The sequence below is a fragment of the Rhizobium acidisoli genome (assembly GCF_002531755.2).
GTDB lineage: Bacteria > Pseudomonadota > Alphaproteobacteria > Rhizobiales > Rhizobiaceae > Rhizobium > Rhizobium acidisoli.
In genome coordinates this window covers 2,655,144-2,712,431 of record NZ_CP034998.1, presented here as the reverse complement: position 1 = coordinate 2,712,431, position 57,288 = coordinate 2,655,144, and the positions used below count along the sequence as shown (strand labels likewise).

The following is a 57,288-nucleotide window of genomic DNA, read 5'->3' as shown; positions in this document are numbered from 1 at the left end:
AGCGTGATGGCCTGATCGCCGATCTGGATGCGGTTGGCGTCGGGATCGACGACCTTGGCCTCGATCAGGTTCAGCGTGCCGACGAAGGAGGCGACGAAGCGTGTTGCCGGCGTGTTGTAGATCTCGAAGGGCGAACCGATCTGGTCGGCCTTGCCGGCATTCATGACAACGATGCGGTCGGAGATCGACAGCGCCTCTTCCTGGTCGTGGGTGACGAAAACCGTGGTGATGCCGAGCTGCTGCTGGATCTGGCGGATTTCCTCGCGCAGCGAGACGCGGATCTTGGCGTCGAGTGCGGAGAGCGGCTCGTCGAGCAGCAGCACCTGCGGCTTGACGGCAAGCGCTCGAGCAAGGGCTACACGCTGCTGCTGGCCACCCGACAATTGGTAGGGGAAGCGGTCGGCCAGGTGATCGAGTTTGATCAAGCCGAGCATTTCCTTGACGCGGGCGTCAATTTCGGGCTTGGGGGCGCCGGCGACCTTCAGGCCGAAGGCGACATTGTCGTGCACCGTCATGTTCGGAAACAGCGCGTAGGCCTGGAAGACCATGCCGATATTGCGCTGGTTCGGCTTCAGTGCGCTCTGGTCCTTGCCGTTGATGGTCAGCGTGCCGCCGGTCGGCGTTTCGAAGCCGGCGATCATGCGCAGAACGGTTGTCTTGCCGCAGCCCGACGGTCCGAGGAAGGAGACGAATTCGCCCTTCTCGATGTTCATGTTGAAGTTCTTGACGACCTGGACCGGGCCGAAGGATTTCTGAATATTGTTCAATGTGAGAAAGGACATGAGCCGAATACCTTAAGCCTTTGCCGGGCGGGCTTTGCCGAAGCGGGAAACGAGGTTGAGCAGGCCCATGCTGAGCCAGGTGATCGAGAAGGCGATGACGGCAAGCGCCGAAGGCTCGTAAGCCTTGTTGGCACCGACGAGCTGCAGGTAGGGGCCGAAGGCAGGACGGTTGAGCAGGGCGGCGAAGGTGAATTCGCCCATGACGATCGCGAGCGTGATGAAGGCACCCGACAGCACGCCACTCATGACGTTGGGGAAAATGCACCTGAACATGATGGTCGTCCAGCGGGCGCCGAGGCTCTCGGCCGCTTCCGTGAGGGTGCGGACGTCGATGGCGCGCATGGCGGTGTCGACGGCGCGGTACATGTAGGGCAGCGACAGCGTGATGTAGGAGAAGACCAGCAGAACGTTGGTACCGGTCGTCGAACCCGTCAGCGGCAGATAGGACGACGAGTTGTACATCCTGAGATAACCGAAGACGATGACGATTGCCGGAATGACGAGCGGCAGCAGCGTGATGAATTCGACGACCGGGCGCATCTGCGGCAGCCGCAGCCGCACCCAGTAGGCCGTCGGCACGACGAGCAGCATGCCGAAGACAATGGTCAGAAGCGCCATCATCATGGAGTAGCCGAAGGTCTCGCGGAACTGGGCGTCCGAGAAGACCGACTGATAGGCATCGAGACTGTATTCACCGCGGCGCATGCGCAGCGAAAATTCAATGGTGCCGATTAGCGGAATGATGAAATAGGACGCGCCCAGGATGATGGCGATCCAGGCTCCGAGACGTTGCGCTTTCATTTCTGCCACCGTTCGGCGCGCATGCGCAGCATGAGGTAAAGGACATTGGAGACGCCGGTGATCACGATCATTCCGAGCGCGATGGCGTAACCGAGGTTGGCATTGTGCAGAACGTCGCCGCGGATCTGCGCGTAGAGTAGGATCGGCACGATGTTCAGCGAACTGCCGGTCAGCGCGAAGGCGGTGGCGATGGCGCCGAAGGCGTTGGCGAAGAGCAGCAGGGTCGTGCCGAGCAGGCTCGGCCAGAGGATCGGCAGCGCGACCATCGTCCAGTACTGGCGGTTGGTGGCGCCCAGGATCTGCGAGGCTTCGCGCCATTCCTTCTTCATGCCGTCGAGCGCAGGAGTCAGGATCAGCACCATCAGCGGGATCTGGAAATACATGTAGGTGATGGTGAGGCCGAGGAAGGACAGCAGGTTGAAGCCGGTGCTGTAAAGGTTGAAGTCGAACCATTCCCGCAGGAAGACCGTCACGAGGCCGGTGCGGCCGAGCGTTGCCAGAAAGGCGAAGGCGAGCGGCACGCCGGCGAAATTGGAGGCGACGCCGGAGAAGGTCAGAAGCGTCGAGCGCACCGAGTTCGGCAGGCCGCCGAGCACGACGGCCCAGGCCAGGAAAAAGCCGATCAATGCGCCGCCCAGAGCCGAGGCGACCGAGACGCGGATACTGATCCAATAAGCGCTCATGATCGACGGCGTAAAGAGATCGCCGATATTCTTCAGCGTAAAACTGCCCTCAGGTGTCAGGAATGCGCCGGCCACGAGATAAAGCGTCGGGATGATCAGAAACAGCAGCGAGAAGATAATGAAGGGTGCAATGCCCAGCCAGTCGATCACGCGATCTCTGTTGATCAAGGGGGCGCTGCTGACCATAGGCGTTGAGACGGTGCTCATGGAAAAGCTCATCCTGGGGCGTCGGAGTGAGAAAACCTCCCCGCCATTGCGGCGGGGAGGCAGGATCAGAGGTTACTTGACGCTGGCGCCAACCACGGAATCCCAGTTCTTGGTGATGGTTTCCTTGCCGGCGGCCTGCTCTTCGAGCGTCGGGAAAACAGCCTTTTCATAGGCTGCTGCCGGCGGCAGCTTGTCGAGCAGGTCCTTCGGGATCTTGTTGTTCTTGGCAAGATCGTTGAAGCGGATCGGGTGGCAATAGCCCTTCAGCCAGCCGAGCTGACCTTCGTCGGAATAGAGGTATTCCATCCAGAGCTTGGCAGCGTTCGGGTGCGGAGCGAAGGCCGAAATCGCCTGGACGTAGACACCGGCAACGACGCCCGTCTTCGGAACGACAACCTCGAACGGAGGATTGCCCTTGAGGCTCTGGCCCCAGGACAGGGCGTTGTAGTCCCAGGCGACGATGATCGGCGTCGAGCCCTGCGCGAAGGGAGCAGCCTTGCCGACGACGGGCACGAAGTTGCCAGCCTTGTTGAGTTCAGCAAAGAACTTCAAGCCTTCTTCGCCTGCCTTGGCCGCGTCACCGCCTGATGCGGAAAGACCAGCAGCATAGACGCCCTGGACGGCCTGGTTGGCCGTGCGCGGATCGCCTGCAAGCGCGACGGTGTTTGCGTAGTCGCTCTTCTTCAGGTCGGTCCAGTCGGCCGGCGATTCCTTGACGAGGTCCTTGTTCACGAGGAACGAGAGAACGCCGTAATAGTCGCCGTACCAGAAGCCTTCGGCATCCTTGGCCGTGTCCGGGATAGAATCCCAGGTGGAAACCTTGTAAGGCTGGATCAGGCCGTCCTTCTTGGCGGACGGACCGAAGGAGAGGCCGACGTCGATGACGTCAGGAGCCTGCGGGCCGGTGTTGCCCTTGTTGGCCTTGATGGCTTCGACTTCGTCGCCCGAACCGGCGTCCGGGTTCAGTTCGTTGACTTCGAGGCCATACTTGGCCTTGAAGCCGGCAATGACGTCGCCGTAGCCGCACCAGTCGTGCGGAAGAGCGATCGTGGTCAGGGTGCCTTCCTTCTTGGCGGCGGCGATCAATTCAGCGCTCGGCTCGGCGGCGGCAATCGCGGTCGAAGCCACGATCATCGCAGTAGAGAGCGACAGAAGTCGAGAAATGTTAGAGATCACTGTTGTTCTCCTTCGGGTTTTCAGTGTCTGGCGATGCTGTTAATCAGCTTACATGAAGCTTGTGTGACGGGTGGATGACGTTAACTTTGCTATGAATAGCAGGCGTTTGCGACACGTGTTTTATTTGCGACGACACGACCTGTTTCCGCGAAAGTCCGTCCTTGTTCTCCTCTTTGTTTTTCTTGTCCCTCCTAACCCGGTTTGCGGAAAAGCTTGGTCTGCTCGAACAAGCCCTCAAGCGTCTTCATGCGCTCCTTCGTCTCGTCCCAGGTGGAATTCTGAACGGCCTCGATGAGCGCTTCGACGATGAAGAGGGTGACGACGGAGGAGTCCCAAGCCGACGGCGCCTCGATCCGAACGCGGAAGGCATGCCGGGCGAGCTTGGCGGCGGGCGAGCTCCACTGGTCGGTGAAGACGACGATTTCTGCGCCGCGTTTGCGAGCGGCAGTGGCAAGGCTCACCATCTCCTGCTCGTAGCGGCGGATGTCGAAGATGATCAGAATGTCACCGGCATTCATGTTGAGAGCATATTGCGGCCAGCTGCTGGAGTTCGAAGACAGCAGCGTCGTCGCCGGCCGAATCACCTGCATGTGGGTGAAGAAATATTCGGCAAGCGCGCCGGTGATGCGGCCGCCGACGAAATAGAGGCCGCGCTTGCGGTCCGACAGCAGCGAGGCAACGCTGTCGAAAGTCGCGGTGTCGAGATCGGTCAGCGTCTGGCGCAGATTGCTCATGATGGCATCGGCGAAGCGGTTGAGGATATGCGTGCCGGGTGCGTTCTGGGCCCAGCGGTCGTGCTTGGCGATCGGGTTGGAGATCGTCGCCTCGACCTCCAGATGCAGATGCGCCTGAAAGTCCGGATAGCCCTTGAAACCGAGCTTTTGCACCATGCGCACGACGGTCGGCGTCGAAACGCCGGCATTCTCGGCGATCGTGGTGATGCTGCCAAGACCGGATACCGGATAATTGTCGAGAAGGCTTTCGGCCAGTTGCTTCTCGGCGCGCGTCAGCACCCCGAAATGCGAGTGTATGACGTCCGAAACCGTCTTCGACGCAACTGTCACTTAACGATGCTCCCCGGGATGGTCTGGCGCCACTTTCCCACTCAAAGTTAACAACGCTGTCATAATCCATGTCAACTACTGTCATGAAAAGAAATTTTCAGTCGACGCTTGACAGTGACCGAAACCTGAAGAATTCTTTTCTTGTAAAGATTTTATTAAGGGATAGGAGTGGCGCCATTGGTGCTGGCCGGGCCGAAAATCCTCAGCGAAGCGGACGGCGATTGCGTCGGGATCGAGCGCGTCGGCGGTCGAAGCCCGGTGCTGCTCGTCTGCGAGCACGCTTCGAATGTGCTTCCCGCTCATTTCGGTGATCTTGGCCTGCCCAGCGAAGCGCTCTTAAGCCACATTGCCTGGGACCCGGGGGCTCTTTCGGTCGCCCGCGGCATATCGGAAGGGCTCGATGCGACGCTCGTCTATCAGCGCTTCTCCCGGCTGATCTACGACTGCAACCGGCCGCCGAGTTCACCCGGCGCCATGCCTGAAGCAAGCGAGATCTATGCCATTCCCGGCAACACGGATTTGACCGCCGAAGAACGGCTTGCGCGCACCGACGCGCTCTATGTGCCTTTCCACGACGCCATCCGCGGACTGATCCGCGATCGCCGGGCGAGGGGCCAAGACAGCATCATCGTGACGATCCACAGCTTCACGCCGGTCTATCACGGCCGCGAACGCGCCGTCGAACTTGGCATATTGCACGATGAGGACAGCCGGCTCGCCGACCGCATGCTGGAGGCTGCGGCCGAGGCGCCGCTTTACAGGACGGAACGCAACCAGCCTTACGGGCCCGAGGACGGCGTGACCCACACGCTGATCCTGCACGGGCTTTCGAACGGCTTGCGCAATGTGATGATCGAGGTCCGCAACGACCTCGTCGCAGACGATGTCGGCCAAGGGGTCATGGCCGACTATCTAAAAGGGCTGCTCCAGCAAAGCCTGGACGCCTGATAAAAAGAAGACCCGAGGGAGCAGTCTAACTGCGAACGTCCGCACGGCGCAAATGCCGCGGGCAATTTGGCACTGAACCGGCCCGCAATCCCGCGGCCGATCGTGAACAGGGGGAAGTCATGTCGGATTATTCCGAACTGGATAAGAAGCAGGATGTGCACATCCTGCATTCCATGGGTTATGCCCAGGAACTCGAACGACGCATGAGTTCGTTCTCGAACTTCGCCGTCTCATTTTCCATCATCTGCATCCTCTCCGGCGGCATCAATTCGCTGGCGCAAGCGACCTCCGGTGCCGGCGGCGCGGCGATCGGCATCGGTTGGCCTGTGGGATGCTTCGTTTCGCTCGTCTTCGCCATCGCCATGGCGCAGATCAGTTCGGCCTATCCGACGGCCGGTGGGCTCTATCACTGGGGCTCGATCCTCGGCAACCGCTTCACCGGCTGGCTGACCGCCTGGTTCAACCTGCTCGGGCTCGTCACCGTGCTCGGCGCCATCAACGTCGGTACCTATTATTTCTTCATGGGTTCTTTCGGCACCACCTATCTCGGGCTGACGGACACGACGACGGTGCGCATCATCTTCCTCGTGATCATCACCGGCGCGCAGGCGCTCGTGAACCACATGGGCATCGGATTGACCGCGAAGCTGACCGACTTTTCGGGTTATCTGATCTTCGCGAGTTCGATCGCGCTGGCGGTCGTCTGCCTCGCGGCGGCACCCTCCTATGAGATCGGCCGGCTCTTTACCTTCGCCAATTATTCCGGCGAAGCCGGCGGTAATGTCTGGCCGGCCACTTCCGGCGCCTGGGTCTTCCTCCTCGGTCTGCTGCTACCGATCTATACGATTACCGGCTACGACGCTTCGGCGCATACGTCGGAAGAGACGGTCAAGGCCGCCGAATCGGTGCCGCGCGGCATGGTCGCCTCGGTGCTTTGGTCGGCGCTTTTCGGCTACATCATGCTGTGCGCCTTCGTCCTGATGCTGCCGAATATGGATGATGCTGCAAAACAGGGCTGGAACGTGTTCTTCTGGGCGATGGACAGCCAGGTCAACCCGATCGTCAAGGATATTCTCTATCTCGCCATCTTGGTCAGCCAGTGGCTGTGCGGCCTTGCGACGGTCACTTCGGTCTCGCGCATGATCTTCGCCTTCTCGCGTGACGGCGGCCTGCCGGCTTCGAAGGCGCTTTCGAAGGTCAGCCCGCAGTATCGCACGCCGGTGGCAGCGATCTGGACCGGCTCGATCCTGTCGGTGCTGTTCGTCTGGGGTTCCTCGCTGGTTTCGATCGGCGACACGCCTGTTTATACGATCGTCGTCGCGTGCACGGTCATCTTCCTGTTCTTCTCCTTCGCGATCCCGATCACGCTCGGCCTCTTCGCTTGGGGCACGTCGAAGTGGGACAAGATGGGTCCGTGGAATCTCGGTGAAGGCGTCTTCAAGCTCTTTGCCGTGCTGACTGTCATCGCGATGATCCTGATCTTCGTTCTCGGCATCCAGCCGCCGAATGAATGGGCGCTCTACATCACCGTCGGCTTCCTCCTCGTCACCGCGATCGTCTGGTTCGGTTTCGAAAGCCGGCGCTTCAAGGGACCGCCGATCGGCGCCGAAGTGGCAAAGCGCCAGGCCGAAATCGCGGCAGCCGAAGCGGCGGTTGGCGAAAGCGGCGAAAAGTAAGCATCGAGGCTTCCCTCTCAAATGGCGGGGCCGCTCCTGCGGCCCCATCACCGGTTCAACGAAAAGGCATCAGGCCCACTATCTGGCCGAGCGCATGCGATTTCGTTGCCCCGATCTTCTCAATTCCAATGTCAGGCGGATCAACCATGAGCAGCTACACGTTCGACGATCTCAAGAAGGATGTTGCCGAAGGGCGCATCGATACGGTTCTGGCCTGCCAGGTGGACATGCAGGGCCGGCTGATGGGCAAGCGTTTTCAGGCGGAATATTTTGTCGAGAGCGCCTGGAAGGAAACGCATAGCTGCAACTATCTGATCGCCACCGACATGGAGATGGAGACGGTTTCCGGCTACAAAGCGACGAGCTGGGAAAAGGGCTACGGCGACTATACGATGAAGCCGGATCTGGCGACGCTGCGCCGCATTCCCTGGCTCGAGGGCACCGCGCTGGTGCTCTGCGACATGCTCGACCATCACACCCATGAGGAGGTCGCCCATTCGCCGCGTGCGATCCTGAAGAAGCAGGTGAAGCGGCTCGAAGACATGGGCATGAAGGCCTATATGGCCTCCGAGCTCGAATTCTTCCTGTTCGACCAGAGCTACGAGACGGCGCAGGCGTCCGGCTACCGAAACCTCAAGCTCGTCAGCGCCTATAACGAGGACTATCACATCTTCCAGACCACCAAGGAGGAGGAGGTGATGCGGGCGATCCGCACCGGGCTGCAGGGCGCCGGCATTCCGGTCGAAAACTCCAAGGGCGAAGCATCCGCCGGCCAGGAGGAGATCAACGTGCGTTATGCCGATGCGCTCGCCATGGCCGACCGTCACGCGATTATCAAGAACGGCTGCAAGGAGATCGCCTGGTCGAAAGGCAAGGCCATCACCTTCCTCGCCAAGTGGAATTACAATGCCGCCGGCAGCTCCTCGCATATCCACCAGTCGCTGTGGAGCCTGGAGGAAAAGCCGCTGTTCTTCGACCATACCGGCAAATACGGCATGTCGCCGCTGATGCATAATTATGTTGCCGGACTTCTCGCCCATGCGAGCGAGATCACCTATTTCCTGGCGCCCTACATCAATTCCTACAAGCGCTTCATGGCCGGCACTTTCGCGCCGACCAAGGCGATCTGGAGCAAGGACAACCGCACCGCCGGCTACCGCCTCTGCGGCGAGGAAACCAAGGGCATCCGCATCGAGTGCCGTGTCGGCGGCTCCGACCTCAATCCCTATCTCGCCTTCGCTGCGCTTCTCGCCGCCGGCATTGACGGGATCGAGAACAAGCTCGAGCTCGAAGCTCCCTTCGTCGGCGACGCCTATGGCGGCAAGGATATTCGCGAAATTCCGCGCACGCTGCGTGCAGCGACGACCGCAATGACGGAATCGGCAATGCTGCGCAAAGCGTTCGGCGATGATGTGATCGACCATTATACCCGTGCTGCCGAATGGGAGCAGGAAGAATACGACCGCCGCATCACCGATTGGGAAGTGGCGCGTGGGTTCGAAAGAGCTTAATAGCATTTCGCGGGCTTGCACCTCACCCTAACCCAACCGGGGTCGAGCCGCTGGTCTCGACCCGTCCTTCGGACCCCCGTAAAACGGGGAGAGGGGACTTGCCATACGAGAGGTAGATGGGACGGAGAGGCTGCGGCCATCCCTCCTTCGCCCCGTTTACGGGGAGAAGGTGCCGGCAGGCGGATGAGGGGCTCATGCCCTCGACGAAATTTTTGATCAATACGAGGACGGAAATCGATCATGGCAATGATCCAATGCATTTCACCGGTTGACGGGTCGGTCTATGCCGAGCGCGCCGCACTTTCTTTCGATGCCGCCAAGGATGTGGTGGCGCGGGCCCGCAAGGCGCAGAAAGCCTGGGCGAAACGGCCGCTCGAAGAGCGCGTGCAGTTGGTGCTGAAGGGTGCTGCGCGGCTGAACGAAATGTCCGACGTGGTCGTGCCGGAACTTGCCTGGCAGATGGGCCGGCCGATCAAGTATGGCGGCGAATATAAGGGTTTCAACGAGCGCTCCAACTATGTCGCCTCGATCGCGGCGGATGCGCTGGCGCCTGTTGTCGTCGAGGAGAGTGATCGTTTCGAACGCCGCATCGAGCGCGAGGCGCATGGCGTCGTCTTCGTCGTGGCACCGTGGAACTATCCCTATATGACGGCGATCAACACGATCGCGCCGGCGCTGATGGCCGGCAATACGGTGGTGCTGAAACATGCCTCGCAGACGCTGCTGGTCGGCGAGCGGCTGGTACAGGCCTTCATCGAGGCCGGTGTGCCCGAGGACGTGTTCCAGAATGTCTTCCTCGATCATCAGACGACCTCGGCGCTGATTGCCGCCGGCAGCTTCAATTTCGTCAACTTCACCGGATCGGTCGAAGGCGGACGCTCGATGGAGCGGGCCGCCGCCGGTACCTTCACCGGCCTCGGCCTCGAACTCGGCGGCAAGGATCCGGGTTACGTCATGGAAGACGCCGATCTCGAGGCGGCCGTCGATACGCTGATGGACGGCGCCACCTACAATTCCGGCCAGTGCTGCTGCGGCATCGAGCGCATCTATGTGCACGAATCCCTCTACGACGCCTTCGTCGAAAAGTCGGTCGCCTGGGTGTCGAATTACAAGCTCGGCAATCCGCTCGATCCCGAGACTTCGCTCGGGCCGATGGCGAACAAGCGCTTCGCCAAGGTGGTGCGCGAGCAGATTGCCGATGCGGTTTCCAAGGGCGCCAAGGCGCTTGTCGACCCGAAACTTTTCCCGCAGGACGACGGCGGCGCCTATCTCGCACCGCAGGTTCTCGTCGATGTCGACCATTCCATGGCCTTCATGCGCGAGGAGACCTTCGGTCCGGCGGTTGGCATCATGAAGGTGAAGAGCGACGAGGAGGCACTCGCCTTGATGAATGACAGCCAGTACGGGCTGACGGCTTCGCTCTGGACCAAGGATGCCGAGCGGGCTGCGCGTCTCGGCCGCGAGATCGAAACCGGCACCGTTTTCATGAACCGCGCCGATTATCTCGACCCGGCGCTCTGCTGGACCGGTGTCAAGGAGACGGGCCGCGGCGGCTCGCTATCGATCATCGGCTTCCAGAATCTGACGCGCCCGAAATCCTTCCACCTGAAGAAAGTCACAGCATGAGCAGCAACATCACCGCAAACTGGAGCTATCCGACATCGGTCAAGCTCGGCCGGGGCCGGATCAAGGAACTGGCCGATGCCTGCAAGAGCCTCGGCATCAATAAGCCGCTGCTGGTCACCGACCGCGGTCTCGCCTCGATGGCGATCACCAAGAACGCGCTCGACATCCTCGAAGATGCCGGCCTTGGCCGGGCGATCTTTGCCGATGTCGATCCGAACCCGAACGAGAAGAACCTCGAGGCCGGCGTCAAGGCTTTCAAGGATGGCGGTCATGACGGCGTCGTCGCTTTCGGCGGCGGCTCGGGCCTCGATCTCGGCAAGTGCGTCGCCTTCATGGCCGGTCAGACCCGGCCTGTCTGGGATTTCGAGGATATCGGCAACTGGTGGACGCGCGCAAGCCTTGAGGGCATTGCCCCAATCGTCGCCGTGCCGACGACGGCGGGTACCGGCTCGGAAGTCGGCCGCGCCAGCGTCATCACCAATTCTGTCACGCATGTGAAGAAGATCATCTTCCATCCGAAGTTCCTGCCTGGTGTCGTCATCTCCGACCCGGAACTGACCGTCGGCATGCCGAAGATCATCACGGCCGGCACCGGCATGGATGCCTTTGCCCATTGCCTGGAGGCCTATTCCTCGCCCTTCTATCACCCGATGTCGGCCGGCATCGCGCTCGAAGGCATGCGGCTCGTCAAGGAATTCCTGCCGCGCGCCTATCGGGAAGGCACCGATCTCGAAGCCCGCGCCAACATGATGTCCGCTGCCGCCATGGGTGCTGTTGCCTTCCAGAAGGGGCTCGGCGCCATTCACGCGCTGTCGCACCCGATCGGCGCCGTCTACAACACCCATCATGGCATGACCAACGCGGTTGTCATGCCGGCGGTGCTGCGCTTCAACCGCAAAGTGATCGAAGAGAAGATCGGCCGGGCGGCCGCCTATCTCGGCATTTCGGGCGGTTTCGACGGCTTCTACGACTATGTGCTGAAGCTTCGCTCCGACCTCGGCGTGCCGGAGACGCTGACGGCGATGGGAATCGCTGCCGACCGTATCGACGAATTGTCGGCCATGGCGATCGAAGATCCGAGTGCGGGCGGCAACCCGGTTGCGATGACGCTCGAAAACACCAAAGCCCTGTTCAGGGATTGCTTCTGAGTATTTGGGGGTGGACCTGCAGAGCGGCCCGGAAAGCCTTGCTTTCCGGGCTTCCTTTATTTTAGCGCATCCCCAATTTTAGGGATGTGAAAAATACCGGCTGCAATTTCGGCGCGCGTGTTTGGAATTTGTTAACCATGATTAGAAAGGATGGATTAACCGCACGATGCTCCGATGGTGCGTAAAAGAGCGATTCCGGCTCGCACCATTTCCTTCCGAGGATTGAACATGCCTGTCATCACATTCGCAAATACCAAGGGCGGCGCCGGCAAGACCACCGCTGTTCTCCTGCTCGCCACCGAGCTTGCCCGCAAGGGTTACCGCGTCACCATTCTCGACGCCGATCCGCAGCACTGGATTTCGCGCTGGCACGAGATATCTGGTCATGTGCCCAATATCTCGGTGATCGATTTCGTCACCACCGCCTCGCTGCCGCTGCATATCAGCGAGAACAAGCACAATACCGACTATTTCATCGTCGACCTGCCGGGTGCACGCAATCCGCTGCTTGCCACCGCTGTCGGCCTTTCCGACCACGTGCTGATCCCGATCCAGGGCTGTGCAATGGATGCCCGCGGCGGCGCGCAGGTGCTCGAACTGCTGCAGTATCTGGACGAAAAGGCGGGTATCAAGATCGGTCATTCTGTGGTGCTGACCCGCGTCAACTCGATGGTCACGACCCGGGCGCTGCAACTCGTCAAATCACTGCTCAGCGAACGGCATGTGCCGGTGCTGGACACGGCGATCATCGAACGCTCCGCCTTCCGCGACATCTTCGACTGTGGCGGTACGTTGCACACGCTCGATCCCGCCCGCGTCAGCAATCTCGACAAGGCGCGTGAAAACGCCACCTGTTTTGCCGAGGAGATAATGAGCAAGCTGCCCGCCCGGCTGACGGCGTCGCCCCGTATGGCAACGGCGGCCTGAATACTTCCCGCATCGCAGACGAAATGCGTCCGGATTTTCCGCGACGCATTTCGCTTTAGGCGCTAGCTGTGCGGCTTCCGTCATTAAGAGAGTGAGCCAGAAGGTCGGAGAGACGCCTTTTCACGCCAGCCAATTCGTCCGACATGCGATTGCGTTGCCGGGGCAAGCCTACATCGACCACTTCGAGAATGCGTCCCGGCCAGGGGCGCATCACGACCACCCGATCCGCCAGAAACGCTGCCTCTTCAATGTCGTGCGTGACCAGCAGCATCGTCGTGGCATTCACGCGCCATAGATCAATCAGATGATCCTGAAGCTCGACACGTGTCATCGCATCGAGCGCTGAGAAGGGCTCGTCCAGTAAAAGCACGGTCGGCTTCGTCACCAGGGCACGCGCCAAAGCCACACGCTGAGCCTGCCCGCCGGAAAGCTCTTTGATCCAGCGTCTCTCGTAGCCGGCAAGCCCGATCTTCTCCAGGGCCGCCGATATCTGGCTCTCGCGTTCGCCGGTTGCCAGATGACGCAGGCCGAATCCGATATTGTCGGCAACTGTCAGCCAGGGAAAGAGTCGCGGCTCCTGGAAGACGAGGTTGACGAGCGCGTCCGGCTCCTTCAGCCGCCGTCCCTCCAGGCTGATTTCGCCCTGCGTGGGGACTTCCAGGCCCGACAGCAGCCTCAGAAGCGTGCTCTTGCCGCAGCCCGATCCTCCGATGACTGCGATCAGTTCCCCCTTGTCGACGCGCAGGGAAAAGTCCTGTAGCGCATGCGTTCCGTTGGGATAGATCTTGGATAGAGAGCGGATATCGAGCATGTCAGATCCCGCTCGCATGATTGTCACGCCAGCGCAGAAACGGCGCGGTCGCAATGAGAAGCAGGGTGTCGGTCGCCTTGCCGACAATGGCAAAGATCAGGATGGCGGCAAGGATCTGATCCGGCTTTCCGAGCTGTTGGCCGTCCACCAGGAGATATCCGAGGCCCTCCGACGCGCCCATGAATTCCGCCGCGACGACGAACATCCAACCGAGACCAAGGCCAGCGCGCAGGGCAAGGATATAGTCGGCTAGAACTGCTGGCAGCAGGATCAGACGAATAAGCTCGAACCCGGAAAGCCTGAAGACGCGGCCGACTTCGACGATGCGCCTGTCGACGCCGACGACGGCGCCATAGACCCCGAGATAGACGGGAAAGAAGACGCCGACGGCAATCAATGCGACTTTGGAGGCTTCGAAAATGCCGAACCACAGGATGAAAAGCGGCACCCAGGCAATCGACGGAATCGCTCTGAGTGCCTGGAGGGTCGGGTCGAGCAGGCGCGCGAGCGATTTGGAGGAGCCGGTCAGCGCTCCGAGCACGGTCCCGATCAGGGACCCGAAGGTAAAACCGATCGCCACTCTGCGCAGCGTCGCACTGACATGCGTTGTCAGATCTCCCGATGCTGCCAGCGTATAGACCGTATAAAGAATCCTCGAGGGCGGGGGCATCAGACGGCCCCCGACTATCCCAGCGCGGACGAGGATCTCCCAGGCGGCAAACAAAACAACTGGAAACACGAGCCCGACAATCGGGTGATCAAAAGGGGAGGCCCGACGCTGCCGGGCCTCCGCTCCTGTTTCGGTATTGTGCCATGACAGTGCGATGTTCACCAAAGACATGGGAACGCCTTTCTATCGCTCACTTCCCGCCGCTTCATTGGCCGAGAGCGGCCGAGGCATAGCTGGGATCGATCAGCGCTGAGACCGCTTGTTTGACATCGACATCCGCATTGATGACATCGGCTTTTTGCAGAGCAAGACCCGCGGCTTCGATCGTCTCGCGCTGGGCGTCGCCGATCACGGTATAGCCGAGGTTCGTACGCTCCAGCTGGCGCTCAATCACGGTATCGGGCAGCTTGGTGGCGGTAACGAGGGCGGCTTTCAGCCTGGTCGGATCTTTCAGAGCCTCGGTGCGGGCCTTCTCGTAGGATGCGAGGACGCGTTTAACGATGTCGGGGTGCGCGGCGGCAAACTCCTCGCGCACGTTGAGAACGCCCCAGCTGTTGTTTTCCGGCTTGCGATAAAACAGCACGTCGCCATCTTCGATCTCGGCCGACGCCATGATCGGATCGAGGCCCGCCCAGGCATCGACGTCACCGCGCTTCAGCGCAAGGCGACCGTCCGCGTGCTGGAGCAGAACAAGCGAAACATCCTTTTCGGTGAGACCAGCATCGGCGAGCGCGCGTACCAGGAAAATGTGCGGATCGGTGCCGCGTGTTACGGCGATGGACTTGCCTTTGAGGTCCTCAACCTTGGCAATGCCGGTATCCTTCCGCGTTACGAGCGCTGTCCATTCCGGACGCGAATACACATAGACGGACTTGATCGGATTGCCGTTGATGCGACCGATTAAAGCCGCCGCACCCGCGGTCGAGCCGAAGTCGAGGGAGCCTGCATTCAGGAATTCGAGGGCTTTGTTGGAGCCTGCGGACTGGACCCAGGTTATCTTGATCCCGTCCTTTTCGAATTCCTTTTCCAGGATGCCTTCATCCTTCAGGATGAGGCTGACCGGATTGTAGGTCGCCCAGTCCACGCGAATTTCCGAGACATCGGCAGCCCGCGCCGTGCCGATTGCAACCACACCCGCGAAGACGCTCAAAGCCAAGCGAAGAAACGATTTCATACGACCTCCTAATGTCAGGAGATGAAATCTACAGATTTAATAGCTTTTGGCGCGCTTTCAGGTTCCAAACTTTGAAGCGGGAGAGCAAATTTGAACTGCCGCCGCGGCTGCCGCTAGATTGTTGTGTCAAAAAGCGGACGGAATAGTCCGGCCGCATCTCGGTCAATCAACAGCGCCCCGCAATCCTGTTCCGCGGTCAATCGACGAATTCGACCGTCACTCCCGGCTTGACCATCTTGGCAAGCTCGGTTGCGTCCCAATTGGTCAGGCGGATGCAGCCGTGGCTCTGGGTGCGGCCGATCTTGGAGGGCTCGGGCGTGCCGTGGATGCCGTAGGTCGGCTTCGACAAGGCCATCCAGACGGTGCCGACCGGGCCGTTCGGGCCGGGCGGAATGTTGAGGATCTTGTCGTTGGCGCCCTGCTGGAAATTGATCTTCGGATTATAGGTGTAACCGGGATTGAAGGCGACGCGCTCGACGGTCACGATGCCCGACGGGGAGGGGGTGTCGGTGGAGCCGATCGATGCCGGATAGGCGGCAATGAGATTGCCGGCGCTATCATAGGCAAAGACCTGCTTGCGGCCCTTGTCGGCGATGATGCGGGCAACTTCGCCGCTCTTCGGCTCACCCGGATTGACGACCTTGATGACGGTGCCGGCAACGCTGAAATCGGCGCCGGGGTTCATTTCCTTGAGGAAGGCTTCGTCCATGTGGAAGCGCTCGGCCAGCATTTCGGTGGTGGATGTATAGGCGAGCGACGGCAGCAGCGCCTTGTGCGAATAGTCTTCCGGGATCTCTGCAACGTAAGGGCCGGCGGCATCGGCCGGCGTGATCGTGTAGCTGACGACCGGCAGGCCGCCGTTCATGCGCAGCTCTTCCAGAATGGCGTCGGTGTCGTTCGGGTCGAGTTTGGAGCCGGTCATCTGGTCATAGGCATAGACCGATTTGGTGACGTTCGAGCCCATATGGCCGTCGATGACGCCGGGCGAGATGCCGGCGCGGTCGAGGAAGACCTGCAGCGCGACGATCTCCGGCTTTGACTTGTTCTTCAGCGTGATGACGGGTTCGTCCGGCGCGGCCTTTGGCGCGTCGGCGGGCGGAATCTGCTGGTCGGGATCGATCGAGGCATAATCGTCGCCGGACTGCGGATTGCCGATGCTGTTATCCTGGGGATAGGGCTGCTCGCCGAGCGGCTGGCGTTCGATCGCCGCGTCGCGCGGGATGCCGCCGGTGACCGCACCGCGCTCGGAGTATCGCGTGTCGCCATCGTCGGCGTAATAGGGATCGTTGCCGTTCTGGTCGGCATAGACCTCGCGCGGGCCGGGCCGCGGCGGATAGTAGCCGCGGGCGCGCATCTCGGTGGCGACGACATTGCCGTAGTCGTCAATCAGCACGCGGTTGCCGCTGCGGTCGCGGGCGTAAATATAGCCGCGCGGGACATAGTCGAGGATTTCACCGCTCGGGGTGACGAGCACGACATCACTCTGGCGGCGGTCACGGAACTGCTGCGCGCCGGCCTCCGGTGCTGCAGCCGCAATGGCTGCCAGCACGGCCGCAAGCGAAAATGCCGACTTTAAAAAACGATTCACGTCTCACACCTCGAACAGTGACTAGGCCGACACACACCTGCGAATTTTGACGCTAGTGTGGAATTTATGAAACCGTGCTGAACAAAATATGAAAATCACTAAGATTTCCTTTTACTCATAAACGTTTGCGTCTCCGTGTCAGTTCCGCAAAATCCATGGTTGGGGCAAAAGCGCAAGAGAGGAACAGGGTTCGATTGACGAAAGACGGCGCAAAATCTAACGCTACTCGGCCGATAAGCCCCTGAGGAGACTGCGATGATCGAATTTGCCGCTGCAAGCGGGCCGCGCCTGATGCTCGATGAAACATCGGTGCTGGATATCGGCGGCTGCATCGTCGAAGGCGTCGATATCGCGCCGAAGCGCGCCATTCCCGACGATGGCGATCCGCGAATCGATCACTCGCTCGAAGGCTTCCTGTTCACCTGCGGACCGGATCATATCCGCCACCGCCAGCCGATCGCCGGTAGCGCCGAGGGCAAGGTTTATCCGCTGCACGGATCGGCCTCCGGCCATGCAGCCAAGGTGCTGTGGACGAAGTTCGAGAACGGCAATGCCGAATGCCGCGCCGATATCGATATCGTGACTGTCGAGGGTCTGCCGCAGCGCATCGAGCGGCTGTGGCGGATCGACGGGGAGACCGGCGAGGTGTTGCTCGAGGACCGGGTCGTCAATACCAGCGATCAGACGGTGCCGACCTTCCTGATGTATCACATGAACGCCGGCGGCAAATGGCTGGACGAGGGCACGCGGCTCGAGGGCCGGATGCTGGAGAATGGCGGTTTCCCCTGGGCATTCGGCGAGGAGCCGGGCGGCATCTTCTGCGTGCCGGCGCCGGCAACGGAGCAGGGCTTTGCCGAAATTCGGCTCGGGCCCATCGCCGCGATCGGCGGCAGGACGCTCCGCGCGCGCTTCCGCGCCGACACGCTGCCTTATCTGCAGGTCTGGCGGAACCAGAAGGCGCCGGCCCATATTATCGGCATCGAGCCGGTCTCGCATCGCTGGGTCACGCGTGACGAGCTTCAGGCTGCCGGCGAATTCAACATGCTGGCATCAGGCGAGAGCCGCAGCTATGGGCTGAGCTTTGCCTTCCTGTGAGCGAAGTGTTGTTGACGCTTGCCAAGCTGCGTCGTAGACCTTCAGCCCACCATTTTTGAGGAGACAGGACGATGGATATTCGCCAGATCGACGATGAATATTCGGTTTCGGGTCAGATCACGCCCGAGGACCTCGACGAGATCAAGGCGCTGGGGTTCAAATCGATCGTCTGCCACCGCCCCGACCATGAGAGCCCCGACCAGACGTCGTTCTCCGTTATCGAAGCGCGCGCTAGGGAACTCGGTATCGAGATCTCCCATGTGCCTGTCGGGCCGATGGGCGTGACCGAGGAAGCCGTGCAGGGCATGGTCGACGCGCTCGACGAATTCCCGAGGCCGATGCTCGGCTATTGCCGCTCCGGCGCCCGCTCGACGGCGATCTACCAGAAGACCCACCATATCCGCAGCTAGACCCCGTTCCGGCTGCCGATTTTCCGGCGCTGCATCGCAGCGCCGCTGCCTTCCATTCACTCAGGAGACTATGATGAGCATTAAGCGTATCGACGTCGGCGCACGCATGAGCGGCGCCGTCATTCACGGCAACACGGTTTATCTCGCAGGCCAGGTCGGCGAGGGCGAAAGCGTTACCGATCAGTGCAAGTCCTCGCTTGCCGAAGTCGACCGCCTGCTGGCTGCATCCGGCAGCAACAAGTCGAAGATCCTGCAGACGATCGTCTATCTCTCCGACATTGCCTATTTCGCCGAGATGAACGCCGCCTGGGAAGCCTGGATCGATCCGGCCAATCCGCCGGCCCGCGCCACCAGCGAAGCCAAGCTCGCAGCGCCGAAATACAAGGTCGAGTTCATCGTCACGGCCGCGATCGACTGATCGTCGCCGCAGCATTGCATCAAAGCCGGTAAATCCGCGAACTCACGGACTTACCGGCTTTTTGTTTGCGCGATTTCCGAGAGCGTGCGGGTCGGCGTGATCGCCTCGGGATCGAGTTTGACTTCGATGATTGCCGGCTTGCCGCTTGCACGGGCCCGCTCGAAGGCGGGGGCGAATTCTTCCGTGCTTTCCGCCGTCTCGCCATGGCCGCCATAGGCGCGGGCAAGGGCTGCGAAGTCGGGATTGGTGAGATCGGTGCTGCTGACGCGGCCGGGATATTCGCGCTCCTGATGCATGCGGATCGTGCCGTAGATGCCGTTGTTGACGACGACCGATATGATCGGCAGGCCGTAGCGGATGGCGGTGGCGAATTCCTGGCCGTGCATCAGGAAACAGCCGTCGCCGGCAAAGCAGATGACCTCGCGCTCGGGAAAGAGCCGCTTGGCGGCGACGGCGGCAGGCAGGCCGTAACCCATCGAGCCGGAGGTGGGGGCGGCCTGGGTGTTGAAGCGGCGGAAACGATGGAAGCGGTGCAGCCAGGTGGCGTAGTTGCCGGCGCCGTTGGTGAAGATCGTCTCCGGCCCGGTATTGGCTTCCAGCCACTCCATGATCGGCCCCATATGGACGGCGCCCGGACCTGTTGCCGGCGGTTTCGACCAGGCGAGATAGGACTGATGCATGCGCTCAGTGCGCTCCGCCCAATGCGGCTCGGCCGGCGCTTCCAGATCGACAAGTGCAGCGACGAAATCGGCAGGCGCGGCGCAGATGGCGAGATCCGGGCGGTAGATACGCCCGAGTTCCGACGCATCGGGATAGACGTGCACCAGCGATTGCTGAGGGTAGGGGATATCGATCAGCGTATAGGACGAAGACGGCATTTCCGACATGCGGGCGCCGAGCAGGATCAGCAGATCACTCTCCTTGATCTCCTTTGCCAGCGCCGGATTGATGCCGATGCCGACATCGCCGGCATAAGAGGGATGGAGATGATCGAACAGCATCTGCCGGCGGAAGGAGCAGCCGACTGGCAGTTGGAAACGCTCGGCGAAGATTGCAAAATCGGCGACGGCATCGGCATCCCAGCGCGTGCCGCCGAGGATCACCATCGGCCGCTCGGCTTTGAGCAATCGTATATAGAAATCGTCGATCTGCCGGCGGCCGGGATGCGCCTCGACGCTGACGTAATGCTTGGCGCGGGGCGCCTCGACCTCGTCGCGCAGCATATCCTCCGGCAGCGTCAGCACCACGGGGCCGGGACGGCCGGAGGTTGCGATGGCAAAGGCGCGGGTGACGAACTCGGGAATGCGGGCGGCATCGTCGATCTCGCCCACCCATTTGGCGAATTCGGTGAAGGCGCGGCGGAATTCGACCTCCTGGAAGGCCTCGCGTTCGCGTGCTTCGCGCTGCACCTGGCCGATGAAGAGGATCATCGGGATCGAATCCTGCTTTGATATATGCAGACCGGCAGAGGCGTTGGTGGCGCCGGGGCCGCGGGTGACCATGCAGATGCCGGGTTCGCCGGTCAGCCGGCCCCAGCAATCCGCCATCATCGCCGCGCCGCCCTCCTGGCGGCAGACGATCACATCGATATCGCTGTCGCGCAGCGCGTCGAGGACGGCGAGGAAACTCTCGCCGGGCACGCAGGAGAGACGCTTGACGCCGTTCGCCTTCAGCGCCTCGACGATGAGTTGCCCGCCCGTTCTTTTCATGACAATACCTTCTTCATGACGATGCCTTCCTCTCGCGCTCGGCGAGTTCCGCCAGAATTTCTTCGGTGTGTTCGCCGAGACGCGGGCTCGGCCTGCTGTAAGACAACGGCGTTTCCGACAGCACCACCGGCGTCCTGACCCCCGGGATGACTGTACCGGCGGCATCGGCCAGATCAATGCGCAGGCCGCGGGCTTCTACCTGTGGATCGGCGAACATTTCCTCGATCGTGTTGATCGGGCCGGCGGGAACCCCGTTCGCCTCGCAGGCCTTCAACAGATCCGCCTTCTGCCATTTCAGCGTCTCGGTGGAGATGAGACGGCGTACCTCGCCGCGGTTGGCGACGCGGGCCTTGTTGGTGGCGAAACGCTCGTCGCCGGCAATCGTCTCCAGGCCGAGGATGGTGCAGAGGCGGCGGAATTGGCCGTCATTGCCGACCGCGAGGATGAGATAACCGTCCGCCGCCGGCACGACCTCATAGGGCGAGATATTGGGGTGGGCGTTGCCGAGGCGGGTGGGTGCGGCGCCGGAGACGAGATAATTCATATTCTGATTGGCGAGCACGGCCGATTGCACGTCGAGCAGGGCCATGTCGACAAGCTGGCCTTCGCCTGATTTGAGTGCGTGGATCAGGGCGGCTTCGATTGCCGAGACGGCATAGATGCCGGTGAAGATATCGGCGATGGCAACGCCCGCCTTCATCGGCTGGCCGTCCGGCTCGCCGGTGATCGACATGAAGCCGGACATGCCCTGGACGATGTAATCATAGCCGGCGAGGCTGGCATAGGGACCGGTCTGGCCGAAGCCGGTGATCGAGCAATAGACGAGCTTGGGGTTCACCTTGCGCAGGCTGTCGTAATCGAGACCGTATTTGACGAGACCGCCGAGCTTGAAATTTTCGATCACCACATCGGCTGACGCAACCAGGCGGCGGACGAGATCCTGGCCTTCCGGGCTCTTCAGATCGGCGGTGACGGAGCGTTTGCCGCGATTGGCGGCGTGGTAATAGGCGGCCGAGAGATTTTCGCCATCGGCACCTTCGACGAAGGGCGGCCCCCATTGGCGGGTATCGTCGCCGCCGTCGGGATTTTCGACCTTGATGACATCGGCGCCGAGATCGGCGAGCATCTGTCCAGCCCAGGGGCCGGCCAGCACGCGGGCCAGCTCGATCACCCGGATGCCGGCAAGCGGCGGCTTTTTCGTGGTCTGCGTCATATTCCCTCGTCGGTCTTTACGGCGCCAGCGTCGCCTCAGATGTATCGGATACGGGCTTTGAAGCAAAGCGGCGCTCGCGCCAGAGAATGTACAAGCCCGATGCCATGATGATGGCGATGCCGAGCCATTTGACCGCATTCGGGAAGTCGCCGAAAACCAGCCAGGCGAAGATCGTCGCCGAGACGATTTCGAAATATTGCAGCGGCGCCAGCGTCGAGGCCGGTGCGGCGCGAAAGGCATAGACGCCGAAGATGCCCGCAATTGCGGCCATGGCGCCGACGCCGGCGACGTAGAACCAGGCACTGCCTTCGGGCATGACGGGATCGAAGAGATCGGAGCCGCTTCCATTGCCGATAAAAAGCAGGATGGCGCAGAAGATCAGGCCCCAGATGCCCATCTGGAACTGCATCGCCCAGGGATCTTCCCGGTGCGAGAGGACGCGGGTCATCAGCACGAAGATCGCGATGCAAAGCGCGCTGAGGACGGGCAGGAGGGCGATATAGCCGACTTCCTGGAAACTCGGCTGGATGATCAGCATCGCCCCGAAGAAGCCGACGCCGCAGGCGGTATAACGCCGCCAGCCGATCGTCTCCTTCAGGAAAATGCCGCCGAGGATCGTCACCATGATCGGCTCGACGAAGAAGATCGCAATCGCGTCGGCAACCGCCATGTATTTCAGCGTGGTGACGAAAGAGATCATCGAGACGGTGATGATTAACCCGCGGATGGCGTGGAACAGGCTCTGGCGCCAGGAGAAATCGGCAAAGCTGCGCCGCCATATGACGACCGGCAGCATGCACAGCGCCTGCACGACGAAGCGGCCGGCGGTGACCTCGGCGGAGGGGATGGTGACGACGGCAAGCTTGGCGAAAATATCGATGAGCGGCGAAAACATCACCGAAAGAAACATCAGCGCGAGCCCCGTCGTTACCTCGGAGGCTGAGGAAACGGGGCGGGCGGAGGTGCTGCTCATGACGGAATCTCTCTGGTTCAGGATTTTGCCGTTTGGAATCTGGCGACGGCCTCGTCGCACCAGTCCGCGAAGGCGGCGGTTGCAGCATCCGCGCCGATCTCGTTCAGCGTTTCATGCCGCATGTCCTGATATATCTCAGTGCTGATGCGAGAGAAGCCGCGGGCTTTCAAATGGTTTGACAGCCAAAGCACGGCTTTTCCGCGCTCCGTCGCCGGGTCTTCTCCGCCGCCGACGAGGTGGATCGGCAGGTCGCGGGGCAGCCGATCCAGATGAAGCTTCTGCGGGGCGCGAAACGTCAGTTCGAAGAGATCGAGCCAGAGCGAGACCGAGGCGTCGAAGCCGCAGAGCGGATCGGCGATATATTTGTCGACTTCATCGGGACGGCGCGACAGCCAGTCGAACTCGGTGCGGTGGGCGGCGATCGATTTCCCCCAGGCTGCGAAGGTGAGTTTCGGCAACAGGCCGCTCGGCACGTCGGAGCCCTTCAGCATGCGTTCGGCAAGCAGGATCGCCTGGGCGGCGCGGCCGGCAAGGCCGACGGCGAAATTCGAATTCCAGACGGCAACAGCGTCGAAATCGGCCGGCGCCGTGACGGCGGCATTGAGGGCGATCAGGCCCCCCATCGAATGGCCGAAGAGGATTACCGGCAGGCCGGGATGGCGCATGGCCGCGTAAGCGCGCATGGCACGGACGTCGCCGATCACCCTGTCGACGCCGCCGCGGCGGGCGAAGCGGCCGATCGGCGCGTCGGGCGCCGTCGTCTCGCCGTGGCCGCGATGATCATGGGCATAGACGTGATAGCCGCGTGCCGCCATCGCCTCGGCGAAAACGCGATAACGTTTCGAATGTTCGGCGAGACCGTGCGATATCAACAGGATGCCGCGTGCGGGGCCTAGGGCCTCGGCATGGTGATAGGCGAGCGACGCCCCCGTCGAAGCGAGCCTTTGCGTTTCTGAAAACATCTGGTCCTCCCTGACGTAACAGACCAGATCACCGCCCAAAAGCAACATCGGTTCCGGGTTTATCCGATAACAAATTGCTTGTCCGCTGCGATTCAGGGTTGCGGGCTTTCGATCTTCGTGCTTATTTGTTCCTGTATTGTTCTTTTTGGGGGTTGAAATGAGCAGCATGCAGTTGCGTACCTTGACGTTCGCCGTATCGATGGTTCTTGCAGGCGCCGCCGTGGCGCAGGAGGCTGGCGGGCGCACCCGTTTTATTCTTTCGGCGAGCTGGCAGCCGGCCTTTTGCCAGACGAACCAGAAGAAGGCCGAATGCGCAAGCCAGACCGGCGAGCGCGCCGATGCGACGAATTTTTCGCTGCACGGGCTCTGGCCGATGCGTCAGAACTATTGCGATGTCAGTGCCGAGCAGAAGGCTGCCGACAAGGACGGCAAGTGGGACACATTGCCGGCGGTCACGCTGTCGGCCGAGACGCAAGCCGCGCTGGCAAAGGCGATGCCCGGCACGCAATCCGGCCTGGAACGGCATGAATGGGTAAAGCACGGCACCTGCACGAAAATGAGCGCCGACGATTATTTCGGCGTCGGCGTGCATCTCGTCGGCGCGCTCAATAGCTCGGCCGTGCGTGATCTCTTCGCCGCCAATATCGGCAAGCCGGTCAAGGCCGAGGCGATCAAGGAAGCTTTCGACAAGAGCTTCGGGCCGGGTGCCGGCGACCGCGTCAAGATGAGCTGCCGGCGGGCCGGCAAGGTCAAGATGATCAGCGGGTTGACCATCGGGCTTTCGGAAGCCGCCGGGGCGGCGTCGGCGAAGAGCACCGGGCTTGGCGATCTGATCCAGGGCGCGGGAAAAACGACGTTCGGATGCGACGAGGGCGTTGTCGACGCTGCGGGCTTCTGACCGGAAATCCTGCGTAAACCGGGTTTCGGCGTTGCCCGCAGGCGCTGTTTCGCCTACATAGCGGCACAATCGAAGTTTCCCGCCCGGAGCAGCGCAGCATGGCACGTCAGTTCATCTATCATATGTCCGGCCTCAACAAGGCCTATGGCAACAAGAAGATCTTGGAGAACATCCACCTTTCCTTCTACCCGGATGCCAAGATCGGTATTCTCGGGCCAAACGGCGCCGGTAAATCCACTGTGCTGCGCATCATCGCCGGCCAGGACAAGGAATATACCGGCGAAGCCTGGCTCGCCGAAGGAGCGACGGTCGGCTACCTCGAGCAGGAGCCGCACATCGATCCCAACAAGACGGTGTTCGAAAACGTCATGGAAGGCGTTGCCTCGAAGACGGCCGTGCTCGAGCGTTACAATGAACTGATGATGAACTATTCCGACGAGACGGCGGAAGAGGGAGCCAAGCTTCAGGACATCATCGACAGCCAGAACCTCTGGGATCTGGAAAGCCAGGTCGAGATGGCGATGGAAGCCTTGCGCTGCCCGCCGCGCGACGCCGATGTCACCAGCCTGTCCGGCGGCGAGCGCCGCCGTATCGCGCTCTGCCGCCTGCTGCTGTCGCAGCCGGACCTGCTGCTGCTCGACGAACCGACCAACCATCTGGACGCCGAGACGATCGCCTGGCTCGAAAAGCATCTGCGCGACTATCCGGGCGCCGTGATGATGATCACCCACGATCGCTACTTCCTCGACAACGTCACCGGCTGGATCCTCGAACTCGACCGCGGCCGCGGCATTCCCTACGAAGGCAATTACTCGGCCTACCTGCTCGCCAAGGCCAAGCGCATGCAGCAGGAAAACCGGGAAGAGGCCGGCCGCCAGAAGGCGATCAGCCGCGAACAGGAATGGATCGCTTCCAGCCCGAAGGCCCGTCAGGCAAAATCCAAGGCGCGTATCAAGTCCTATGAACAGCTGGTTGAGGCGGCCGAAAAGCAGCGTCCCGGCGACGCGCAGATCATCATCCCGGTCAGCGAGCGCTTGGGACAGGTGGTCATCGAGATGGAAGGCATCACCAAGGGCTTCGAGGGCCGCACGCTGATCGACGACCTGTCGATCAAGCTGCCGCCGGGCGGCATCGTCGGCATTATCGGCCCGAACGGCGCCGGCAAGACGACGCTGTTCCGCATGATCACCGGCCAGGAAAAGCCGGACGCCGGATCGGTCCGCATCGGTGAAACGGTGCATCTCGGTTATGTCGACCAGAGCCGCGATGCGCTTGACGGCAGCAAGACCGTCTGGGAGGAAATCTCGGGCGGCGCCGAAATCATTAAGCTCGGCAAGTTCGATATGAACTCCAGAGCCTATTGCGGCGCTTTCAACTTCAAGGGCGGCGACCAGCAGCAGAAGGTCGGCAATCTCTCGGGCGGCCAGCGCAACCGTGTTCACCTTGCCAAGATGCTGAAGGCCGGCGGCAACGTGCTGCTGCTCGACGAACCGACCAACGACCTCGATACGGAAACCCTCGGTGCACTGGAAAGCGCGCTTGAGGCGTTTGCCGGATGCGCCATCATCATCAGCCACGATCGCATGTTCCTCGACCGTCTGGCGACGCACATCCTGGCCTTCGAAGGCGAAGGTCATGTCGAATGGTTCGAAGGCAACTTCGAGGATTATGAGCAGGACAAGGTGCGCCGTCTTGGTCCCGATGCCCTCAATCCGGGCAGCCAGGCTCATAAGCGCCTGACGCGCTGATCGCAGCCATTTTTGCAGTCACGAAGCCCCGGTTTCGACCGGGGCTTTTTCACGCCTGGCCTGTCGCAATTTGAGCAGGCAATTTCGCTCAAGTGCGAATTGCCGCTTGTCACCATCGTTCAAATCACATAAAGATATCTTTATATCTTGATCGGATCGAAGATGAGTGAACCCTTGAAGCTTGGACTGGATGCGCTGGTGGACGTCATGAAGGCGGCCGGCGAGCCCACGCGCCTGCGTCTTCTGGCGCTTCTCGACGGCGGCGACCTGACGGTGACCGATCTTACCGAAATTCTCGGCCAATCCCAGCCTCGCATCTCCCGCCATCTGAAGCTGCTCGGCGAGGCCGAACTGATCGAACGCTACCAGGAAGGCGCCTGGGCCTATTTCCGCCTCAAGCAGGAGGGCAAGGCGGCCCTGCTGGTGCGGGCATTGCTGAAGCATGTCTCCGAGAACGATCCGACCGTGCTTCGCGACGGCGAAAGGCTGTCGCAGGTCAAGCGCCAGCGCGCCGAGCGGGCGCAGGCCTATTTCAGCCGCAACGCGGCTGAGTGGGACGAGCTTCGCCGCCTGCATGCCGCCGATGAAGAGGTCGACGCCGCCGTCATCCGGCTGCTCGGCAGCCAGCCGATCGATTCGCTGCTCGATCTCGGCACCGGCACCGGCCGCATCCTCGAACTGCTGTCGGGGCTCTATCGCCGGGCGATCGGCGTCGATGCCAGCCGCGACATGCTGAGCGTGGCGCGCGCTAATCTCGACAAGTCCCGCATCACCAAGGCCACCGTGCGCCACGCCGATATCCTGAACCTGCCGTTCGAGGGCCAGGATTTCGACCTGGTGACGATCCATCAGGTGCTGCATTTCTTCGACCAGCCGGAGATTGCGATCGCGGAAGCGGCGCGCATGCTGCGGCCGGGCGGCCGGCTCGTGGTCATCGACCTTGCGCCGCACACGCTCGAATATCTTCGCGACGAGCATGCGCATGTCCGTCTCGGCTTTTCGCACCAGGCGATATCCGACTGGCTGCACAGGGCCGGGCTCGACGTCGAGCAGGTCGTCGATCTTCATCCGGGTCAGCAAAGCGGGCAGGGGTTGACGGTCACCGTCTGGCTCGCGCGCGATCCGAGGCGCCTGATGGCTTCGCAACTAAGCGAAGGCGCCGAACCTACATTTGCCGGGAGAGTATGACATGGCTTTGAATAACGAGGCACGCGGCCGCAACATCGGGATCTCCTTCGAATTCTTCCCGCCGAAATCGGAGGAGATGGAAGGTCAACTCTGGGATACGGTCAGCAAGCTGCAGGACTGGGACCCGGATTTCGTCTCGGTGACCTATGGCGCCGGCGGCACCACCAAGGCGCCGACGCTGACTGCCGTCACACGTTTCCTGTCGCAGACGCCGCTCGCCACCGCTTCGCACCTGACCTGCGTCGGCGCGACGAAGGAAGAGACGCACCAGATGATCGAGACGTTCCGCAAAGTCGGCGTCACGCATTTCGTAGCGCTGCGCGGCGATGCGCCCGGCGGCGCCGGCGCGCCCTACCAGCCGCATCCCGGCGGTTATGCCAATGCGGCCGAGCTGGTGGCCGGCCTCAAGGCGGTCGGTGATTTCGAGATTTCGGTTTCCGCCTATCCGGAAAAGCACCCGGAAAGCCGTGACACGGCCGCCGATATCGACATGCTGAAGCGCAAGGCCGATAACGGCGCCGACCGGGCGCTGACACAGTTCTTCTTCGACAACGACAATTTCGAGCGCTACCTGGAGAAGGTGCGCGCTGCCGGGGTCTCGATCCCCGTTGTGCCCGGTATTATGCCGATCCAGAACCTGACGCAGCTGAAGCGTTTCGCCGGCGCCTGCGGCACGATCATCCCGGCCTTTCTCGATGAGCGCTTCGCCGGCTTCGACGACAAGCCCGAGGAGCGGGCGAAGGTCGCAGCCGATGTCGCCGCCGAACAGATCGAGGATCTCGTCCGGCGCGGCATCAATGAGTTCCATCTCTACACGATGAACCGCGCGCCGCTGGTTTCCGCCGTGCTCGACAATCTCGGCTTTTCCCGCCGGGCGGCAAAAAGTGCGGGCGCGGCCGCCTGATCTATACGGCTGAAAAGGTGAAAAAGCGCATGTCGGGCGGGACATGCGCTTTTTCATTGGCGGATTGATCAGGGGAGTTCAGGTACTACCAGTCATTCCGCTTTCCCCAGCCAGCTCAGATGAAGAGCATGGACAAGACGAAAGCAAACGCTGCACTGACCAACAGAACATTCAAGGATTGCGTGAGTCCCATGTCTGTCTCCTCGCGTTAACCGGACGATAATATGTCGGAAATATGTCGGTTGGGAAGCGGATTCTATGCTGCGCTGCCGAAGGGCGCGGTGGACAAGTCGAAGAGCCTGTCGGCAAGCTGTTGAAACTAATCGATTATATTCGATATTTTTTTGTTCACAGATTTTAACGTGCGGTTAAATTCGGCGATGGCCGGTTTACCTATGCGCCGAAAACATGGCGAATGGCCAACTGGTTGAAAACACGTGGAATTCACAACCAATATCAGGTGGTCTTCGCCAGCAGGCGATAGGCGCGGCCGTCGAGAATGACGAGGCCGAAACCGATCAGCGCCATGCCGGCGAATTCGCCGGATGTGAGCCTTTCGCCAAGGAAAAGCACGCCGAGAAGGATGGCGCTCGGCGGCACCAGCAGGGTGACGAGCGAGGTGTTGGTGGCCCCGGCTGCCGCCATGATCCGGAAATAGAGGATATAGCCGAACGCGGTCGAGAGCAGGGCCAGCGCCAGGATGGCAAGCAGCGCATCGAGCGGCGGCGCGGCCAGTGTCCAGGGACGATCCCAGAGCAGCGACAGCGGCAGCGCGATCAGCGAAGAGGCGGTCAACTGGCCGGCAGCAGTGACCGGGGCGGGAATATTCTTGAAACGTTTGCCGTAGGTGGCGGCGAAACCATAAGAGATGGCGGCAAGCACGGGCAGCAGCAGCGCCCAGAGCGGCGCCTCGCCGCCGGCCGAGATGCCGGGACCGATCAGCACGATCGTTCCGGCGAGACCGACGAGGCAGCCGGCGATTTTTGCCGATGACAGCTTTTCGTCTGATGTGAAGTAATTGGCAATGAGCACTGTCCAGATCGGTGTCGTCGCGTTCAGGATCGCCGCGAGGCCGGCGCCGATACGGGTCTGGCCAAAGAAGATCAGCGCATGCGGCAGGGCATTGTTGATGAGCCCGAGGATCAGGAATTCGCGCCAGCGGGCCTTGAGGATCGAATAGATATCGAAACGGCCGGCGATATAGATATGCAGCGCCAGCGCTGCGATCAGCAGCCTGAGAAAGACCAGGGTCAGCGGCGGCACATGCTGGACGGCGATGCGGGCAAAAAAGAAGGAGGCGCCCCAGATCAGGCCGAGCAGGACCAGCAGGCTCCAGGTCCAGGCATTCATTCTGCTGTCCACGCTAGTTCCTCCGCCGCAAGCCGCGTTTACCGAAAACCGGGAGCGGTTTCCGGGACTGATGCTTAGGCCATACGGCTGACCGCGCCACCCGTTTCTTGCGAAACAGGTGGCGGTGAGGTGTCGGCGGCGATCAGAGAGCGTTGAGGAGGGCAGGCGTTGCCCAGCCGTCGGCCGGCATGCCGAGGCGCTGCTGCTCTTTCTGGATCGCGACACGCGTGCCGGAGCCGAGAATACCGTCGATCTCGCCGACATCATGACCGAGCGACTGCAGCTTGGTCTGCAGCGTCTTCATCTGGTCGTTGGCGAGCCCCTGTTCCGGCACGCCCTTGAGATAAGTCGGAGCGCCGGAAAGCCGGGTCCCGAAATAGGCGGCCGAGGTCGTGTAGATGAACGACTTGTTCCATTCGAGATAAATCTTGAAATTCGGGTAGGCGATGAAGGCCGGTCCCATGCGGCCCTGCGGCAGCACCAGATCGCCTTCCAGGTTGCCGAAAGCGGTGTTGCCGTCGCGCGGCTTGACGCCGAGCGTGAACCATTCGCCTGCCGTCATCGTGCCGCCGAGGCCGGATTTCTCCCAGGGCAAGTTATCGGCCAGGGTGACCTCCTGCAGCCAGGGCTGGCCGCGCTCGAAGCCGAGATGCTGGATGAATTTCGCCGCCGTCAGGATGGCGTCCGGGCCGCTCTGCTTCAGGCGGATATGGCCGTCGCCGTCGCCGTCCATGCCATAGGCGATGATGTCGCGCGGCAGCATCTGAACCTGGCCGATCTCGCCGGCCCAGGCGCCGGTATTGGTGGCGGGGTCGAGATCGCCGTGCTGGACCATCTCGATGAGGGCGATCAGTTGCGGGCGGAAGAGCTCCGGGCGGCGGCAGTCATGCGACAGCGTCACCAGGGCGTTGCGGGTGTTGAAATCGCCCTGGACGGCGCCGAAATCGGTTTCCATCGCCCAGAAGGCGGTGATAACGCCTGCGGGAACGCCGAATTCCTGCTCGGCGCGGGCAAAGACGTCGGCATATTGCTTCATCTTCTGGCGGCCGATGTCGAGGCGGGCCTGGCTGACGGTGCGCTGGGAGAATTCGAGGAAGGTCTGTTTGAAGACGCCCTGGGCTCGGTCCCGGCTCAGAACCTTGGGGTCGATCTCGGCGCCGGCAAGGGCTGCGTCGGCGGCTGCCGCACTGGCGCCGGCGGCAATTGCATCCTTCTTGACGCCTTCAAGGAAGGCGGACAGATCGCCGCCGCAGGGCGCGGCCGGGGCTGCGTCCGGCGCCTGCTGGGCGGCTGCGCCGCCGGCAAGCGCGAGGGCAAACAGAAGGGCGAGTGCAGAGCGGCTTGCGAGCGAGCGGTGCATGGATGCGGTCCTTATATCAAACAGATTGCCGTCGCTTTCACAGAGGAATGTGACGGAAGCAAGAAACATCATAAGACGTTACTAAGAATTTCTATCCTTGGAAACGGCGGCAACCCAATTGTTCCAGTTCTTTGCACTGCCGGCAAAGACATTGATATCGGTTGGACCGCTGATGCCGGGAATGACGCCGGTCGAGGTATATTGCCAGAAGGCCCAGCGGCGGTCGGAATAGGTCACTTCGGGGTGTTTTGCCACAGAACGCACCCAGAAATGATAATCCTGGAAGTAACCGGCGAGATTGTCGCGGTGGAAATCGACCGAAGTGTAGATGATCGGACGCTTACCGTAATAGGCCTCCAGCCGGTCCATGAAACGTTGCATTTCGGCGCGCACCGTTTCCGGGTCGGGACGGTAGCGGCACGTCTTCGATTCGGCGTTCCATTCGACGTCGAGCACCGGCGGGAGGCGCATGGCCTCCTTCGGCACGTTGCGGATGAACCAGTCGGCCTGCTGATCGGCCGAGGAGCAGAAATAATAGAAATGGTAGGGCGCGTGCGGGATGCCGGCGGCGCGGGCCTCGCGCCAGTATTCGTCGAAGCGCGGATCGACCCTGTCCTTGCCTTCCGTCGCCTTAATGAAGGCGAAGGCGACGCCGGAATTTTTCACCGTTGCCCAGTCGATATCGCCCTGCCATTTGGAGATATCGATGCCGTGGACCGCGTTCTGCTGCGGATGCTTCGGGCCGAAATCCTGCGGATCGGTGTCCTTGAAGCGCGTCTTCGGCTTGATCGATGCCGTTTCGAGATAGTCGTGGCCCGAAGAGGAGCAGCCTGCCAGGAGAATGGCCAGAGGCAGAACGCAAAACAAAAGCCGGCGCATGGGTATCCCGTCGTGAACCGAATGATCTTTTTGCCCCACAGCCTGACCTTCGAAAAAGACGAGTCGGCAGAGGATAACCCTCTTTTCACCATATCAACGTAAAAAATCGGTTAGTTTCAAGCGAATTATGAGCGCTTGCTGATAATGGCCGCCCGCCAGGCATAACCGCCGCCGACGGTATCGAATAACAATCTCGCGTTGTTTTCATGGGCTTGCGCTTCCAGGACCTCGCGCAGATCGGAGCGCGGAGTGACGTGGAATTTTGCGAGCCATGACTGCAGCATGCGGCGGAACCAGCCCGGCAGGCCTTCCTGCTGGCCGAAATCGACGATGTGCAGTTGGCCGCCGGGGTTGAGTGCGGCGATCGACGCATCGACGGCGCGCTCCCAGTCCGGGATCATCGACAGGGCATAGGAGATCAGGATACGGTCGAAGCCGCTGACGCCGAATTCGCGCGGCGTGAAGGCGGTGGCGTCGGCGACGCGGAATTCCGGGATCGTCGCCTTGGTGGCGAAGGTCCTGCGCGCCGAAATCAGCATTTCCTGGGAAATGTCGAGGCCGAACAGCTTGGCCGTCGGGAAATGCCGATGGGCAAAGGCCATGTTGCGGCCGGTGCCGCAGCCGACTTCGAGCAAGGTGCCGCCCTCGGGCACGTCGAGATTGCGGATCGTGCTGTCGCGGCCGAGAAGGTAATATTTGCGCGTCAGATCGTAGATATGGCGCTGGTAACGGTACATGCCATCCATCAGGCTGGCATGTTCGCCGCTCTTTCCTGCCGTCTCGGTGCCGACCTTGCTCACGCCTTCTTCCCGTAAATGTGGAAGCCGCCGTAGATCGCCGAGCGATCAAGCGCCGTCAGCTCGCGCGACTTCTCCCCGAAGTAATCCCACTGGTCGCGGATCGAGGGAGACAGACGGCCTTCGATGATGCTCTTTTCGGCCGCGGTGCGGAAGATCACCCGGGCGCCTTCGCGCGCCGTGCGGGTGATTTCCCGCCAGACGTCGTTCAGTTGCTCATCCGTCATCCAGTCCTGCGCGTCGAGCAGGATGTAGCGGTCGCGCGAGGCGGCCGGCTCGCGGGCCAGAAGCTCGGTGAAGCTTGCATGGTGGACGTTGACGCGGTCGACATTGGCGCGGATCACCTCGTAGTGCTCCGACTTCAGATAGGTCGGCAGTGGGCCTTCCTCTTCAGTGCCGTAGCGGCGGCCGAAGGCCTGCCAGGCGAAATAATTGTCGCGCATCGGGAAATGACAGGCGAGCTTTTCCAGGCGGTGCTTCAGCACCGGTGCGATCGAATGATCGGCTGCAAGGCTCGCGAGCTCGTCATATTGCTGCGGCGGAATGCCGAGGCCGAAGAGCGAGCTCTTGCGGCCAGTGATCCAGCGCACCACCGGCTTTTCGAACAGCGGCGCGATCTGCTCTTCGAAGAACTGGCGCTGCTCGCGGATCGAGCGGGTCTTGGTCATCTCGCGCAGCTTGACGCCATGCAGGCGTGCAAGAAGATGGGCCGCGCCGATGAAGCGGCCGAGCAGACCGGTTTCGTAGATGTTGCGGTCGAAGACGGTGACGCGGCGACGGCCGAACTTGCGGCCGTTCCAATAGCTGTGCGTCGCCTCGTCGAGCTTGGCGGCGAGATGCCGGTCGTAGGTGCGGCTGTTCGACTTTTCGTTCGGCATGGCCAGGAAGCGGATGAGATCGGCATGATCCGGCAGATGCTTGAAGGCCGCAAGCTTCAGGCGGTTCAGCGCGATATGGTGCGGGTTGAGATCGACGACGTCGATCGAGGCCGGCGCCTTGGAGAGATAGGCGAGCATGTTGCAGCCGCCGGAGCCGATGGTGATGATGCGGTGGTTCGGCTTCAGCTCCATCGCCTGCATGTCGAGATCCGGATCCTCCCAGATCTGCGGATAGACGAGACCGGAGAAGAGAAGGCCGAAGAGACGCTCGGAAAAACCATCCTTCGAAAAAGCCTTGTGGCGGAGAAGGGCGTCCTTGAGTTTCCGGTTCTTGCGGAAGCCGGCATCCGGTGCAAATTCTGACATGAGTCTGTCACCTTTTTAGCGTTCAGGGCGTGTAGCGCGCCACTGCTACAGTTTGATGACGTGGGCTGTGGGGCATCGTTCGCGGGGAGGATCGCCCTCCTGGTAAAGTGATCGCGAGGGCGGCTCTTCTTCGCTGCGGCCTCTTTCCGGCGCGTGCGATTCCTGCTTCTCTCCCGGCATGGAGGAATGCCATGCGATTTGTCATGCGTATCCTGAAGGCGCTTGCTCTCCTTGTCGTGCTCGTCGTCATCGTCGTCGCCGGCTGGCTCTTCGTCCAGCCGCCGGAACTGCTGCGTGTCGGCGACGGCTATGCCGCCAAGATCGTCTGCTCCAACGTCTTCATATCAGGCCGTGAGGCCGAGGAGGTGCTCCATGACGATGTCCAGGCGCCTGGAAATCCGCTGCTCCGGCTGGTGCGCGTCAGCGTCGACCGCGACAGCGACCGTGTGACGGCCCGCTTCATGGGACTGTTTGCGCCGAGTTATGCGCTCTATCGCGGCGCTTTCGGCTGCACGAGCGTGCCGGACGGCAATTTCGAGGCGGCGGCGAAGGCGGTGCCTTTCGATGCGCCGGCCAGGGCGGAGGTGAACGAGGCTCTGTGGCCGGAGGGTGAGAGCGCCGGCGATCGGCCGGACGGGAAGATCGCTGCGCTACTGGCCGATGAGAGAGTCGCCGGCCCGGCCATGCGGGCGATCGTCGTGGTGCGCAACGGCCGCATCGTCAGCGAAGCCTATGGCCCCGGCTTCTCGGCGAAGACACCGCTGATCGGCTGGTCGATGACGAAGACGGTGAATGCCGCGATTGTCGGCCGGCTGATGCTCGACGGTAAAATCTCCTTCGACGATGACAATCTGCTGGCGCAGTGGAAGAATGACGGGCGCGCCAGGATCAAGGTTTCCGACCTGCTCGGCATGGAGAGCGGCCTTGCCTTCAACGAGGATTATGGCGCTGTCGCCGATGTGACGCGCATGCTCTATCTCGATCCCGATATGGTATCGCTGCCGGCCAACGCGCCGATGGAGGCGGAGCCGGGCAAACGGTTCCGCTATTCGAGCGGCACGGCGGTGCTCTTGTCACGCATCTGGATGGACAGGGTCGGCAATGCCCAGACGGCCTTTTCCTATCCTGACGACGCGCTGTTTTCGCCGCTCGGCATGACGAGCGCCGTCTTCGAGCTCGACGCGCGCGGCACGTTTGCCGGAAGCTCCTATCTCTATGCGACGGCGCATGACTGGGCGCGCTTCGGGCAGTTCCTGCTGCAGGACGGCGTCTGGAACGGCCAGCGGCTGCTGCCGGAGGGTTTCGTCGGCGCCATGCGCACCCCGACGACGGCGTCGAACGGCCGCTATACGCAGGGCCAGGCCTGGCTTGCGCCCGGCGGTTCAAATGCAAAATTCGGGCTGCCGGAGGATACGTTCTGGCTGACGGGGCATGACGGGCAGAGCATGGCGATCGTACCGTCCGCCGATCTGGTCGTAATCCGGCTCGGCCTGACGCCGAGCTGGCTCGGCTATCAGCCGCAGACGCTTCTCAAGGCGGTCCTGGCGGCCTTGCCACAAGCGGGATCGCCGCAACAGCAGGCCGGGTCGCCACGGCAGAGCCAGCCGCAGCCATAGGCTCGTGATGCCGTTCGTCCATTATCGGTCTTGGTCGTATCAGTAATTGCCCTGGGCGATGTCGGTCATGCCCTTGCGCTTGGCGTCGTAATAATAGCCGCGCGCATAGAGGCGCACGGCATCGTCTTCCTTGCTGTCGGAAACGAGCCAGGCGCCGCGCAGATATTTCGCGGCATATTTGATATTGGTCTCGGCATCGAAGAGACCGCCCGGGGCGCCGTCATACCCCATGGATTTGGCGGTGTTGTACTTGATCTGCATGAGGCCGAAATAGCCGCGCTTGTTGTAGGCCTTGGCGTTGTAGCGGCTTTCGCGATGGACGATGCGGTGGAGCAGCGTCTCGGGAATTTCGTAGAGCTTCGAATATTTCTGAATGAGCTTGGTGACGAAGCTTTTTTCGACGGTCGGCGCATCGTCCTTGTCGTCGTCGCTGAACATCGGCGGCGCCGTGGGCGGATCGATCGGCCCGGATTCATCGAAGCCGTAGTCCATGCTGGCACGCGGCGTCGTATCGACTGCGGCAAGTGCCGCAAGCGCGCCGTTCTGCGGTGTCGCGGCAAAGGCAAGCTGGGTCGCCGGCTGTGCCGGGGCTCCCGGACGCGGCGTCGGCACCACGGACTGGATCGCCGTCATCTCGGGTGTCAGCGGGATTTGCGCATAGGCCGCCGGCTGCATGGTAAGATCGGCAGGCTGAGAGGTTGTCACGGTAGGCATTGCCGTCGCGGTCAGGGCCGGGGATGCCTGGGGAAGGGTGGCGCCGGCGACCGCCTGACCGGCTGTGCCTTCGGCTGTCGGGATTGCGGCAAGCGTGGCGTCTTCACCGGGTTTCGGCATCGGCACCACGGTCTGCGCAGCTGTCAGTTCGGCCTGAGAGGTGTATTCGACGCTCGCGCACCCGGTCATCACGCCGCAGCAGAGCACCGTAGAAACGACAAGACTGCGTTTCAGCCCGGACAATCCGATCGCTACCATTCCGTCACTTTCGTGAAATCGCGCCGCCCCGGCAGCGTTATAAAAGTTACTAAAAAGCTTAAATCCGATGACCCCATTAACCTATTCGTGACATTCCGGCAACCACGGAATATTTCTAAGCTGCAATACGGCGATACCCCGCGGTTACGGCGCCTGCGGCGATCAATAGGGTGCCGCCGGTGCGGTTTACAGCGCGCTGGACGCTCGCCTTGCGAATCAGTCCGCGTGCGGTATGGGCGAGAAATGCGTAAGTGGAGGCGTTGAGGATCGCCAGTACGAGGAAGGTCGCTTCCATGATCGCCATCTGACCGACGAAGGGCAGGGCCGGATTGAGGAACTGCGGCACGAAGGCGACGAAGAAGATGATGCTCTTCGGATTGAGGGCGGTGACGACATAGGCATGGAGGAAGATCTTGAGCGATTTCTCCTCCGGCAGATTGTCGTTGTCGGCGACCGGTTCGCCGATGACGGGAGCCCGCCAGAGCTTGATTCCCAGCCAGATCAGGTAGGCGCCGCCGATCCACTTCAGGACCGTGAAGAGGGTGGCGGAGGCGGCGAGGACGGCGCCGAGACCAAAGAGGGACGCCGTCATCGCGGTGAAGTCACCAAGCGCCACGCCGCTCACCGTCGCAAACGCAGTCCTGCGTCCATGACCGAGCGCATAGGAGACAACGAGCAGTATCGTCGGTCCCGGTATGGCCAGCATGATGGCGGATGCGGCCGCAAAAGCGAGCCAAGCTTCGAATGACATGGTGTCTCCTCCTATTCCTCAGGAACAAGCAAAGACATCATATTAACCATCCGTCAATCACGCTTCTTTGTATTTCTGGCCTATATTGTCCATGACTTCGGCAAACCATGCCGTCGACAGGTCAAAAGCCTTGCCGCCCTTGATGCGCGGGAATTCTATAGTGCGCAATTTACCGTTTTGCGCTTCATCGTGGCCGGTGACGCCGGAGACTTTGTTGAGCGCGCTTTCGACGGCGAGATCGACCATGCTCTGGATCAGCCGGAGGTCGTCGCCGTTGGCCGGCGCCGAGCGGGCGAAGTAGCCCGATTTCTGCACGAGCGAACGTTCGGCGTTCAACAGGCTGGCGAACTGCTTCTGGAACCAGGCGCCGACATTGATCGTGTCGATCTTCACATGGCCGAAGGCGTCGCGCTTGACCGTCTCTCCGGCGGCTTCGCGCTCCGCGACGATGGCGTCGAGGCAGGCGCCTTCGGAGACGAAGACCGTGGCGTGGCCGTTGCGGTCCATGCTTTCCTTCAGGCGGGCGGCCTCGGCGTCGAGGTCGAAAGCCATCTCAGGCAGATAGACGGCGTCGATGCTCTTCAGATGCGCGTCCATCATCAGGCCGTCGACATACTGGTTGCGGCTGGTGCGCTGGAGATAGGCGCGGGCGGTGGCGGCCGTCAGCCAGCCGCAATGGCGGCCCATGACCTCGTGGATGACGAGGGTGCGGGGGGCGGCCGTCTGTTCGTTGCCGACATTGTCGAAGAAATGCGCGCCGACTTCGGCCGCCGTCCAGGCGCCGAGCGACTGGCGGATCGGCACCACGTCGTTGTCAACAGTCTTCGGCAGGCCGACGACGGTCAGATTGTAACCGTTGGCGGCGAGATAGGCGGCAAGATCGGCGGCCGTGGTGTTGGTGTCGTCGCCGCCGATCGTGTGGAGAATGGTGATACCGTCATTGGCGAGACGTTCGGCGGCCACCCGCAGCGGGTTATCGCCTTCCTTAACCAGGCCGCGCTTGACGCAATCGGCGGCATTGGTGAGCTTGACGCGGCTGTTGCCGATCGGCGAGCCGCCATAACGATGCAGCAGCGGCGCCTTTTCGCGCATCTCGCGGGTGATCTCGATGCTGTCGCCGAGCAATACGCCCTGATAGCCGGACTTGTAGGCGACGATATCGATGTCGGGAGCAATGTCGCTGTAGCGTTCGATGAGGCCGCCGACGGCGGAGGAAAGACAGGGGGCCAGGCCTCCGGCGGTCAGCATTGCGACTTTCTGCTTGGCCATGATCCCTCCTATGGCGTTTCGGTGCGGCGGCGTCAGCTATCGGCGTTGCACTGAATTCGATTCAAGCGACGCGCTTACCTCATTGTTTTCATGCATGTCGTCATCCCGGACCCGCTGCACATTTCCAGGCGACATGCATGAGCGCATGGATGCGGCAGGGAAAGGAGCCTGTAAAGTAAAGAATTTATGAAAACGCGCCTTTCTGCGGCGTGGCGACCAGAAGAGCTGATATAATCGTTTCAAGCCCGTTCTGGCTGTCGAGAACTCTTGTGGAAATTACCGGCGAGCGCGCTCCGAAGCGCAGGTGCCCGGCGCAGGAGGACGCTTTGCTGCGGTGCGACAATTACCAAATCGTGAAAACTGTGTTCGGCCCTACGACCAATAGTCGCCTTGCAAAGGCTACGATTCTTTGGTCAAGCTGTTTGTATATAAGTTGACAAGCGTGCGAGAGATTTCGATGTCCTTCTGGGAAAAACTGTTGAATGCCATTGGCAATACCGCGGGCAATGCGCTGTCTGCGGTGGTCGAGGCTATCCGAACGGTTTTCGAAGGCGATCCCGAGACCCGGCGCAAGGTGGCTTTCTCCGTGGCGATCATCGCGCTGTCGGCCAAGATGGCCAAGGCCGACGGCATCGTCAGCGAGAAGGAGGTCGATGCCTTCCGCGAAATCTTCGAATTTCCGCAGGATCAGGCGAAGAACGTCGCCAGGCTTTACAACCTCGCACGTCAGGACGTGGCCGGCTACGAAGCCTATGCCGAAAGGCTTTCGACGCTCTGCGTGACCTGTGCGGCCAATTGCACGGTGCTGGAAGACGTGCTCGACGGTCTCTTCCATATCGCCAAGGCCGATGGGCTGATCCACGAGAAAGAACTGAATTTCCTCAGCCATATCGGCGAGATCTTCCAGATGAGCGAGACGCGCTTCGAGCAGATCGCCGCCCGTCACGTCTCCACAGGCGGCGATCCCTACAAGGTGCTCGGTGTGTTGCCCTCGGACGATTTCCCGACCATCCGCCGCCGCTATCACGGCCTCGTCAGCGAACATCACCCCGACCGGCTGATCTCGCGCGGCGTGCCGAAGGAGTTCCACGTCATCGCCAATGAGCGCATGGCGGCGCTGAACGCGGCCTATGCGGCGATCGAGAAGGAACGCCGCGCCGCATGACCTCTTTCGAGGCCGACTGCGGGAGCGCCCGCGTGCAGCCTTCGCCGAACCATGGCGAGCGCGCGGGCGGGCGCCGTCCTGACATGATCCTGCTGCACTATACCGGCATGCCGACGGCGGATGGCGCGCTCGACTGGCTCTGTCGCGCCGAGAGCCAGGTTTCCAGCCATTATTTCGTGCATGAGAACGGCGAGGTGGTGCAGCTGGTGCCGGAGGTGCGGCGGGCCTGGCACGCGGGAAAGAGCAGCTGGCACGGCGAGACGGATATCAATTCGCTGTCGATCGGCATCGAGATCGCCAATGCCGGCCATCCCGGCGGGCTTCCCGATTACCCAAAAGAGCAGATCGCCGCGGTGATCGAATTGTGTCGCGACTGTGTCAAACGTTGGTCGATCACGCCGGAGCGGGTCCTTGGGCACTCCGATGTCGCTCCGATTCGCAAGGTCGATCCGGGTGAGAAATTCCCCTGGGCCGAACTCTACAGGGCGGGCATCGGGCACTGGGTCGAGCCGGCAACGATCACCGGCGGGCGCTTCTTCCAGCGGGGTGATGCCGGCCAGCCTGTCGAGGCACTGCAGTCGATGCTGTCTCTCTATGGTTACGGCACTGAAATCACAGGGCAATTTTCCGAAAAGACGGCAGGTGACGTGGAGGCTTTCCAGCGTCATTTCCGGCCCGAACGGGTGGACGGCATCGCCGATTTCTCGACGATCGACACGCTGCACCGGCTTCTATCGGCGCTGCCGCGTTATTCCTGAGCGGAAGAGCCCCGACATCAGGTAGTTTTCTCGCGGCCGTCGAGAAAACTACCTCGCCACATCATTTCCCTATTATCTCCTCATTGCGATGGTCTAAGAACGCCCGCTGAACAGCGCTCACGGCTTTTTAAAGTGTAACCACGGGCGCCAAATGAAACGATAAGAATTGCTGCGGAACGCGATCAGTTCTTGATCGCGTATGACCGGATGACGGCGAGGCGCGCAGTCCTGCAATTCTATGGGTCGGAGTGATTAGACTACATGAAGAATATGATTGTTGGTGCTGCGGCATGCGTTGGTATGCTGCTGGCGGGAAATAGTTTTGCCTTGGCTGGTGATGACTGGGGTGCCAGGGCCGAAACCATCCCGCTGAAAACCGTCGATCGCCAGAGCGGCTATGCCATGCCCGATTTTTCCGCCAGCGTTCCCTATGCCGCGCTGATCAATAAATATGCTGCCGAATACGACGTACCGGTGGCGCTCGCTCAGGCCGTCGTGCGTGTCGAGAGCAATTTCAATCCGAAGGCACGCGGCAGTGCCGGCGAAATCGGCCTGATGCAGATCAAGCCCGCGACGGCGCGGATGATGGGGTATTCCGGCACGAAGAAGGGCCTGTTCGATCCGGAAACCAACATCAAATACGGGATGAAATATCTGGCAGCCGCCCATCAGCTCGGCGGCGGGCAGACCTGCAACACCATCCTGAAATACAATGCCGGCCATGCCGCCACGCGCATGAACCCGGTGTCGAAGACCTATTGCGGCAAGGTCCTGGCGATGCTCGACTGAGCTTCGCCAGACGCGTCGGGCGAAAATTCTCCCGGCATTTTTGCGATATGAATCAGGACGCTTGCCGTGATATCCCCACCTGAATCGAGGTGAGCCACCTCGAGACGAGGTTAGGCCACCTCGATGCGAGGTTAGGTATGGCAATCGATTTCAGGTTCATCATCATCGGGCGCGGCATGATGGGGGCAGCTGCTGCACGGCATCTCGCCTCGATGGCCGACGGCATCGCGCTGATCGGCCCGCGCGAGCCGGAGCAACGCAAGGCCCATCACGGGATATTCGCCAGCCATTACGACGAGGCGCGCATCACCCGCACTTTCGACGGCAATCTGGCCTGGGGAAGTTTCGCCGCCCGTGCGCTCGACCGCTACCGCGAAATCGAGGCAAGGAGCGGCATTTCCTTCTATTCGGAGGTCGGCTGCCTGTTTGCCGGTCCGACGCCAAGGGATGAGCAGGACTATATCAACCGGGCGCTAACCGTCAGCCGGACGCTCTGCAGCAATATCGAGACCATCGCGCCGTCGGACCTTGGCCAACGTTTTCCCTATCTTGCCGCCGATCCAGATTTCACCGGATATTTCGAGCGCAAGCGCGCCGGGCACATCAACCCGCGGGCGCTGGTGCGGGCGCAGGCGAGGCTTGCCGAACAGGGTGGCGTCTCGCTGATCGAAGCAGTCGCCACATCCGTGCGCGACGCCGGTTCCCATGTCGAAGTGACGGCCGGTGGCAGAAGCTACAGTGCCGAGCGCGTGCTGGTCGCTGCCGGCGGTTTCAGCAATTTCAATGCCCTGCTGCCGCGTCCCGTCGATACCAGGGTGATGGCGCGCACGGTCGTCTTCTACGAGATCGGCGCGCGCGAGATGGCGATCTTCGGCGATATGCCGTCGACGATCGTGCTCGGCGACCGGGAGGAGGATCACATCTATATCCTGCCGCCGGTGCGTTATCCCGACGGCAAGACCTATCTGAAACTCGGCGGCGACACCGAGATGCTGTCTTTCAGAGCGCTGGAGGATGTCGGCGCGTGGTTCCGTTCCGATGGCTGCGTGGCCGAGCGCGAGCATCTCGCGCGCGTCGCCCTCAAGTTGATGCCAGCGCTTGCCGGCTGCCCGGTCACCTCGGGGCCTTGCGTGGCAAATTTCACGCCGACCGGTTATCCCTACGCCGGATTTACCCAGTCGCCGCGCATCGCGGTGCTTACCGGCGGCAATTTCGTCGCGGCCAAATCTTCCGACGAACTCGGGCGATTGGGCGCCGTGCTTCTGGCCGAAGGGGCGCTCGGCGACAAGGATTTCGGCGGCGAGCTGACGCCGGTCTTTGCCTGAAAGGGAGCATCATGGCAGTCGATTTCAAATATATCGTCGTCGGCCGCGGGCTGATGGGGGCTGCGGCGGCGCGGCATCTGGCGCGACAAGTGGATGGTGTGGCGGTGATCGGCCCGGACGAGCCTGATGATCGCAAGGCGCATCAGGGCGTCTTCGCCAGCCATTACGACGAGGGGCGCATTACCCGCACCATCGACCCCGACCGCAACTGGGCGCTGCTCGCCAACCGCGCGATCGGCCGTTACCGCGAGATTTCCCGCGACAGCGGCATCGACTTCTATCGCGAGGTCGGCTGCGTCGTCGTCGCGCCTGATGGAAGCGATTATCTCCAGAGGACCCGGCAGGCGGCCGTCTCGCTTGGCGTCGAGACCAGCCTTCTCGGTGAGGCCGGGCTGAAGGCCGCCTTTCCTTTCTTCGCCTTTCCCGATGGCGCCGCCGGGGTCTTCGAGGCGAGAGGGGCCGGGCATATCAGTCCGCGCAAGCTGGTCAAGGCACAGTCGCTGCTGGCGGAAAAGGCCGGTGCCGCCGTCATTCGCGACCATGCCGTCTCGATCCGCAGCGTGGGCGGATCGGCTGTCGTCGAGACTGCCGGCGGCCGGAGCTATCGCGGCGAGAAGGTGCTGCTGGCAGCGGGCGGATTTTCCATTGCGGAGAATCTGTTGCCGCGTCCGGTTGCTATGACGGTTTATGGCCGGACGGTCACACTTTTCGAGGTGAGCGAGATCGAGGCGGAGCGTCTTGCGACCATGCCGTCGCTCATTCTCGATGTGCCCGGCATCCATATCTACCTGCTGCCGCCGATCCGTTATCCCGACGGCAAATTCTACCTGAAGATCGGCGGCGACCCCGACGATCTGGCGCTCGGCGACGAGGCAGCGATGCGCGCGTGGTTCAAAACCGAGGGGCGCGAGACCGTGCGCGCCTATCTCAAACGTATCGTCGAAGGGCTCGTGCCCGACATGGCGCCGCTGTCGATTTCGACGGCGGCCTGCGTCGTGTCGCAGACGGAAAGCGGCCATCCGATGATCGGCTATACCTCATCGCCGGAAATCGCGGTGCTGACGGGCTGCGCCGGCACCTCTGCCAAGAGCTCGGACGAAATCGGCCGGCTTGGGGCCGAGCTGCTTTTATCAGGCAGAATCAGCGAACAGGGCTACTCCACGGATTTCACACCGCAATTTCGCTAAATAAATTTTGATTTAGGTGGCAATTGCCGTCTCTCTCGTTTATGGGAGCCCTGCCAGTTGGCTGGGCAGCCGCGCTTTACCAATGCCGAAAGGCGGTAGGGTGAGGAAAGTCCGGGCTCCACGGAAACACGGTGCCGGATAACGTCCGGCGAGGGCGACCTCAGGGAAAGTGCCACAGAAAGCAAACCGCCTGTCATGACAGGTAAGGGTGAAAGGGTGGGGTAAGAGCCCACCGCATCTCCGGCAACGGAAATGGCACGGTAAACCCCACCGGGAGCAAGACCGAATAGGGATGACGCGGCAGGCCGAAAGGCCTTCCGGCCGGTTTCCAGGCCAGTCATCCGGGTGGGTTGCGCGAGGCAGCGTGCGAACGCTGTCCCAGAGGAATGGCTGCCACGTTCCGGTTCACGCCGGAGCCATACAGAACCCGGCTTACAGGCCAACTGGCGATTAACTTTTGTGGCGCGATCAAGCCCTGATTTTAGGAATCACTTCCCCGTAAGCCGCTGAAATCGAAGGTTTTCAAGTGGATGCTCATGCAATCCGCCCGTTGAAAATTCTTTTTGCAAAAGCACCGCTGCGCGACCATCGCAACAGGGCGATCCTAACTCTTTGTTAAACTTAACAGCTTATAAATTTTTGATCATGCGTCTGTTGCAAAATGGGCGTATCCCATTGACGCCCATATGGTCCCATGCTATCCCAAATGCGCACTGCACCAGGGCAATCACCTGCCCATTCATCGCAAAGCAAAGGCGTCTTCCTCTCCGGAAGCGTCGGAGGGGTTTTTGCTCATCCGGCTTGCGAAGCTGTGCCTGATATTGGGAGTTTCGGGCGTCTTTTGGTCCGGATCCCTGCGGGAACGGATGTTTCGTGTGATGAGCCGCTTCCTTTCGAATGCGACCAACAGGATCGATGCCAAGGGCAGGGTTTCCGTGCCTTCGGCATTTCGTTCCGTGCTGGTGCAGCGCAATGTTCAGGAGCTCTATTGCTTCCAGGACTTTGTGTTTCCGGCGATCAGCGTCGGCGGTCCGGATCTTCTCGAAAGATTCGAACGGCAGATTGCTGCGGAGGATCCGTTTTTGCCGGATGCGAACGAGATGTCGCTTCTCATTCATGGAGGCGGGGTCTTCATGAAGCTCGACGCCGAGGGGCGGCTGATGGTCACGGATTTCATTCGCGGCTTTACCGGCATCTCGGACGAAGTGACCTTCGTCGGTCGGGCGGATCATTTTCAGCTTTGGCAGCCGCAGGCTTTTGTGGCTGCGCAGGCGCAGGCACGAGGGGAGCGCAAGCTGGCGGGCAAGCGTTCCTGAAAGAACGAGGGAACGGAATGGTGGCGAATCCTGGCGGAGGTTCAACTGATGCCGGTGGCGGACCGGTTCGTCACATTCCTGTCCTTCTTGATGAAGTGCTTTCGGCGCTGGCGCCCGCGCCCGGCAAGCTCATCCTTGATGGTACCTTCGGTGCTGGCGGTTACAGCTCAGCCATTCTTGCGGCCGGCGCCGAGGTGATCGCGCTCGACCGCGATCCGACGGCGATTGCCTCCGGCCAGGCAATGGTTGCCGCCCATGGTGGCCGTCTCAAGCTCGTTCATTCGCAATTCTCACATCTTGCCGATCATGCGCCGCAAGGCGGGCTCGACGGTGTCGTCCTCGATATCGGCGTTTCCTCGATGCAGATCGATGAGGCCGAGCGCGGTTTCTCTTTCCAGAAGAACGGGCCGCTCGACATGCGTATGTCGGCCGCAGGCGTTTCGGCCGCCGATGTCGTCAATCGCGCCAAGGTCGCCGATCTCATCCGCATCTTCCATTTCCTCGGTGAGGAAAGCCAGGCGCCGCGCATCGCGCATGCGATCGAGAAGCGTCGCGAGGAAAAGCCGTTCGAGACGACACGCGATCTTGCCGGTCTCATCGAGCTGGTCACGCCCCGCAAGATGAAGGACAAGATCCATCCGGCAACGCGCGTCTTCCAGGCCTTGCGCATCTTCGTCAATGACGAGCTCGGCGAACTCGCACAGGCGCTGTTTGCGGCGGAAGCGGCGCTGAAGCCGGGCGGCCGGCTCGTCGTCGTCACCTTTCATTCGCTCGAAGACCGCATCGTCAAGAAATTCTTCTCCGACCGCGCCGGCAAGGCGTCGGGGTCGCGGCATCTGCCTGTCGCGCATGAGCGGGCGGCAACTTTCGCGGCGATCGGCAAGCCGATGGTTTCGGCAAGTGAGGCGGAGGCGGAGATCAATCCGCGCGCCCGTTCCGCCAAACTGCGCGCCGGCCTGAGGACGGAGGCCGCCGCTGAAGCCGCGGATATGTCGCTCTTCGGGTTTCCCAATCTCGCCAGTCTCGGAAAGCTTGGAGGTTGATATGCTGAAAACGTTCGATCTCGTGCTCATCGGCGTCATGACGGCCACCGCCGCCGTCACCTACACGATCAAGCATCGCGCCGAATTGAAGCTCGAAGAGGTTCATCGCCTCGAAGCCGAGATCAAGCTCGAGGAGGACACGATCGACCTTCTCAAGGCCGACTGGGCGCTTCAATCACAGCCGAACCGGCTGGAGCGGCTGGTCAAGGCCTATGATGACGAGTTGCAGCTGCAGCCGACGCAATCGACGTCGCTGGTGCATGCCAAGGAATTGCCGATGCTGAAATCCGAGGTTCCCGTGCCTGAGGTAACGGAGGCCAAGGCCAGCGCCAAGGGCGCGACCGAGGCCAGCGCCAAAGGCGCGACCGGGGCCAGCGCCAAAGGCGCGACAGGAGCTAGCGCCAAGGGCGCGGCTCTCGCCGGCGCGACGGTTACGACGAAGGCGCAGTCTGTTCCCAAGCCCGCGCCGCGCGCCGCGGAGGAGGATGAAGCAGACGAGATCGAAACGGGGTCGGTGGAATAATGTCGTTTCTTTCCCGCATCATGGTCTTGAAGAGCCAGGCGCATTTCTCCGCCGGCGTCTACAATCGTTTCGGCGGTCCTTCTCCTGCCGGCCTGGCGATCGAGGGGTCCCGCAAGAAGAAATCAGGGCAGGCAAAAAGCCGCGTCGGCCTGCTGATCCTCGGCTTCATGGGTGTCTATGTCGTCATCGGCGGCCGTCTCGTCGAATATGCGATGAAGGATCAGGAGGTCGTCTCCAGCATCCTGCCGCCCGACCGGCTGATGGCCTCGCGCCCCGACATTCTCGACCGCAACGGCGAAGTGCTGGCGACCGACATCCGCACCGTCTCGCTGTTTGCCGAACCCAACAAGATCGTCGATGCCGACGAGGCGGTCGAGAAGCTTGCGACTGTTCTGCCGGAGCTCGACGTCCGGGATACCTATAAGAAGCTCTCGGTCAAAACCTCGCATTTCGCCTGGCTGCGCCGGCAGCTGACGCCGAAGCAGCAGAGCCAGATCCTGGCGCTCGGCATTCCCGGCATCGGCTTCCGGCCGGAAAAGCGCCGCTTCTACCCGGGCGGCTCGACCGCCGCGCATATCCTCGGTTACGTCAACATCGACAACCGCGGCGTCGCCGGCATGGAGAAATATATCGACGACCAGGGGCTTGCCGATCTCGCCTCGGTCGGCATGACCAGCGACCAGCCTCTCGAGCCGGTGCGGCTTTCGATCGATCTCCGCGTCCAGAACATCGTCCGGGACGCCGTCGTCAACGCGGTAAACAACTTCCAGTCCAAGGGGGCGGGTGCTGCCGTCATCGACGTGCATACCGGCGAAGTGCTGGCCATGGCCTCGGCGCCGGATTTCGATCCGAACGATCCGCAGGAAGGGGCCAAGGAGGGTTGGCTCAACCGGATGACCAACGGCACCTTCGAAATGGGATCGACGTTCAAGACCTTTTCGCTGGCGATGGCGCTCGACACCGGCAAGGTGAAGATGACCGACACGTTCGATGCCAGCAAGTCGATCTATATCGGCGGCTTCACCATTCACGATTTCCATGGGCAGCGCCGCTGGCTGACCGTGCCAGAGATTTTCCAGTATTCGTCGAATATTGGCACCGCGCGCGTCATCGATATCGTCGGCATCGACGCGCAGAAGGACTATCTGACCAAGTTCGGCCTGCTGACCAAGATGCAGACCGAACTGCCTGAGGTGAAGATGCCGAGCCAGCCGAGGGTGTGGAAGAAGATCAATTCGATCACGATTTCCTTCGGCCACGGCGTCTCGACGACGGCGCTGCAGACCGGCGTGGCGGCCGCCGCTCTCGTCAATGGCGGCAAGCTGATCGAGCCGACATTCCTGCCGCGCAGCCGCGAACAGGCCGATGAAATCGCCACGCAGGTCATCAAAAAGACGACCAGCGACGAGATCCGCTATCTGCTCGATTTCAACGGATACAAGGGATCGGGCCGCGTCGCCCGGGTGCCGGGTTTTGCCGTCGGCAGCAAGACCGGTACGGCCGACAAGGTGGTGAACGGCCGTTATTCCGCTACCTTGAACTTCAATTCCTTTATTGCCGCATTCCCGATCAACGATCCCAAATATGCCGTGATCACCTTCTGCGACGAGCCGAAGACCGGCGAGAAGCAATATGGCGGAACGATCTCTGCCGGTACCGCTGGCCCGATCGCCCGCGAAATCATCAGCCGCGCAGCTCCCATTCTCGGCATCGAGCCGAAATTCGGGGAGGGCGGATCGGCCTTGCTGGTGTCTTATTGAGTGTGAATGAATATCGACGCCGATTCGCGAGGGGTGGACCGGCTTCAAGAGAGAAAAGTGCATTCGATGAAATTGCGAGACCTGGCCGGAGATCAGTTTCCGGAAATTGAAGCACAGCTCGAAGGCCCGGCAGGCTTGCTTGATATTTCAGGCCTGTCTTCGGATAGCCGCCATGTGGCGCCGGGCAATGCTTTCGTCGCTGTCGCCGGCACCAAGGCGGACGGCGCGGGCTTCATCGCCGATGCTGCCGGCCGAGGTGCCGCCGTTGCGATTGCTTCCCAGGCCGTCGAGGCTTCCATCCCGGTGCTTGCGGTCAAGGAGCCGCGCCGTTTCCTTTCGATCGCCGCTTCGCGCTTCTTCGGCAGGCAGCCAGAGACCATGGTCGCCGTCACCGGCACGGCGGGCAAGACCTCCGTCGCCTCCTTCGTCAGGCAGATCTGGGCGCATGCCGGCCATGCGGCGGCGATGATCGGCACGACCGGCGTCGTTTCGCCGACACGCAACGAATATGGTGCGCTGACGACGCCGGATCCGGTATCGCTGCACAAGCTGCTCGCCGAACTTGCCGGTGAAGGTGTGACGCATGCGGCGATGGAGGCTTCCAGCCACGGCCTCGACCAGAGCCGGCTCGACGGCGTCAAGCTTGCCGCCGCTGCCTTCACCAATCTCGGCCGCGACCACATGGATTATCATCCGACTGTCGAAGCCTATATGGCCGCCAAGATGCGGCTTTTCCAGCTGCTGCCGAAGGGTGCGCCGGCGGTGATCTTTGCCGATGATCCGTGGTCGGCGCAGGCGATCAAGGCTGCTGCGGATGCCGGTCATGATGTACGCACCGTCGGGCGCAAAGGCGATTACCTCACCTTGAAACGTGTCGAGCACTTCCGCCACAAGCAGACTGCCGAGATCCATATCGACGGCGAGATCTTCGAGGTGGATATTCCGCTGGCCGGCGATTTCCAGGTGGCCAACGCCCTGGTCGCGGCAGGTCTTGCCATGTCGACCGGAGTCGAGCCGAAAGTTGCGATGGCCGCGCTCGAGAAACTCGTCGGCGCGTCCGGCCGTCTCGAACTCGTCGGCCATACGAAAGACGGCGCGCTCGCCTATGTCGACTATGCCCATAAGCCGGACGCGCTGGAAAACGTGCTGGGCTCGGTTCGGCCCTTCACCACCGGCCGCGTCGTCGTCGTCTTCGGCTGCGGCGGCGACCGTGATCGCGGCAAACGGCCGATCATGGGCGAAATCGCCTGCCGACTTGCCGACGTCGTCATCGTCACCGACGACAATCCGCGCTCGGAGGAGCCGGCCGCAATCCGGGCGGAGATCATGGCGGCAGCATCCGGCGCCTCGGAAATCGCCGATCGCGCTAAGGCGATCCGCGAGGCTGTGGGCATGCTGCGATCCGGCGATACGCTGATCGTCGCCGGCAAGGGGCATGAGGAAGGGCAGACGATCGGCAGCGTTACCCTGCCGTTCTCCGATCATGCGGAGGTGCGCAAGGCTTTGGAGGAACTGCAATCTTGAGCTGGCTCTGGACGACCGAAGATATGATCGCAGCTATGGCGGGGCGCCCCTTCGGCACTCTGCCCGAAGGCATCACCGGCATTTCCATCGACAGCCGCTCGATTGCTCCAGGCGAGGCCTTCTTCGCGATCAAGGGCGACCGTGTCGATGGTCACGACTACGCATCGATGGCGATGGCGAACGGCGCCTCCCTTCTCGTCGTCAGTGAGGCGAGGCTTCCCGCCATGGGCCGCCTGACGGTGCCGATGATCGTCGTGGAAGACGTGCTCGCCGCCCTCGGCCGGCTCGGCCTTGCGTCGCGCCAGCGCTCCAGGGCCCGGATCATCGCGGTGACGGGATCCGTGGGAAAAACGACCACCAAGGAAATGCTGCGGCACGTGCTGTCGCCCTCCGGCAAGGTGCATGCCTCTGTCGCCTCCTTCAACAATCATTGGGGCGTGCCGCTGACACTGGCGCGCATGCCTGACGATACGGATTACGGGGTTTTCGAAGTCGGCATGAACCATCCCGGCGAAATCCGGCCGCTGGTTGAGATGATCCGTCCCGATGTCGCGATCATCACGACGATCGCGCCGGCCCATCTCGGCAATTTCAAGAACATCAAGGAGATCGCTGCCGCCAAAGCGGAGATCTTCGAGGGGCTGGAACCGGGCGGCCATGTCGTGCTCAACCGCGACAACGACCAGTTCAACTTCCTCGACCGAACCGCGCAGTCGCTCGGGATCGAGCATATTCATTCCTTCGGCCAGCATGCCAAGGCCGAATTCCGCCTCGCCGAATTCAACGGCGCCGACGAGAATTCGACGCTGTGGCTGACGATCGGCGGTGAGACGCTGGAAGTCGCGATCGGCGCGCCCGGCCGCCATATCGCCGAGAATGCGCTTGCAGCGCTCGGGGTCGTCAGGATCGTCGGCGCCGACATGGAAAAGGCGATCGCAGCGCTGGCGACGCTGAAGCCGGAAAAGGGCAGGGGCAAGCGCCACCGGCTTTCGATCGGCAGCGGCAGCGGCAGCTTCACGCTGATCGACGAAAGCTACAACGCCAATCCGGCTTCGATGCGGGCGGCGATCGCACTGCTGGCGGGCTCCGAGCCGACCAGCCGCGGACGCCGTATCGCCGTGCTGGGCGACATGCTTGAAATGGGCGAGTATGCGCAGAAGGTCCATACCGATCTCGTAGTGCCGCTGCTTGCAGCCGGCATCGAACATGTCTGGCTTGCCGGCGCAGAGATGGCTGCGCTCAAGGAATCACTGCCGGAAAGCGTCCATGTCGAATATCGCGAGAACACCGGCGAATTGACGGATTATGTATTGAACTCGGTCGCGCCAGGCGACGTGTTGATGGTGAAATCGTCTCTGGGCATCGGTTTCGGCAAGATCGTTGCCGCGCTCCTTGACAAGTTCCCGCCATTTTCCGACACGCAACGCGAATTTTGATCGGGTAAACAAGGGGCCCTGAATGCTGATCTGGCTTGTCGAACTGTCGGAATATTTCAAATTTCTGAACCTGTTCAGATATATTACCTTCCGTACAGGCGCTGCTCTCTTCACCTCAGCCCTGATCGTCTTCCTGTTCGGACCGACGATCATCAATTCGCTGCGTATCCGGCAGGGCAAGGGTCAGCCGATCCGCGCCGACGGGCCCCAGACCCATTTCAAGAAGGCCGGCACGCCGACCATGGGCGGGCTGATGATCCTTGCCGGCATCGTCGGCGCGTCGCTGCTCTGGGCCGATCTTTCCAACGTCTATGTCGTCGCCACGCTGCTGGTGACACTCGGCTTCGGGGCGATCGGCTTTTACGACGATTATCTCAAGGTCACCAAGCAGAGCCATATGGGCTTTTCCGGCAAGGCGCGTCTCGGCATCGAATTCGTCATCGCCGGCATCGCCGTCTATTTCATGATGCGCACCGCGCTTGCCTCGGGCGTTGCCGGTTCGACCTTCGGCTCGTCGATTGCCTTTCCTTTCTTCAAGGACTTCATGATCAATATCGGCATCATGTTCGTCGTCTTCGGCGGCTTCGTCATCGTCGGCGCCGGCAATGCCGTCAACCTGACCGACGGCCTTGACGGGCTTGCTATCGTGCCTGTCATGATCGCCGCCGCCTCCTTCGGCGTCATTGCCTATCTCGCCGGCAATGTGGTGTTTGCGAACTACCTGCAGATCAATTTCGTGCCCGGCACCGGCGAGCTCGCCGTCGTTCTCGGCGCCGTTATCGGCGCCGGCCTCGGCTTTCTCTGGTTCAACGCGCCGCCGGCCGCCATCTTCATGGGCGATACCGGCTCGCTCGCACTCGGCGGTACGATCGGCACTGTTGCCGTCGCCACCAAGCACGAGATCGTCATGGCGATCATCGGCGGCCTCTTCGTCATGGAGACGCTTTCCGTCATCATCCAGGTCGGCTTCTTCAAGATGACCGGCCGGCGCGTCTTCCTGATGGCGCCCATCCATCACCACTTCGAGAAGAAGGGCTGGACCGAAAGCCAGGTGGTGATCCGCTTCTGGATCATCGCCGTCGGCCTTGCCATGCTCGGCCTCTCGACGCTGAAGCTGCGGTGAGGCGGCGATGATCCCGGTCACGACGCTCAAGGACAGGAAGGTCGCGCTCTTCGGGCTCGGTGGCTCAGGCCTTGCCACCGCCCGGGCCCTGGTTTCAGGCGGCGCCGAGGTGACCGCCTGGGACGACAATCCCGACAGCGTCGCCAAGGCTTCCGCCGAAGGCATCCGCACCGAGGACCTGCACAGCATCGACTGGAGCCAGCAGGCGCTGTTCGTGCTCTCGCCCGGCGTGCCGCTCACCCATCCGAAGCCGCACTGGACCGTCGATCTTGCGCGCGCCGCCGGCGTCGATATCGTCGGCGATGTCGAGCTCTTCGTGCGCGAGCGCCGCGCCCATGCGCCGGATTGCCCGTTCATCGCCATCACGGGCACCAACGGCAAGTCGACGACGACGGCGCTGATTGCCCATATCCTGAAATCCGCAGGCTACGATACGCAGCTCGGCGGCAATATCGGCACCGCGGTTCTGACGCTCGATCCGCCGAAGGCCGGGCGTTATTACGTCGTCGAATGCTCCTCCTACCAGATCGATCTGGCGCCGACGCTGAACCCTTCCGCCGGCATCCTGCTCAACCTGACGCCCGATCATCTCGACCGTCACGGCACGATGCAGCATTACGCCGATGTCAAGGAACGGCTGGTCGCCGGCAGCGATGTGGCGATCGTCGGCGTCGACGACAGCCATTCGGCTCTGATTGCCGACCGCGTCGAGCGGGCGGGTGTCAAGGTGGTGCGCATTTCGCGCCGCAGCGTGGTGGCGTCAGGCGTTTATGCCGAGGGCACCAGGCTCATTCAGGCCGCCGGCGGCGCCATGCTGCCCTTCGCCGATCTCGATGGCATCCAGACGCTGCGCGGCAGCCATAATGCGCAGAACGCCGCCGCCGCTGTGGCCGCCTGTCTTGCCGTCGGTGTTTCCGCCGACGATATAAGCGCCGGCCTTGCCTCGTTCCCCGGCCTCAAGCACCGCATGCAGCCGGTGGGGCAGCGCGGCCGCGTCGTTTTCGTCAATGATTCCAAGGCGACCAATGCCGATGCTGCGGCACCGGCGCTTTCGAGCTATGATCGCATCTACTGGATCGCCGGCGGCCTGCCGAAATCAGGCGGCATCACCACGCTCGCTCCCTATTTTCCGCGCATCGCCAAAGCCTATCTGATCGGTGAGGCGGCGGCGGAATTCGCAGCGACGCTCGGCGAGGCCGTGCCTTACGAGATCTCGGGCACGCTGGAGCGCGCGGTCGTGCATGCGGCAGCCGATGCCGAGCGCGACGAGGCCGCCACTTCGGCCGTCATGTTATCCCCGGCTTGCGCAAGCTTCGATCAGTATAAGAATTTCGAAGTCAGGGGTGAAGCCTTCGTCGGACACGTGGCAGCGCTTGACGGGATTGCGATGCTGATCGGTTCGGCAACAGGAGAGAAATGACATGGTAAGCCGCGCGGAACGTGGGCCTCTGGCCGATTGGTTCTGGACCATCGACCGCTTCTTCCTGGCGATGTTCATCTTCCTGATGGGCATCGGCTTCATGCTGTCGTTCGCGGCGTCTCCCGCGGTTGCCGAGCGCATCGGGCTCGAGCCCTTCCACTTCGTCAAGCGCCATGCGGCCTTCATGATCCCTTCGATCTCAGTCATGCTCGGACTATCGTTCCTGACGCCTCGGCAGGTGCGGCGAACGGCGATCCTGCTCTTGATCATCTCCCTCGCTATGATGGTGCTGGTGCTGTTCGTCGGGCAGGAGGTCAAGGGCGGCAGGCGCTGGATCTGGATTGCTGGCCTTTCCATCCAGCCGTCGGAATTCATGAAGCCCGCCTTCGTCGTGGTTTGCGCCTGGTTGTTTGCCGAACATGCGCGCCAGCCGGAGATTCCCGGCAATCTCTTCGCCATCATCCTGTTTGCCATCGTCGCCGCCCTGCTCGTCGCGCAGCCCGACCTCGGACAGACCATCCTGACCACGGCCGTCTGGGGCGGGATGTTCTTCATGGCCGGCATGCCCTGGATATGGATCATGCTGCTCGGCATCGGCGGCGCCGGCGGCCTGCTCAGCGCCTATTACGTCTTCCCGCACGTCGCGCTGCGAATAGACAAGTTCATGACCGGCGAGGGCGACACATTCCAGATCGACACGGCGCGCGAGGCGATCATCCGCGGCAGCTGGTTCGGCCAGGGACCGGGTGAGGGCATCGTCAAACGCATCATCCCGGATGCGCATACCGACTTCATCTTCTCGGTCGCGGCCGAGGAATTCGGCATCGTCTTCTGCATGGCGCTGGTGGCGCTGTTTACCGTGCTGGTGCTGCGCGGCCTCTCACATGCCTATCGTGAGCGCAACGACTTCAACCGCTTCGCCGTTGCCGGCCTGGTGCTGCAGATGGGCATCCAGTCGATCATCAATATCGGCGTCAACCTCGAGCTGCTGCCGGCAAAGGGCATGACGCTGCCGCTGATTTCCTACGGCGGCTCGTCGATGGTGGCGATCTGCGTCACCGCCGGCTTCATTCTGGCGCTGACGCGCCATCGACCGGAAAAACGTGCGCAGGACCGGAGCCTTTTCCGCGTCCCGCACGGCATGCCGGCGGAGTAAAAGGCCATGAGCAAAGGCATCGTGCTGCTTGCCGCCGGGGGAACCGGCGGCCATGTGTTCCCGGCGGAGGCGCTGGCCTTCAAGCTGAAGGAGCGCGGCTACTCGGTGCATCTCGTCACCGACAGCCGGGCCGAGCGCTATGCCGGCAAGTTCCCGGCCGAAGAGATCCATGTCGTGCCGTCGGCGACGATCGGCTCGAAGAACCCGGTCGCTGTCGCCCGCTCGCTGTGGACGCTGTGGAGCGGCATGCGGGCGGCAAAGAAGCTGATCCAGCGGCTGAAGCCCGTCATCGTCGTCGGTTTCGGCGGTTATCCGACAGTGCCGCCGCTGCTTGCCGCCACAAGGCTTGGCGTGCCGACGATGATCCACGAGCAGAATGCGGTGATGGGCCGTGCCAACAAGGCCTTGGCGACCCGCGTGCAGGGTATCGCCGGCGGTTTCCTGCCGGAGGGGGGCGGCGCCTTCCCGGAGAAGACGGTGACGACGGGCAATCCGGTCCGCCCGGCAATCATCGCTGCCGCCGAGGTGCCTTACACGCCGTCTCATCCCGGCGAAGCCTTCAATCTTGTCGTCTTCGGCGGCAGCCAGGGCGCGCAATATTTCTCCAAGGCGCTGCCGACGGCGATCAGCCTGCTCGACGACGCGCTGCGTCTGCGACTGCGCATCACCCAGCAGGTGCGTCCCGAGGATATGGAAATGGTCGGCGGCTGCGTCGCTAAGCTGGAGATGGGGGCCGATATCGCGCCTTTCTTCACCGATATGGCCGAGAGGCTGGCGAAAGCCCATCTCGTCATTTGCCGCTCGGGCGCCTCGACGATTTCGGAGATCTCCGTCATCGGCCGGCCGGCGGTGCTGGTGCCTTACCCCCACGCTCTCGATCACGACCAGGCGGCGAATGCGGCAGCGCTGGCTGCGACCGGCGGGGCGAAGGTGATCGCCCAGTCGGAGCTTTCGCCGGAGAAGATCGCGGCGATCCTGACGGCTGTGATGAACGATCCGGAAAAGCTTTCGCATATGGCAGCGGCGGCGAAACTCGCCGGGAAACCCGATGCCGCGAACTTGCTTGCCGACATGGTTGAGGCTATTGCCGCCGGACGGACAATTGCGGAATTGAAGAGGACACGCGCATGAAACTGCCGAAGGCGATCGGCCTCGTTCATTTCATCGGCATCGGCGGCATCGGCATGAGCGGCATTGCCGAAGTGCTGCACAATCTCGGCCACAAGGTGCAGGGATCCGATCAGGCCGACAGCGCCAATGTCCAGCGCCTGCGCGACAAGGGTATCGAAGTGTTCGTCGGCCACCGGGCAGAGAACCTGGGTGATGCCGAAGTCGTCGTCGTTTCGACGGCGATCAAGAAGAGCAATCCGGAACTGATCGCCGCGCGCGAAAAGCTGCTGCCGGTGGTGCGCCGCGCCGAAATGCTTGCCGAACTGATGCGCTTCCGCAATGCGATCGCCATCGGCGGCACGCATGGCAAGACGACCACCACGTCGCTGGTCGCAACCCTGCTCGAAGCCGGCGGGCTCGACCCGACCGTCATCAACGGCGGCATTATCAATGCCTACGGCACCAATGCCCGTATGGGCGAGGGTGAGTGGATGGTGGTCGAGGCCGACGAATCCGACGGCACCTTCCTGAAGCTCCCTGCCGATGTCGCCGTCATCACCAATATCGACCCGGAGCATCTCGACCATTACGGCAATTTCGACGCCGTGCGCGCCGCCTTTAGGCAGTTCGTCGAGAACGTGCCGTTTTACGGTTTCGGCGTCATGTGCCTCGACCATCCCGAGGTGCAGTCGCTGGTCGGCCGCATCGAGGATCGCAAGATCATCACCTATGGCGAGAACCCGCAGGCCGACGTACGCTTCAAGAATGTGCGCATCGATGGCACACGCTCGATCTTCGACGTCGAAATCCGCCGCCGCCGCACCGGCCAGGTGATCGAGCTCAAGGGGCTGGTCATGCCGATGCCGGGGCGGCATAATATCTCCAACGCGACGGCGGCGATCGCCGTTGCCAACCGGCTCGGCATATCGAGCGCCGATATCGCCAAGGGACTTGCCTCCTTCGGTGGCGTCAAGCGCCGTTTCACGCTGACCGGCGAATGGAACGGGGTGCAGATCTTCGACGATTACGGCCACCATCCGGTCGAGATCAAAGCGGTGCTGCGCGCTGCCCGCGAAGCCTGCAAGGGGCGCATCATCGCGGTCCA

At 61.9% G+C, this 57,288-nt stretch carries 51 protein-coding genes and 1 other RNA gene (2 of these 52 running past the window's edge); 31 read left to right on the top strand and 21 right to left on the bottom strand.

What is annotated here, in order from left to right:
• The 5 genes from CO657_RS13400 to CO657_RS13380 all read right to left on the bottom strand — a co-directional run.
• Window positions 1-782: the 5' portion of an ABC transporter ATP-binding protein gene (locus CO657_RS13400; RefSeq protein WP_003593295.1), read on the bottom strand. Its footprint begins 280 nt before the window's first position; the window shows 782 of its 1,062 coding nt (coding positions 1-782); it begins with the start codon at window positions 780-782; its stop codon lies beyond the left edge, outside the window.
• Between the two features lie 12 nt (window positions 783-794).
• Window positions 795-1,583 carry an ABC transporter permease gene (locus CO657_RS13395; RefSeq protein ID WP_054182657.1) on the bottom strand — a complete coding sequence of 263 codons (789 nt, stop codon included), beginning with the start codon at window positions 1,581-1,583 and terminating at the stop codon, window positions 795-797.
• Entirely contained in the window at window positions 1,580-2,473 is an 894-nt protein-coding gene (locus CO657_RS13390) for an ABC transporter permease (protein WP_012558402.1), read from the bottom strand. The genes CO657_RS13395 and CO657_RS13390 overlap by 4 nt, the downstream gene beginning before the upstream one ends.
• 72 nt (window positions 2,474-2,545) lie before the next feature.
• Window positions 2,546-3,649 (bottom strand): ABC transporter substrate-binding protein, encoded by a 1,104-nt coding sequence (locus tag CO657_RS13385; protein WP_003593298.1) that lies wholly within the window; start codon window positions 3,647-3,649, stop codon window positions 2,546-2,548.
• Window positions 3,650-3,840: 191 nt separating this feature from the next.
• Window positions 3,841-4,713 (bottom strand): MurR/RpiR family transcriptional regulator, encoded by an 873-nt coding sequence (locus tag CO657_RS13380; protein WP_003593299.1) that lies wholly within the window; start codon window positions 4,711-4,713, stop codon window positions 3,841-3,843.
• 177 nt (window positions 4,714-4,890) lie between these two features.
• Here CO657_RS13380 and CO657_RS13375 point away from each other — a divergent pair, with 177 nt between their 5' ends.
• The 6 genes from CO657_RS13375 to CO657_RS13350 all read left to right on the top strand — a co-directional run bounded on the left by CO657_RS13375 (window position 4,891) and on the right by CO657_RS13350 (window position 12,549).
• Window positions 4,891-5,661, top strand: a complete 771-nt coding sequence (locus CO657_RS13375; RefSeq protein WP_054182658.1) for an N-formylglutamate amidohydrolase — start codon at window positions 4,891-4,893, stop codon at window positions 5,659-5,661.
• Window positions 5,662-5,780: 119 nt separating this feature from the next.
• Entirely contained in the window at window positions 5,781-7,337 is a 1,557-nt protein-coding gene (locus tag CO657_RS13370) for an amino acid permease (RefSeq protein ID WP_054182659.1), read from the top strand.
• A 146-nt stretch (window positions 7,338-7,483) separates the two neighbouring features.
• Window positions 7,484-8,848 (top strand): glutamine synthetase family protein, encoded by a 1,365-nt coding sequence (locus tag CO657_RS13365; protein WP_054182660.1) that lies wholly within the window; start codon window positions 7,484-7,486, stop codon window positions 8,846-8,848.
• A 240-nt stretch (window positions 8,849-9,088) separates the two neighbouring features.
• On the top strand, window positions 9,089-10,474 hold the full coding sequence (locus CO657_RS13360; protein ID WP_054182661.1) for an aldehyde dehydrogenase family protein: 1,386 nt from the start codon (window positions 9,089-9,091) through the stop codon (window positions 10,472-10,474).
• Window positions 10,471-11,622 carry an iron-containing alcohol dehydrogenase gene (locus CO657_RS13355; RefSeq protein ID WP_054182662.1) on the top strand — a complete coding sequence of 384 codons (1,152 nt, stop codon included), beginning with the start codon at window positions 10,471-10,473 and terminating at the stop codon, window positions 11,620-11,622. The genes CO657_RS13360 and CO657_RS13355 overlap by 4 nt, the downstream gene beginning before the upstream one ends.
• Window positions 11,623-11,850: 228 nt before the next feature.
• Window positions 11,851-12,549 (top strand): ParA family protein, encoded by a 699-nt coding sequence (locus tag CO657_RS13350; RefSeq protein WP_003593307.1) that lies wholly within the window; start codon window positions 11,851-11,853, stop codon window positions 12,547-12,549.
• Between the two features lie 55 nt (window positions 12,550-12,604).
• On the opposite strand, the gene CO657_RS13345 is transcribed toward CO657_RS13350, so the two are convergent.
• The 4 genes from CO657_RS13345 to CO657_RS13330 form a co-directional block, all read right to left on the bottom strand.
• Complete coding sequence (locus CO657_RS13345) at window positions 12,605-13,360, bottom strand: ABC transporter ATP-binding protein (protein WP_054182663.1); 756 nt, start codon at window positions 13,358-13,360, stop codon at window positions 12,605-12,607.
• A 1-nt stretch (window position 13,361) separates the two neighbouring features.
• Window positions 13,362-14,201 (bottom strand): ABC transporter permease, encoded by an 840-nt coding sequence (locus tag CO657_RS13340; protein WP_082366262.1) that lies wholly within the window; start codon window positions 14,199-14,201, stop codon window positions 13,362-13,364.
• Window positions 14,202-14,235: 34 nt separating this feature from the next.
• Window positions 14,236-15,204: an aliphatic sulfonate ABC transporter substrate-binding protein gene (locus CO657_RS13335; RefSeq protein WP_054182664.1), complete on the bottom strand. Its 969-nt coding sequence runs from the start codon at window positions 15,202-15,204 to the stop codon at window positions 14,236-14,238.
• A gap of 196 nt (window positions 15,205-15,400) precedes the next feature.
• Window positions 15,401-16,792 carry a L,D-transpeptidase gene (locus CO657_RS13330; protein WP_054182665.1) on the bottom strand — a complete coding sequence of 464 codons (1,392 nt, stop codon included), beginning with the start codon at window positions 16,790-16,792 and terminating at the stop codon, window positions 15,401-15,403.
• Between the two features lie 255 nt (window positions 16,793-17,047).
• Here CO657_RS13330 and CO657_RS13325 point away from each other — a divergent pair, with 255 nt between their 5' ends.
• The 3 genes from CO657_RS13325 to CO657_RS13315 all read left to right on the top strand — a co-directional run bounded on the left by CO657_RS13325 (window position 17,048) and on the right by CO657_RS13315 (window position 18,715).
• A complete protein-coding gene (locus CO657_RS13325) occupies window positions 17,048-17,887 on the top strand; it encodes a DUF4432 family protein (RefSeq protein ID WP_054182666.1) in 840 nt (279 codons plus the stop codon).
• Window positions 17,888-17,958: 71 nt separating this feature from the next.
• Complete coding sequence (locus tag CO657_RS13320) at window positions 17,959-18,297, top strand: protein tyrosine phosphatase family protein (RefSeq protein WP_054182667.1); 339 nt, start codon at window positions 17,959-17,961, stop codon at window positions 18,295-18,297.
• Window positions 18,298-18,370: 73 nt separating this feature from the next.
• Window positions 18,371-18,715: a RidA family protein gene (locus CO657_RS13315; RefSeq protein WP_003580917.1), complete on the top strand. Its 345-nt coding sequence runs from the start codon at window positions 18,371-18,373 to the stop codon at window positions 18,713-18,715.
• Between the two features lie 50 nt (window positions 18,716-18,765).
• Here CO657_RS13315 and CO657_RS13310 read toward each other — a convergent pair whose 3' ends face one another.
• From CO657_RS13310 to CO657_RS13295, 4 genes are read right to left on the bottom strand one after another with little or no spacing between them, the layout of a single operon-like run.
• Entirely contained in the window at window positions 18,766-20,424 is a 1,659-nt protein-coding gene (locus CO657_RS13310) for a thiamine pyrophosphate-binding protein (protein WP_054182668.1), read from the bottom strand.
• A gap of 13 nt (window positions 20,425-20,437) precedes the next feature.
• Window positions 20,438-21,637, bottom strand: coding sequence for a succinate--glutarate CoA-transferase (caiB, locus tag CO657_RS13305; protein ID WP_054182669.1), 1,200 nt, complete (start codon window positions 21,635-21,637; stop codon window positions 20,438-20,440).
• A gap of 16 nt (window positions 21,638-21,653) precedes the next feature.
• Window positions 21,654-22,610 carry a DMT family transporter gene (locus CO657_RS13300; RefSeq protein ID WP_054182670.1) on the bottom strand — a complete coding sequence of 319 codons (957 nt, stop codon included), beginning with the start codon at window positions 22,608-22,610 and terminating at the stop codon, window positions 21,654-21,656.
• Between the two features lie 17 nt (window positions 22,611-22,627).
• Window positions 22,628-23,572, bottom strand: coding sequence for an alpha/beta fold hydrolase (locus CO657_RS13295; RefSeq protein WP_054182671.1), 945 nt, complete (start codon window positions 23,570-23,572; stop codon window positions 22,628-22,630).
• A 157-nt stretch (window positions 23,573-23,729) separates the two neighbouring features.
• Here CO657_RS13295 and CO657_RS13290 point away from each other — a divergent pair, with 157 nt between their 5' ends.
• The 4 genes from CO657_RS13290 (at window position 23,730) to metF (ending at window position 28,310) form a co-directional block, all read left to right on the top strand.
• The gene (locus CO657_RS13290; RefSeq protein WP_054182672.1) at window positions 23,730-24,470 is read left to right on the top strand and encodes a ribonuclease T2 family protein; all 741 of its coding nucleotides are present in this window, start codon (window positions 23,730-23,732) and stop codon (window positions 24,468-24,470) included.
• Between the two features lie 98 nt (window positions 24,471-24,568).
• Window positions 24,569-26,218: an energy-dependent translational throttle protein EttA gene (gene ettA / locus CO657_RS13285; protein ID WP_054182673.1), complete on the top strand. Its 1,650-nt coding sequence runs from the start codon at window positions 24,569-24,571 to the stop codon at window positions 26,216-26,218.
• Between the two features lie 162 nt (window positions 26,219-26,380).
• Window positions 26,381-27,406, top strand: a complete 1,026-nt coding sequence (locus CO657_RS13280; RefSeq protein ID WP_054182755.1) for an ArsR/SmtB family transcription factor — start codon at window positions 26,381-26,383, stop codon at window positions 27,404-27,406.
• 1 nt (window position 27,407) lies between these two features.
• Complete coding sequence (metF, locus tag CO657_RS13275) at window positions 27,408-28,310, top strand: methylenetetrahydrofolate reductase [NAD(P)H] (protein WP_003593331.1); 903 nt, start codon at window positions 27,408-27,410, stop codon at window positions 28,308-28,310.
• Between the two features lie 456 nt (window positions 28,311-28,766).
• Here metF and CO657_RS13270 read toward each other — a convergent pair whose 3' ends face one another.
• From CO657_RS13270 to CO657_RS13250, 5 genes are all read right to left on the bottom strand, one after another.
• A complete protein-coding gene (locus CO657_RS13270) occupies window positions 28,767-29,672 on the bottom strand; it encodes a DMT family transporter (RefSeq protein WP_054182674.1) in 906 nt (301 codons plus the stop codon).
• A 130-nt stretch (window positions 29,673-29,802) separates the two neighbouring features.
• The gene (locus CO657_RS13265; RefSeq protein ID WP_054182756.1) at window positions 29,803-31,020 is read right to left on the bottom strand and encodes a lytic murein transglycosylase; all 1,218 of its coding nucleotides are present in this window, start codon (window positions 31,018-31,020) and stop codon (window positions 29,803-29,805) included.
• A gap of 81 nt (window positions 31,021-31,101) precedes the next feature.
• Window positions 31,102-31,899: a glycoside hydrolase family 25 protein gene (locus CO657_RS13260; protein WP_049733659.1), complete on the bottom strand. Its 798-nt coding sequence runs from the start codon at window positions 31,897-31,899 to the stop codon at window positions 31,102-31,104.
• Between the two features lie 125 nt (window positions 31,900-32,024).
• On the bottom strand, window positions 32,025-32,699 hold the full coding sequence (locus CO657_RS13255) for a class I SAM-dependent methyltransferase (protein ID WP_054182675.1): 675 nt from the start codon (window positions 32,697-32,699) through the stop codon (window positions 32,025-32,027).
• Window positions 32,696-33,940 carry a BtaA family protein gene (locus CO657_RS13250; RefSeq protein WP_054182676.1) on the bottom strand — a complete coding sequence of 415 codons (1,245 nt, stop codon included), beginning with the start codon at window positions 33,938-33,940 and terminating at the stop codon, window positions 32,696-32,698. The genes CO657_RS13255 and CO657_RS13250 overlap by 4 nt, the downstream gene beginning before the upstream one ends.
• Before the next feature lie 191 nt (window positions 33,941-34,131).
• Between CO657_RS13250 and CO657_RS13245 the strand changes: the two genes are divergently transcribed.
• A complete protein-coding gene (locus CO657_RS13245) occupies window positions 34,132-35,556 on the top strand; it encodes a serine hydrolase domain-containing protein (protein ID WP_054182677.1) in 1,425 nt (474 codons plus the stop codon).
• A gap of 39 nt (window positions 35,557-35,595) precedes the next feature.
• Here CO657_RS13245 and CO657_RS13240 read toward each other — a convergent pair whose 3' ends face one another.
• From CO657_RS13240 to CO657_RS13230, 3 genes are all read right to left on the bottom strand, one after another.
• Complete coding sequence (locus tag CO657_RS13240; protein ID WP_054182678.1) at window positions 35,596-36,528, bottom strand: lytic transglycosylase domain-containing protein; 933 nt, start codon at window positions 36,526-36,528, stop codon at window positions 35,596-35,598.
• Window positions 36,529-36,643: 115 nt separating this feature from the next.
• Window positions 36,644-37,279, bottom strand: coding sequence for a LysE family translocator (locus CO657_RS13235; RefSeq protein WP_049733654.1), 636 nt, complete (start codon window positions 37,277-37,279; stop codon window positions 36,644-36,646).
• Window positions 37,280-37,336: 57 nt separating this feature from the next.
• Window positions 37,337-38,548, bottom strand: coding sequence for a pyrophosphate--fructose-6-phosphate 1-phosphotransferase (locus CO657_RS13230; protein WP_049733653.1), 1,212 nt, complete (start codon window positions 38,546-38,548; stop codon window positions 37,337-37,339).
• 457 nt (window positions 38,549-39,005) lie between these two features.
• Between CO657_RS13230 and CO657_RS13225 the strand changes: the two genes are divergently transcribed.
• From CO657_RS13225 to murC, 17 genes are all read left to right on the top strand, one after another.
• Entirely contained in the window at window positions 39,006-39,713 is a 708-nt protein-coding gene (locus CO657_RS13225) for a J domain-containing protein (protein WP_049733652.1), read from the top strand.
• The gene (locus CO657_RS13220; RefSeq protein ID WP_049733651.1) at window positions 39,710-40,471 is read left to right on the top strand and encodes an N-acetylmuramoyl-L-alanine amidase; all 762 of its coding nucleotides are present in this window, start codon (window positions 39,710-39,712) and stop codon (window positions 40,469-40,471) included. Before CO657_RS13225 ends, CO657_RS13220 begins: the two co-directional genes overlap by 4 nt.
• 261 nt (window positions 40,472-40,732) lie before the next feature.
• Window positions 40,733-41,260 carry a lytic transglycosylase domain-containing protein gene (locus CO657_RS13215; RefSeq protein ID WP_054182679.1) on the top strand — a complete coding sequence of 176 codons (528 nt, stop codon included), beginning with the start codon at window positions 40,733-40,735 and terminating at the stop codon, window positions 41,258-41,260.
• A 137-nt stretch (window positions 41,261-41,397) separates the two neighbouring features.
• Window positions 41,398-42,585 (top strand): NAD(P)/FAD-dependent oxidoreductase, encoded by a 1,188-nt coding sequence (locus CO657_RS13210; RefSeq protein ID WP_049733649.1) that lies wholly within the window; start codon window positions 41,398-41,400, stop codon window positions 42,583-42,585.
• A gap of 11 nt (window positions 42,586-42,596) precedes the next feature.
• Window positions 42,597-43,772 carry an NAD(P)/FAD-dependent oxidoreductase gene (locus tag CO657_RS13205; RefSeq protein ID WP_049733648.1) on the top strand — a complete coding sequence of 392 codons (1,176 nt, stop codon included), beginning with the start codon at window positions 42,597-42,599 and terminating at the stop codon, window positions 43,770-43,772.
• 53 nt (window positions 43,773-43,825) lie between these two features.
• An RNA gene (rnpB, locus tag CO657_RS13200) (RNase P RNA component class A) lies at window positions 43,826-44,223 on the top strand.
• Between the two features lie 427 nt (window positions 44,224-44,650).
• Entirely contained in the window at window positions 44,651-45,088 is a 438-nt protein-coding gene (gene mraZ, locus CO657_RS13195) for a division/cell wall cluster transcriptional repressor MraZ (RefSeq protein ID WP_054182680.1), read from the top strand.
• A gap of 17 nt (window positions 45,089-45,105) precedes the next feature.
• Window positions 45,106-46,131, top strand: a complete 1,026-nt coding sequence (gene rsmH / locus CO657_RS13190; RefSeq protein ID WP_012558374.1) for a 16S rRNA (cytosine(1402)-N(4))-methyltransferase RsmH — start codon at window positions 45,106-45,108, stop codon at window positions 46,129-46,131.
• Window position 46,132: 1 nt separating this feature from the next.
• Window positions 46,133-46,654 carry a cell division protein FtsL gene (gene ftsL, locus CO657_RS13185; protein ID WP_054182681.1) on the top strand — a complete coding sequence of 174 codons (522 nt, stop codon included), beginning with the start codon at window positions 46,133-46,135 and terminating at the stop codon, window positions 46,652-46,654.
• Window positions 46,654-48,414: a peptidoglycan D,D-transpeptidase FtsI family protein gene (locus CO657_RS13180; protein WP_003593354.1), complete on the top strand. Its 1,761-nt coding sequence runs from the start codon at window positions 46,654-46,656 to the stop codon at window positions 48,412-48,414. Before ftsL ends, CO657_RS13180 begins: the two co-directional genes overlap by 1 nt.
• A gap of 6 nt (window positions 48,415-48,420) precedes the next feature.
• The gene (locus CO657_RS13175; RefSeq protein WP_054182682.1) at window positions 48,421-49,938 is read left to right on the top strand and encodes a UDP-N-acetylmuramoyl-L-alanyl-D-glutamate--2,6-diaminopimelate ligase; all 1,518 of its coding nucleotides are present in this window, start codon (window positions 48,421-48,423) and stop codon (window positions 49,936-49,938) included.
• Window positions 49,935-51,374 (top strand): UDP-N-acetylmuramoylalanyl-D-glutamyl-2,6-diaminopimelate--D-alanyl-D-alanine ligase, encoded by a 1,440-nt coding sequence (locus CO657_RS13170; protein WP_054182683.1) that lies wholly within the window; start codon window positions 49,935-49,937, stop codon window positions 51,372-51,374. The genes CO657_RS13175 and CO657_RS13170 overlap by 4 nt, the downstream gene beginning before the upstream one ends.
• A gap of 22 nt (window positions 51,375-51,396) precedes the next feature.
• Window positions 51,397-52,497 carry a phospho-N-acetylmuramoyl-pentapeptide-transferase gene (gene mraY / locus CO657_RS13165; protein ID WP_003593357.1) on the top strand — a complete coding sequence of 367 codons (1,101 nt, stop codon included), beginning with the start codon at window positions 51,397-51,399 and terminating at the stop codon, window positions 52,495-52,497.
• A 7-nt stretch (window positions 52,498-52,504) separates the two neighbouring features.
• Complete coding sequence (gene murD, locus CO657_RS13160) at window positions 52,505-53,917, top strand: UDP-N-acetylmuramoyl-L-alanine--D-glutamate ligase (protein WP_054182684.1); 1,413 nt, start codon at window positions 52,505-52,507, stop codon at window positions 53,915-53,917.
• A 1-nt stretch (window position 53,918) separates the two neighbouring features.
• The gene (gene ftsW, locus CO657_RS13155; protein ID WP_003565051.1) at window positions 53,919-55,073 is read left to right on the top strand and encodes a putative lipid II flippase FtsW; all 1,155 of its coding nucleotides are present in this window, start codon (window positions 53,919-53,921) and stop codon (window positions 55,071-55,073) included.
• Between the two features lie 6 nt (window positions 55,074-55,079).
• Window positions 55,080-56,204 carry an undecaprenyldiphospho-muramoylpentapeptide beta-N-acetylglucosaminyltransferase gene (murG, locus tag CO657_RS13150; protein ID WP_054182685.1) on the top strand — a complete coding sequence of 375 codons (1,125 nt, stop codon included), beginning with the start codon at window positions 55,080-55,082 and terminating at the stop codon, window positions 56,202-56,204.
• Window positions 56,201-57,288: the 5' portion of a UDP-N-acetylmuramate--L-alanine ligase gene (murC, locus tag CO657_RS13145; protein WP_054182686.1), read on the top strand. It continues 328 nt past the right edge of the window; 1,088 of the gene's 1,416 nt are visible here — the first part of the coding sequence; it begins with the start codon at window positions 56,201-56,203; the stop codon falls past the right edge of the window. Before murG ends, murC begins: the two co-directional genes overlap by 4 nt.

Excerpts from the sequence above, each read along its gene's own strand:
- CO657_RS13395 (WP_054182657.1), bottom strand. The coding sequence starts at position 1,583 with ATGAAAGCGCAACGTCTCGGAGCCTGGATCGCCATCATCCTGGGCGCG.
- CO657_RS13390 (WP_012558402.1), bottom strand. The coding sequence starts at position 2,473 with ATGAGCACCGTCTCAACGCCTATGGTCAGCAGCGCCCCCTTGATCAAC.
- CO657_RS13370 (WP_054182659.1), top strand. The coding sequence starts at position 5,781 with ATGTCGGATTATTCCGAACTGGATAAGAAGCAGGATGTGCACATCCTG.
- CO657_RS13365 (WP_054182660.1), top strand. The coding sequence starts at position 7,484 with ATGAGCAGCTACACGTTCGACGATCTCAAGAAGGATGTTGCCGAAGGG.
- CO657_RS13360 (WP_054182661.1), top strand. The coding sequence starts at position 9,089 with ATGGCAATGATCCAATGCATTTCACCGGTTGACGGGTCGGTCTATGCC.
- CO657_RS13355 (WP_054182662.1), top strand. The coding sequence starts at position 10,471 with ATGAGCAGCAACATCACCGCAAACTGGAGCTATCCGACATCGGTCAAG.
- CO657_RS13350 (WP_003593307.1), top strand. The coding sequence starts at position 11,851 with ATGCCTGTCATCACATTCGCAAATACCAAGGGCGGCGCCGGCAAGACC.
- CO657_RS13345 (WP_054182663.1), bottom strand. The coding sequence starts at position 13,360 with ATGCTCGATATCCGCTCTCTATCCAAGATCTATCCCAACGGAACGCAT.
- CO657_RS13340 (WP_082366262.1), bottom strand. The coding sequence starts at position 14,201 with ATGTCTTTGGTGAACATCGCACTGTCATGGCACAATACCGAAACAGGA.
- CO657_RS13335 (WP_054182664.1), bottom strand. The coding sequence starts at position 15,204 with ATGAAATCGTTTCTTCGCTTGGCTTTGAGCGTCTTCGCGGGTGTGGTT.
- CO657_RS13325 (WP_054182666.1), top strand. The coding sequence starts at position 17,048 with ATGATCGAATTTGCCGCTGCAAGCGGGCCGCGCCTGATGCTCGATGAA.
- CO657_RS13320 (WP_054182667.1), top strand. The coding sequence starts at position 17,959 with ATGGATATTCGCCAGATCGACGATGAATATTCGGTTTCGGGTCAGATC.
- CO657_RS13315 (WP_003580917.1), top strand. The coding sequence starts at position 18,371 with ATGAGCATTAAGCGTATCGACGTCGGCGCACGCATGAGCGGCGCCGTC.
- CO657_RS13310 (WP_054182668.1), bottom strand. The coding sequence starts at position 20,424 with ATGAAAAGAACGGGCGGGCAACTCATCGTCGAGGCGCTGAAGGCGAAC.
- caiB (WP_054182669.1), bottom strand. The coding sequence starts at position 21,637 with ATGACGCAGACCACGAAAAAGCCGCCGCTTGCCGGCATCCGGGTGATC.
- CO657_RS13300 (WP_054182670.1), bottom strand. The coding sequence starts at position 22,610 with ATGAGCAGCACCTCCGCCCGCCCCGTTTCCTCAGCCTCCGAGGTAACG.
- CO657_RS13295 (WP_054182671.1), bottom strand. The coding sequence starts at position 23,572 with ATGTTTTCAGAAACGCAAAGGCTCGCTTCGACGGGGGCGTCGCTCGCC.
- CO657_RS13290 (WP_054182672.1), top strand. The coding sequence starts at position 23,730 with ATGAGCAGCATGCAGTTGCGTACCTTGACGTTCGCCGTATCGATGGTT.
- ettA (WP_054182673.1), top strand. The coding sequence starts at position 24,569 with ATGGCACGTCAGTTCATCTATCATATGTCCGGCCTCAACAAGGCCTAT.
- CO657_RS13280 (WP_054182755.1), top strand. The coding sequence starts at position 26,381 with ATGAGTGAACCCTTGAAGCTTGGACTGGATGCGCTGGTGGACGTCATG.
- metF (WP_003593331.1), top strand. The coding sequence starts at position 27,408 with ATGGCTTTGAATAACGAGGCACGCGGCCGCAACATCGGGATCTCCTTC.
- CO657_RS13265 (WP_054182756.1), bottom strand. The coding sequence starts at position 31,020 with ATGCACCGCTCGCTCGCAAGCCGCTCTGCACTCGCCCTTCTGTTTGCC.
- CO657_RS13260 (WP_049733659.1), bottom strand. The coding sequence starts at position 31,899 with ATGCGCCGGCTTTTGTTTTGCGTTCTGCCTCTGGCCATTCTCCTGGCA.
- CO657_RS13250 (WP_054182676.1), bottom strand. The coding sequence starts at position 33,940 with ATGTCAGAATTTGCACCGGATGCCGGCTTCCGCAAGAACCGGAAACTC.
- CO657_RS13245 (WP_054182677.1), top strand. The coding sequence starts at position 34,132 with ATGCGATTTGTCATGCGTATCCTGAAGGCGCTTGCTCTCCTTGTCGTG.
- CO657_RS13240 (WP_054182678.1), bottom strand. The coding sequence starts at position 36,528 with ATGGTAGCGATCGGATTGTCCGGGCTGAAACGCAGTCTTGTCGTTTCT.
- CO657_RS13235 (WP_049733654.1), bottom strand. The coding sequence starts at position 37,279 with ATGTCATTCGAAGCTTGGCTCGCTTTTGCGGCCGCATCCGCCATCATG.
- CO657_RS13230 (WP_049733653.1), bottom strand. The coding sequence starts at position 38,548 with ATGGCCAAGCAGAAAGTCGCAATGCTGACCGCCGGAGGCCTGGCCCCC.
- CO657_RS13225 (WP_049733652.1), top strand. The coding sequence starts at position 39,006 with ATGTCCTTCTGGGAAAAACTGTTGAATGCCATTGGCAATACCGCGGGC.
- CO657_RS13220 (WP_049733651.1), top strand. The coding sequence starts at position 39,710 with ATGACCTCTTTCGAGGCCGACTGCGGGAGCGCCCGCGTGCAGCCTTCG.
- CO657_RS13215 (WP_054182679.1), top strand. The coding sequence starts at position 40,733 with ATGAAGAATATGATTGTTGGTGCTGCGGCATGCGTTGGTATGCTGCTG.
- CO657_RS13210 (WP_049733649.1), top strand. The coding sequence starts at position 41,398 with ATGGCAATCGATTTCAGGTTCATCATCATCGGGCGCGGCATGATGGGG.
- CO657_RS13205 (WP_049733648.1), top strand. The coding sequence starts at position 42,597 with ATGGCAGTCGATTTCAAATATATCGTCGTCGGCCGCGGGCTGATGGGG.
- mraZ (WP_054182680.1), top strand. The coding sequence starts at position 44,651 with ATGAGCCGCTTCCTTTCGAATGCGACCAACAGGATCGATGCCAAGGGC.
- rsmH (WP_012558374.1), top strand. The coding sequence starts at position 45,106 with ATGGTGGCGAATCCTGGCGGAGGTTCAACTGATGCCGGTGGCGGACCG.
- ftsL (WP_054182681.1), top strand. The coding sequence starts at position 46,133 with ATGCTGAAAACGTTCGATCTCGTGCTCATCGGCGTCATGACGGCCACC.
- CO657_RS13180 (WP_003593354.1), top strand. The coding sequence starts at position 46,654 with ATGTCGTTTCTTTCCCGCATCATGGTCTTGAAGAGCCAGGCGCATTTC.
- CO657_RS13175 (WP_054182682.1), top strand. The coding sequence starts at position 48,421 with ATGAATATCGACGCCGATTCGCGAGGGGTGGACCGGCTTCAAGAGAGA.
- mraY (WP_003593357.1), top strand. The coding sequence starts at position 51,397 with ATGCTGATCTGGCTTGTCGAACTGTCGGAATATTTCAAATTTCTGAAC.
- murD (WP_054182684.1), top strand. The coding sequence starts at position 52,505 with ATGATCCCGGTCACGACGCTCAAGGACAGGAAGGTCGCGCTCTTCGGG.
- ftsW (WP_003565051.1), top strand. The coding sequence starts at position 53,919 with ATGGTAAGCCGCGCGGAACGTGGGCCTCTGGCCGATTGGTTCTGGACC.
- murG (WP_054182685.1), top strand. The coding sequence starts at position 55,080 with ATGAGCAAAGGCATCGTGCTGCTTGCCGCCGGGGGAACCGGCGGCCAT.